Here is a 57,671-nt window from a genome sequence, read left to right as displayed (position 1 = left end):
CCACGTAACCAAGCAGTTCTAAGCAAATATTCAGTATTCAAACCTTTGAAACTTGTGACCATTGACCAAGAGTTTGGTGGTTGGGCGAAAGTGCAAAAAGCCCATTTTGAGAATGGTGGTGTATTTGATCAAATCATCAAGGCGAATGCAAAATAATCCGTATATAGACGCATTTTAAACATGGGAGTGAACAACATGCATACAGTTATTGTTCCGGGCGTAGGTGGTAGTGATTACGACCATTGGCAATCATGGTTGCAACGCCAACTGATGTGCTGCTCTCGTGTTCAGCAACAAGATTGGAATGATCCTGTCCTTAATCAATGGGTCAGCAACTTTATAGAAACTGTCTCAGTTGTAAGTGGACATATCCAAATTGTGGCGCACAGTTTTGGTTGCTTAACCGCTGTGGCTGCAATCGATCGACACCCTGAATTGGCAAGAAAAATCAAAAAACTGATTTTAGTTGCCCCTGCCAATCCTGCCCGATTTGGCGATCAAGGTTTTGCACGAAATAGTCAAAATGATTACGCTTCATATTTTCATCAAATTAAATTGAAAATTCCCACGGATATGATCATCAGTGAAAATGATCCATGGTTAAGTTTTGAAGATGCAAAAAAGTTAGCTCATTTTTGGCAAGTATGTCCGACGAATATCGGAGCTGCAGGTCATATTAATGTTGCATCAGGCTTTGGTCCTTTTCCTGAAATCTACAACCATATGTATACCGAACAAATGGATTCAGAAAAGTTAAACAGTCTTATAAGCAATACTGATGACAACAAGTTGTATTACAAATTTGCAATCTAAGCTTAGCATTTTATCCTTAGCAAGATTTTACATTATTTAGCTCACTGACTTCGGTGAGCATCTCTCATTGAGGAGTCGTCATGTCGCAGCGATCCCGAGTGCTGCCAGGATTTGGTCTATCTCTAGGCTTTACCCTCGCATATTTGTCATTAATTGTTCTGATTCCTTTATCTGCTGTATTTATCAAATCAATGGGTATCGGTTGGGATGGTTTATGGGAAATCTTAAGTTCAGAACGTATTCTTAAATCTTTACAACTCAGTTTCTCTGCAGCCATTATTGCTGCATTGGTCAATGTTGTTTTTGGTCTATTATTGGCGTGGTGTTTAGTACGCTACAGCTTTCCGGGTAAACGAATTGTTGATGCATTGGTCGATCTACCTTTTGCACTTCCTACGGCGGTTGCTGGTATTGCATTGACGTCTCTCTATGCGCCAACAGGTTGGATTGGTCAATATCTTGAACCCTTGGGTATCAAGGTTGCTTACTCTCCAATTGGTATTACTTTAGCATTGATTTTTATTGGTTTGCCTTTTGTCGTTCGTACTGTACAACCTGTACTTGCTGATTTAGAAACCGAACTCGAAGAAGCAGCTTCTGCTTTAGGTGCGACGCGTCTTCAAATTGCAACCAAAGTCATTCTGCCTATTCTGTTTCCTGCACTCATCACGGGTTTTGCTTTGGCATTCGCACGTGGTGTCGGTGAATACGGTTCGGTCATTTTCATCGCAGGTAATCAACCTTTCGAAACAGAAATTGCGCCTTTGATGATTATTTCTCGTTTAGAGGAATATGACTATGCAGGTGCAACCACAATTGCTGTTGTGATGTTGGTGCTTTCATTCTTTATTCTGTTTTTGATTAACTTGCTACAAGCATGGGCAAGCCGTCGTACAGGGAGAACTGCACAATGAGCTTAAATACCAATAGCAATGCTTTAGCTGAAAAATTACAGTCTCGTGATGCAACACGTGAACCGACATGGGTTCGTTATACACTGATCACGATTGCGTTAATCTTCTTCTTGAGTTGCTTAATTCTACCGTTAATCTTGGTTTTTGTAGAAGCCTTTAAACAAGGTGTTGGCGTTTACGCTCAAGCGTTAGTTCATCCTGACACCTTATCCGCAGTGAAGCTCACGCTTTTAACGGCGATCATTGCAGTACCTTTAAACGTGGTGTTTGGTGTGGCAGCAGCTTGGTCTGTGGCCAAGTTCAACTTCCGCGGTAAATCAATCCTGACCACCATTATTGATATGCCATTCTCTGTATCCCCTGTGATTGCAGGTTTGATGTTGGTATTGATGTTTGGTACTCAGGGTTGGTTTGGCGGTTGGCTGATGGATAACGACATTAAGATCCTTTATGCCGTTCCAGCCATTGTTTTAGCAACCATCTTTATTACTGTTCCTTTTGTGGCACGTGAGTTAATCCCACTAATGGAAGCACAAGGAACTGAAGAGGAAGAAGCTGCTATCGTATTGGGTGCTTCTGGTTGGCAAACCTTTTGGAAAGTGACCCTTCCCAATATTAAATGGGGTTTAATTTACGGTGTGATTCTTTGTAATGCACGTGCAATGGGTGAATTTGGTGCAGTCTCGGTGGTCTCTGGTCACATTCGTGGCGAAACCAATACCCTGCCACTGCATGTAGAGATTCTCTACAACGAATATACCTTCAGTGCTGCATTTGCTGTTTCATCACTCTTGGCATTGCTTGCAATCGTGACCCTAATTCTAAAAACGTGGGTTGAAATTCGCCAAGAAAACCAAAGCAAACGTAACGAAGATTCACAAGCTTCTTAAGGAATGACCGCATGAGTATTCAAGTCAAAAATATTGAAAAACACTTTGGTGCATTCCATGCACTCAATAATATCTCTCTCGATTTTCCAGATGGTCAATTGGTTGCATTATTAGGCCCTTCAGGCTGTGGTAAAACCACACTGCTACGTATCATCGCAGGTTTAGAGTCTGCAGATAGTGGTCAAGTCATTCTAGAGGGTGAAGACTCAACCAATGTCCACGTTCGTGAACGTCAAGTCGGTTTCGTATTTCAACACTATGCTTTGTTCCGTCACATGACTGTGTTCGACAATATCGCGTTTGGTCTACGTGTTCGACCACGTGCGACGCGACCTTCTGAATCTGAAATTAAAAAACGTGTCACGCGTTTATTAGACCTCGTTCAATTAGGCTTCTTGGCTGATCGCTACCCTGCACAGCTTTCAGGCGGTCAACGACAACGTATCGCTCTTGCACGTGCTTTGGCTGTTGAGCCTCGTGTATTGTTACTGGACGAACCATTTGGTGCGTTAGATGCCAAAGTTCGTAAAGAATTGCGTCGGTGGTTAAGAACCTTACACGATGAATTACACATCACGTCAATTTTCGTGACACATGACCAAGAAGAAGCGTTAGAAGTTGCTGATCAAATTATTGTGATGAACAAAGGTAATGTCGAACAAATTGGTTCACCCCGTGAAGTCTATGAAAAGCCTGCGACTCCATTTGTATTTGACTTCTTAGGTCAAGCAAATCGCTTTGAAGGTCAAAACCACAATGGCATCATTCAAATCGGTGAAGATCGTATTCAAGTGCCACAAGCCAAAGATTCTCCACAAGGTGACGTGATTGCTTTTGTTCGCCCAGATGAGCTGACCATTCACGCTCAACCGACTGAAAATGCCTTCCAAGCCACTTTCCTGCGAGAAGTTTGGATTGCAGGGAAAGTGGTTGCAGAATTGCAAAGTCGTCAAGGTAATCTGATTGAAATCTTGCTTACGCCCGATGAAGCCAAACGCCATCAGTTCCGTCCAAATCAAACGGTTTGGTTAAGCACCAATACCTTGCATCTATTTGCAAATCAAGTGGCTTAACACATAGTAAAATGGGGCATTCAACTGCCCCATCCTTTTCAGGATAGAAAAATATGAATTTCCAACAATTAAGAATTATTCGTGAAACCGTTAGACAAAATTTTAATTTAACAGAGGCCTCTGCTGCACTTTATACTTCTCAATCGGGTGTGAGCAAGCATATTAAAGATTTAGAAGATGAGCTTGGCGTACAACTGTTTATTCGTAAAGGTAAACGCTTGCTTGGCCTCACTGAACCAGGTCAATCATTACTTGGCATAGTTGAGCGTATGTTAGTTGATGCAGACAATATTAAACGCCTAGCAGATGATTTTAACCGCGTAGATGAAGGGACGCTGACGATTGCTACCACACATACTCAAGCACGTTATGTACTACCGCCAATCGTCAATTCATTCAAAAAGTTATTTCCAAAAGTTCATTTGATTTTACAACAAGCCAGCCCTGTTGAAATTTCGGAAATGTTACTTACAGGTGCTGCAGATATCGGTATTGCAACTGAGTCATTAACGACAGAAGACAATTTAGCCAGTGTACCTTTCTATAATTGGAAACATTGCATTATTACCCCACAAAACCACCCTTTAGCTCAACTCAACCCACGTGAAATCACATTAGAACGTTTGGCTGAACATCCGATCATTACTTATCACGGCGGTTTTACAGGTCGTTCTAAAATCGATAAAGCATTTGAAGAAGCGGAACTCGATGTAGATTTAGTGATGTCAGCACTGGATGCCGATGTCATCAAAACTTATGTAGAACTGGGGATGGGCTTAGGCATTGTCAATGATGTCGCTTATGACACTGAACGTGATCATCGATTAAAACAAATTCATACTGATTTATTTGGCGTAAATACTACTTGGATTGCCGTTCGTAAAGGACATTTACTTCGTGGTTATGGTTATGAGTTTATTTCACTCTGTGCACCAAGTGCCGATATTAAAGCCCTTAAGAAAATTGCGTATCCTGATGATTGATCGATAGATTGATCAACATCGAAATAGGAGCCTTAGCTCCTTTTTTAATCATTAATAAATCAAAGAATCAAAGATGAGACAAAAAAAACGAGCCGAAGCTCGTTTTTTTATTTGGATCTTACCAGTGGAAGCTTAAACCCACTTTACCAACTGGAAGCCATTCGTATTTATCGTCGTTACGGATTTTGTCTTCTTCACGTTGTACAGATACATCGATCGGAGCACCACCAGCACCATTCGTTAAATTACCATAACTTTCTAAATTAACAGAAGGGTTACCTGTATAGAAAGCACCAACTTCACCAAATACGCCAATATTTTTAGTCACTTTAGGTGCGAAACCCAAACCTACATATGGAGCGAAATCATTTTTGTAACTTTGAGTACCACGTACACCACCAAGACCTGTGTAGCTTACGTCATCAACTTTGAGTGAACCTTCAGCATTTTTGTTACGCTTATCTAAACCATATTCGTTGTCGATATATCCAACACCCGCTGCCATATATAGACCTTGAGCCCATACATTTTCGCTTGCACCCCAAGGACGGATTTCAGCATTTAAATAACCAACGCTGTTATCCATATCTAAATCGTATTTTGTACCATTAATTGACAAATCATCAGACCAAGAAATGTCACCGCCGTTATAACCTAGCGCCAAACCTACATATGGGTTCGCAGTCCAAAGTAAAGCACCACCATAACCAGTTGTACCTACTTCAGCACGTACGCCTGTAGGGATCAATTGATTTGCTTCAAATACGTTACCGCTTTGAACAACTTGAGTTTCAGCCATAGCCAGACCAGAAGTTGTCAACGCAACAGACACTGCAAGTAATTTAAACACTTTCATTTATTTCTCCTCAAGATAATGAGTTGTTCTTTAATCATTAATGTGTTTCGACTCGCAAGAATCATAGACGATAATTGCCTCACTATTAAGCCACAAATTGATTATTTTTTGTTATTTTTTGATACAATTATGTTCTACTTGTTGTTTTTAAAGAGTTTTACATGCTCACCAATTAATCAATTCATTACTTTTTCTTTTGCTTCAGAAAATACGAATCAATTTTTTGTACAGGCATGTGATTTTTTTCTAAATTTTGGGGCTTTTACTGTAGAATCTTTAAAAATTTTTAAGGATAGACAAGACGATGTCTCAGCTTTCAACAATCATTGAACAAGCATTTGAAGATCGCGCTAACTTTACAGCGGTTGATTGCCCTACTGAAATCCGTCAAGCAGTAGAGGAAGCTATTGCTGGATTAGACAATGGCACACTACGTGTAGCTGAAAAAATTAATGGTGAGTGGGTTGTTCATCAATGGTTAAAGAAAGCGGTATTATTATCTTTTAAAATCAATGATAATAAACCAATTGAGTCATGTGATCTTCGTTTCTACGACAAAGTAGAGACCAAATTCAACGGTTGGACTGAAGAGCAGTTCAAAGCAGTCGGTGTTCGTGTTGTTCCTCCCGCTGTTGCACGCAAAGGCTCTTTTCAAGCTAAAGGCGTGATCTTAATGCCTTCTTATGTGAACATCGGCGCTTATGTAGATGAAGGCACAATGGTGGATACATGGGCGACTGTAGGTTCATGTGCTCAAATTGGCAAAAATGTGCATTTATCAGGCGGTGTAGGGATCGGTGGTGTACTTGAACCCCTTCAAGCGAATCCGACGATTATTGAAGACAATTGCTTCATTGGTGCTCGTTCAGAAATCGTTGAAGGTGTTGTGGTCGAAGAAGGTTCTGTGATTTCAATGGGCGTATTCATTGGTCAATCGACTAAGATTTATGACCGTGCGACTGGCGAAATCCATTATGGTCGCGTACCAGCAGGTTCTGTGGTTGTGGCTGGTAGCCTTCCGTCTAAATGCGGTACATACAGCTTATATGCTGCAATTATCGTAAAAAAAGTGGATGCACAAACACGTTCTAAAACGAGTTTGAATGATTTATTACGCGAAGATTAAAATCTGCTTAATCTCTGAGGACTACAATAGTCTTGCGTCTCTACGGTCAGACATGATCGTAGAGATTTTATTTTTTGTATTGATGGTAATTTTATAATGAGTGCGCTCCGTTCTTCTACTATCCCTGTTACTGATCCGTCTGCGGGCTTACGTATCACGGAGATATTTTATTCATTACAAGGTGAAGCCAATACCTTAGGCTTACCGACAGTCTTTATTCGTCTGACAGGATGTCCTCTGCGCTGTAGCTATTGCGATACGACCTATTCATTCGAAGGTGGTGAACGTCAATCTTTAGAAGAAATCATTCAAACCACTTTGGATTTCAAAACGCCTTATGTCTGCGTGACAGGTGGTGAACCACTGGCGCAGCCAAATGCACTTCCACTAATGCAAAAATTAGCGGATTTAGGTTGTGAAGTTTCTTTAGAAACCAGCGGTGCGTTAGATGTGTCTAGAGTAGATCCTCGTGTTTCTAAAGTGCTTGATTTAAAAACACCGACGTCGGGTGAAGATAAGCGCAATTTAATGTCTAATCTTGACCACTTGACTCAACATGATCAAATCAAATTTGTGATATGTAATCGTGAAGATTACGAATGGTCTAAATTTCAAGTTGAGCAATACAAGCTCAATGAGAAAGTCAGTACGGTTTGGTTCTCACCTGCTTTTGCCATCGAAAAAGGCGCTGTCCGTTTACCTCAGTTAGCACGTGATCTTGCACAATGGATTTTAGAAGACCACATCCCTGTTCGTTTTCAGCTTCAACTGCATAAATTATTATGGAATGATGAAACTGGACGTTAAGTTTTTTATTTTTAGTTTATAAAACAAAAGCATCTTCACAATTGATTGAAGATGCTTTTATTAAAATTCTATATTTTACAGATCAACACCTATATGTTTAAGCATCTAGAATAAACATTCAAAATTAGTGTCCAGTGACTTTAATCGTCGTTCCATTTAAGTTCAGCCCTCTGATCTCTATATCTCCAAATGATTTAGTATTCGGATTATTGAGATCACCCGCGCTCACGCCCCAAATCATGGCATTAATGCCACCAGCATCTCCTAAGCGATTTATTTTAAGATTCAGCCCATCTTCTTTGACTGATCCAGCGACATCGAAATCTAGATTGGTAACGCCAAAACGACCGGGTTGTGAGTTTTGCAAGCTAATATATTCCATACCCAAAGAACCACCGCCGCCATGGTCATTTAACTTATAACCTTCGATACGCAAACCATCTTTGAAAATACCATTCATACTGAGTAAACCACCTTGTGGGGTCGAACCTAATTGAATATTGGTATTGAGATTCGAGATATACACTTTCATATTATCTAAAATTTTGGTTGCGTTGGTATATCCACGCACAGCACCAACTTTTTGGTTAGAAGCCCCGACCCAAATATCACCGGTATTAATCGTAAGATCTTGAGGAACACTCACCCCAACATTCACAAAAGCCCCATCAGCACCTTGTCCTGCATCTGTGTCAATTTTAAGAATGACATTGATATTGGCAGAACCAGAGGATAGAGAAAGTGGATTATTACCTTTGCCATCTGCAGTACCAAAAATAAGCGCACCCGCTTGTTTTGTACCTCCGATGAGCGCATTTCCAAGACCGTCATTATCGTGATAAATCACTTCAGCCTGTATTGGTCCAGTGGGCACAACGCTGATGGTCAAGCCATCTTGCCCTGTGAGTAATGACAATTCATCGTCTGTGAGTATTTCTACAGCCCATGCAGGCGCTGCAAAGCATGCAACCCCTAGTACAAGGCAAGTCATTTTTTTCATTTGCTATCCCTAATTTTTATTGTTTAGCTTGTTTGTATATTTATCAACCACTGGTCAATTATAGTTAATAAAAACTAGTTTTCAATCACATTTTTAAGATTTTAATACTAAATAGTGATCGGTTTTTTTGAATGTATTGAATACGATGAAGCTTTCAACCAAATGCTCAAATTAAGGCTATAATAACGTTTTATTTTTCATGTTTTGTGGAGTTCTCCTATGCGTCCTCGTGCCATTGTCTTGTTATCTGGTGGACTCGATTCAACAACCTGTCTCGCTTGGGCACAAGCACGTTATGAATGTATAGCAATCAGTTTTATGTATGGTCAACGCTCAACCACTGAACTTGATGCCGCACGTGAACTCACTCAAAAAGCAGGTGTTGAACATCGCGTCATCAACATTGATTTGGGTAATTTAGGTGGCTCTGCCTTAACAGATCACAGCATTGAAGTCCCTGATCATGAGCAAAGTGGTATTCCTGTAACTTATGTTCCAGCACGTAACACTATTTTCTTGTCATATGCCCTCGCAGCTGCAGAAGTTTTTGAAGCTGAAGCGATTGTGATTGGCATCAATGCTGTTGATTATTCTGGGTATCCAGACTGTCGTCCAGAATTTATTGAGGCTTTTGCCAATATGGCTCGACTTGCAACTAAGGTTGGTGTCGAAGGAAAACCTCTTAAATTTGAAACACCTCTGTTACATTTATCCAAAGCAAATATCATTCGCTTAGGCATTGAACATGGCGTAGACTACAGTCAAACGGTGTCTTGCTATCAAGCTGACAACCTCGGTCGAGCTTGTGGAACGTGTGACAGTTGCCGTTTGCGCAAACAAGGTTTTGCTGATGCAGCTGTTACTGATCCGACTCGTTACATTCCAGAGTAAATAGGATTTTTTTACTGATGAAATCAAATATTTTTCTTTCTAGTGTTTTTGCTGTCGCTACTTTATTTTCTGCTTCAACTTTCGCGGCTCCAGCTACTGATAACCAAACAAAATTACAATCGATTTATAAATCTAGCAATATCAAACAAGGCTTAATCAATGCCTGTGTTGAAGAGCAAAATAAAATGGGTGCTGCAAAAGTTTTATCTAAAACTGAAGTGACCCAACTTTGTAAATGTAATGTTGAATCTCAAGGTCGTATGACCAATGCAGATCAATGGGAATTGCAAAGTGCTCAAAATGCGAAAGATAAAGATAAATATGTTGGTTTAATGCAAAAATTTGGTAAATCCGAACAGCCAAAAGTGAAAGCATGTTTAGGTACTGCACTCGATACTAAACTTGCAGGCATGCAAAAGAAATAATTGATTTCTACATCCAATAAAGCCACCAATGCGTGGCTTTATTTTTACTTAAATTTTATCAAAGTAGAACTGTGGGACACTCAAAATTAAGAGTTCACTTCAAATCATTCAATTTTATAACGGCCCAATTCAGCTATACTTATTTTAAACATTGAGAGATTAATAATGAGCGATATCACCCTTCCGAATCAAATATTCCCAACTACACACTCTGAAGTGAACCTTAGTGAGCTCAATGCTGAATGGCTGATTTTATATTTTTACCCTAAAGACTCAACACCCGGCTGTACCACTCAAGCTGTAGGTTTTTCATGCCTTAAAGACCAGTTTGACGCATTGAATACAACGATCTATGGAATCTCTCGTGATTCAGTGAAAGCACATCAGAACTTTACTGAAAAACAAGCCCTCACCATTGATTTGATCAGTGATAAAGAAGAAGTCTTGTGTCAACACTTTGATGTGATCAAAGAAAAGAATATGTACGGTAAAAAAGTGATGGGCATTGAGCGTTCTACGTTTATTTTCAACAACGGCAAGTTAGTAAAAGAATATCGTAAAGTGAAAGCAGCGGGTCATGCTGAACAAGTTTTAGAAGATCTAAAAGCTTTACAAGCTTAAGATTTGACAGAACGATGTAAGCTGATCATTTACTTATCAATTGACTCAGCTTGCATCGATCTCGATATTGTTTGATTCACTCCATATAGATTCATGCCATATAAATGCGATTAAAAAAAATTAAATCAAATAAAATCAGACAGACAATAATAAACTGATCGCGATTGACCACATTATGATGCCAATCACGCTATCCAATATCTTCCAAGCCTTTGCATTTTGAAAAAATGGAATTAGAAACTTCGTTGCATAACCCAAGCTAAAAAAGAACAGCCACGATGAGCATACCGCACCGAATGCGAACCACCATTTATAAGCATCATATTGAGTGGAAATGGAGCCAACTAAAACCACAGTATCAAGATAAACATGCGGATTCAGCCATGTAAAAGCCAAACAAAGCGCGATGACTTTCAGTAAATGATCTGGATGAGCTTCTTTTAGCCAGAGCGATTTTTGATGTTTAAAAGCACTATAGAAATGCTGTACACCATAAACCATTAAAAATAATGCACCAAAGTATTTTGAAAATTCTATGACCTGAGGGTAGTTTTGAATCACTTGAGCAAAGCCAGCTACACCTAACAATATAAGCAAAGAATCTGAAAATGCACAGATGGTACAAATTAAAAAGACATAATGTTGTTTTAAACCTTGTTTCAAGATAAAAGCATTTTGTGCTCCAATCGCAATAATCAGACTCAAGCCAATCAAAAAACCACTGATCACTGCATAAAATTCAGCGCCTTTAAATTGCTCTAATCCTCCTTTAAAAAAAGCTAAAATCTCAAACATTGAATCTCCCCCATTGATGAATGGGTTCATTATTCTCGAAAATTCTTTTAAATCATTAAAACTGAGTTAATATCAATTTATCTAAAATAAATTTAGTTAGCTTAATGTTAAATCATAAACAAACCGAAGCTTTTTTTGCTGTTGCTCAAACAGGGAGTTTTGATTTGGCGGCTCAAGTATTGAATATCACTGCATCCGCTGTGACTTTAAGAGTGCAACAACTTGAAAAACAACTGGGACATTTATTATTGGTTCGAGACCGACCTTGTCGCGTTACTCAAGCAGGTGAAACCTTAGTTCATTATTTACAACATCAAAAATTATTAGAACAAAGCCTCTTTCAAGACTTAGGCGGAAAAAACCTTGAGCATGATTTCTTTCAACTCAACATTGCCACCAACGCAGACTCTTTGGCTTCTTGGTTACTCCCATGTATTCAGGACAGTCTAAAACAACATCGAATCACCCTGCATTTCCATGTGGATGATCAGTCTCAAACTCATCATTTACTTGAAGCGGGTCGTGTTAATGCTTGCTTAACCACACAATCAGATGCGATGAAAGGTTGTGTTGCTGAATATCTAGGAGATATGCGCTATCACCTGTTGGCAACGCCGCAGTTTATAAAAGAATGGTTTCCAAAGGGCTGTGATCGTGAAAGCTTAAGACACGCTCCTGCTGTGATTTTCAATGACAAGGATCGCTTACATACTGACTTTATCTTGGAAAGTTTTGGACTTTACTCAAATCAATATCCTCAACATGCCATTCCTTCTTATAGTGCCTTTTATGATGCTATTGATGCAGGCTTAGGTTTTGGTTGGATCCCTGAATTTCAGGCTGAAGAAGCGCTTAAACATGAAAAGTTAATTCATGTGATTCCAAATACGATACTAAAAGTGAGTTTGTATTGGCATCACTGGAAACATCAGTCACCTCAATTGAAGCAATTAACTGAAATCCTAAAACAATCAGCTCAACAAAATATGAATACTCTGTACTCACATGAAGTTTAGCTTTATAAATTAAGCTACTTTCTGATTGATCAATTCTTAATCTAGTTTTTAAGTGGGACTTTTGAATTTGACAGCTTTTCAACTTTAGCATTCAAAGCTACCTATTCTCATTAAAAGAATAGGCTGTAAATGAAATGATCATCGAAATCAGAATACTTCTTACACAATGGAAAACTTAGCTGTTAACTAAATTGCTTTAATTTAGATTGCTTGGTCTAAATTGCTTTTGTCATTTTGTTCAAACTTCAATCTGAGTTGCTGATAGATTTCTGTTTTTTTAAATTCTTCTAAGAACTGTTGTGTTCCCAATGGAAACTCACGCTCGATAATCGCACCACGATAATATGCTTCACGTAACGGCGTCGCAGAAATTGCACCTTTTAAACTCTCCAGTTCGAGCATTTGCCATTCTGGAAAGAATTTTAAATAATAAGATGAATCATCTTTGAAATGCCCAATTAAACCGACTCTATCATTCAGTTGAACGACTTCTGCCACCAATGATTTGACCAGTTTTTGCCACTTTTCATCATTATAAACATCAATCACATGGACAAAGTGGATTCGTGCTTGATCTTCTTTCGAAAAATTTGAAAGAATCATCTGTTCACGTTCTTCAGCCGAAAATGGATTTTTGATATTGCGTTCATTTTGGGCTGAACCTAAAGCTAGAATGACATTTTGGCTCTTTTCCAAAGCAATTTTAATGGTTTGCATATGTGCCAAATGGAAAGGCTGAAAACGACCAATGTAAACTAAATAATCAAATGTATATTTCATAATGAATTAACTTTTTATGAACTCATCAGTTGTGTCTACAAAAAAAATATGCGACATAATGAATGCATAAAATTAAATGAAGTCTTAAAGCAAGGATAGTACGATGACGCTAAGCTGTATTCAACAACCACATGAACATTTAAATGCAAACCTTGATAATGGGGTGCTGACTTTAGCCATCAATCGCCCTCAAGCGAAAAATGCGCTGTATGCTGAACTTTATCTTTGGATCGCAAATGCTTTGGATGAAGCAGATCAAGATAAAACCGTTCGTGTGGTGATTTTACGTGGTGCTGATGCTGATTTTAGTGCTGGCAATGACATGCAGGACTTTATGAAGTCTGTAGCAATGAAGGATCAGATTCGTCCACAAGACGGCCCTCCCTTTGTTTTACTCAAATCTGCCGCCAAATTTTCTAAGCCTTTAATCATCGCCGTTCGAGGTGTTGCGATTGGAATTGGGGTAACGATTTTGCTCCATGCGGATTTGGTCTATACAGACAATACTGCACTCTTCCAAATTCCATTTGTAAGCCTGGGTTTGTCTCCTGAAGGTGCATCAAGCAAACTATTAGTTGAACAAGCCGGTTATCATCAGGCAGCTGAATTACTGCTAACTGCACAAAAGTTCAATAGTGAAAAAGCACTTCAAATGGGTCTAGTAAACAGTATTGAAGAGGATGCTTATGCAAAAGCAACTCAGCAAGCGCAGACCCTTGCTGCATTACCACTTGCCTCATTGGTACAAAGTAAAGCGTTGATGAAGCACAATGTAAAAGAAATCATCGAATGGATTGACCATGAAGCTGAAATCTTTATGCAACGTGTTGGCTCACCTGAGATGATGGAAGCTGTGGGCGCTTTTATGCAAAAACGTAAACCAGATTTTACTCAATTTAACTCATGATTGGTTTAGGCTAATTAATGTCTGTGTATGGCTCATCGTTTTTCATATTCGATGAGCTTTTCTAACTAAATGTGGTTGAAATAAGTAAATATGATGAATTCCAGTTCTAATCACAAGAAAAGATATATCGAAACAGCACCGCAAAACATTGATGTCGAAAACTTTAAATCTGTGGTGAAAAGCCGTCGTTCAGTGCGCAAATTTACCGACAAAGCGATTCCAGCTGAAGTTTTAAATGATTGCTTAGATATGGCTTTGCTCGCGCCCAATTCCTCTAACCTTCAGCCGTGGACATTCTATGTTGTTAAATCTGATTCAATGAAAAAAGCCATCGTTAAAGCTTGCTTGAATCAGTGGGCTGCTCGCACGGCTGCAGAGTTGATTGTCTGTGTTGCACGTACTGATCGCTTAGATGAAATGGCAAAACGAAATATCAATGAATTTCCTTTTCCTGAAGTTCCACCTTTGGTGAAAAAATACTACACCTATATTCCCTACAATTATAAAACCGGGTTATTCAATGCCATCGGTCACTTTAAGAAGGTGACTTTCACGGTTGCACGACAGTTCGGCAAACAACTGCCTGTGACTGCATTTAAACCTGAAGACAGTATTTTATGGGCAACCAAAACCACGGCACTTGCCTGTGAGAATTTGGTTTTAGCTTTGCGAGCACATGGTTTTGATAGCTGTATGATGGAAGGTTTTGATGAACCTTTAGTTCGTAAAACTCTAAACCTAGGTCATCAACAATATCCAATTATGGTCATTGGTGCAGGTGAACGTGCAGAAGATGGTGTGTTCTTTCCGCAGTATCGTTTTGATCGTGAACTGTTTATTCAAGAGATTTAAGGTCAAAAATACTTAAATCTACGTCTAATTAATGTCGATCAATTGAATAAATTCAAAAGCAGGCTCTTCATAAGGATGGCTTGATTTTAAAGCTTGAGCGACGTATTTCGCTTTAGCTTCAGGGACAATGGTTTCTACACGCCATTCAGGAATTTGTTCTAATGTATCAGTTTCACCAATATATGGCTTTGCCCCTTTAACAGGTTTAAATTGCCCCATACCTAAGACTTGCCAAGCACAGTGTTCATAGTTGCCTATCCCACCTGCCCCCGCTTCAAAAATAGCAAGTTTAGTGGATTCAAGATGAGATTCAGGAACGTAATAAATCAGTTTCAACATTGTACTGGCTCTTTAATACCTTGTTCAACCAATCGCTTTAAAGTCTTTACGGTCATACTCAACGCCTCATTTTTTGCTTGACGAGGATAAGTCGCATATAAACCAAGTTGAGGTAATTCTATATCTATTTCAATAATTTTGATATTTTGATTAAGAAACTTGAGCAAATATGAAGGTGTAAAACTTAATCCCATTCCCATATTGATCAAATTAATATGTTGCAATACATTAGTCACCCAAAGTATTCGATCATCCATTTTCTCAAAAGGGACCAACTGATTCAATTTTTCATAAAATATTGGTGATGCATTCTGCTCACACATAATCATATTCTGATTTTTTAATTCACTTGTTTTAAGTACACGTTTTAGTGAATGCAAATGCTCCGCACCGACCAAATGAATCTGTTCTGTTAATATATGAATATTTTCAAAATCAGGATGATCCAACTCATAACGAGTAAAACAAATATCCAATTCTGCATTACGAAGTTTTTGAATTTGCTCAATACAGGTCAGGCTATGTAAATGAATTTTAAGATCTGGAATATTATTTTTCAATTCAGTAAAAATTCTCGGCATGATTTTTAATTCTGCTACATTTAAAAATCCAATGTGGATCTGATTATTTTTTTGCTGTGCAACCTGCCTCGCCACTGCAATTGCTTGTTTCGCATTTTCTAGCGTTAACTCAGCATATTTCTGAAATGCCTGCCCCTCATCAGTCAAAATTACTTTTCGAGTGGTTCTATCAAATAACGCGACACCGACTTCATGTTCTAAGTCCTTGATTTGCTGGCTTAATGAAGGCTGAGCGGTATAGAGCTTTTCTGCCGCTTTGGTAAAGCTTTGCTCCTGCGCCACGGTCATAAAATAGCGTAAATGTCGAAGTTCCATATTCTGTGCTTTATCCTGAGCAGAATCGATTTTACACCTTCGCGTTCAACACGCAAAAGAACTAAAATTATATAGATGGATAGTTTATATGAATACAACTTTGGCACACGATGATTTTTTCCTAAACTCGCATTGAAATTCGATAGCCTTCACATGAATGAGTAATAGGAAAGTCCCCATGCCCCAACCATTTGATACTGACGTTTTAATTATTGGCACAGGTCCAGCAGGTTCAACACTGGGATTAGCACTTGCAAATTATGGTATTAAAGTTCAACTCTTTACCCAATTTAGCTGGTTAGCCAATAGTCCTCGTGCACATATTACCAATCAACGTGCCATGGAAGTTTTACGTGATTTAGGCATTGAAGAGCAAGTGCTTGATATTGCCACCCCATGGGATCAAATGGGTGAAAGCCTGATTACCACCAGCCTTGTCGGTGAAGAAATTGCTCGATTAAGTGCTTGGGGAACAGGTGATGAACGTCATGGCGATTATATCAAAGGCAGTCCGTGTCCTTTGGTGAATTTAATCCAACCGAAAATGGAAGCACTTTTGGTTAAAAATGCAGGCGAGCGCGGTGCAATCTATAATTTTAATACCGAATATTTATCGCACGTGCAGGATGAACAGGGCGTAACTGCTCGATTCTTAAATCGTATCACCAATACCGAATTTACATTACGTGCTCAATATTTAGTGGGTATGGATGGTGCACGTTCTAAAGTCGTGGAACAGGTTGATTTGCCATTGGAAGGGATGATGGCTCGTGCAGGTACGGTCTATGTGACGTTTAAAGCCGATCTGTCTAAGTATGTACAGCATCGTCCTGCAATTTTGCAATGGATTGTCAATCCTGAAGCCAGTTTTGGTGATCTAGGCATGGGCTTGTTACGTGCGATCACGCCTTGGAATGAGTGGATTATGGGTTGGGGCTTTGACATTTCCAAAGGTGAGCCTCAAGTTAGTGAAGAACAAGTCCGTGCTCGTTTAAATACTTTTGTGGGTGCGGAAGTTGAAGATGTTGAAATTCAAAAATTATCGTATTGGTATGTGAATCAGACTTGGGCGACTGAATATGCTAAAGGCCGTGTGTTCTGTGGTGGTGATGCCGTACATCGTCACCCTCCTTCAAGTGGTTTAGGTTCAAACACTTGTATGCAAGATGCTTTCAACTTGGGTTGGAAATTGGCATATGCGGTTAAAGGTTGGGCAGCTCCCACTCTTTTAGAATCCTATACAACCGAACGTGCACCCGTGGGCAAACAAATCGTAGCACGTGCCAATCAATCTCGTTTCGACTATAAACATTTAAAAGACGTGTTTGGTTTTGATCAAGGTGTGACGACACAAAAAGAAATGCTGGAACGCATTTTTGCTGAAGATGAACAAGGTGCTGAAATTCGTCAAAAGCTTTATCAAGCACTTGAAATCAAGAATTTTGAGTTTAATGCGCAAGGCGTGGAACTGAATCAGCGTTATAATTCGAATGCTGTAATCGCTGAATCAGAACCTGAAATCTTTGAAAAAGATCAGCAACTTTACTTACAAGCAACCACACGTCCGGGTGCAAAAGTCCCTCATACATGGCTGATTAATCGTAAGGGTCAAAAAGTTTCAACTTTAGATATCACAGGTAAAGGGCGTTTTACCTTACTGACTGGACTATCAGGCAAAGGTTGGAAGCAAGCGGTTGAGGCTTTAGATCTGCCTTATTTGGATGTGATTCAAATTGGTTCACGTGATTATCGTGATGTGTATGGTACGTGGAATAAGAAATCTGAGATTCATGAATCGGGTGCGGTTCTGGTTCGTCCAGATGGTTATGTGGCTTGGCGTTATAAGGATTCAACGAACAGTGAATTTGATTATTCAAATACATTAAAAGCTGTACTTAGACAGGTTCAATTGTCTGTTTAAGTATCCAAAATAAGACCACCGAAAGGTGGTTTTATTAAAATTCATCAATTGTAAAAACTAGATTTCAGCCTAAAACGTATATTTTTTCAATATTTTCATAGGGTATTGTCTTCCCCATACCTACATTAGAACTACTATTATAAATATCATCCGCATCATCTGTGGTCCAAAGTATATCCCAATATTTTTCTAATATGACATTAAGATAATTAACTTCTCGATCAACATAAAATTTTACTATTGTATTAGTTAGTATAAATTTTAATTTTTCTTTAATAGACAAATACAAGCCAAAATCATCAAAGATCTCAGGAATAACGTATGATGAACTTATTTCAGATCGTGCTTCTTGGTATCTATAAAAACCACATATACCATCTAATTCTCTTCTTTCTTCGTTAAAAGCTTTATGTTTAGATTTTGCAACTATAGACCCTACGTTTAGATTCATACTCTTTATTTGAGGAACTAAATCTTCAACTTTTCGAATAAAACACTCTATTCCATCGACATTATTTAAAAGCCCTTCCTTAAACCACTCCTTTGTTCCATCAGTTGAACAACTGATGATAAAAACTCACTCTTATTTTTGCATTGTCTTTTTCGACTAGCGTTGGATTTAAGATAGTTCTAATTTCATTTTGCATCATCCCATTGAGTGATAATTCATCATAGCAATCAATGTTCTTAAGCTCTTTAATATACCCATATATATCTTTCAACTTAGCTTCTAAAATACTCAAATCAATTGAATAATAATTTGCTAATGAACGTAATGCATCTTCTCGATCATCATAACTAAATCTATAAATATTCTCCATTTCATTCCCAAATCAATATAAATAACATGAAATGATACCAACAAAAAATACCTTCCGTTGGTTTTTACTACGCAGTTAAAAAATATCCTGCAACTAAGAATAGAATTCGTAGACTGGCAACCACGGCAAATAATTCCCAACCTCTTCGCCTTAAGTCTTGCTTGTTCAATATCAAGATTGTTTTAGTCATATCGTCACCTCATACTTGAGTTAAAAACGAACCACGTTACCTTCTTATTTAACCCGAATCGCGGATAAGGATTTTTCTTTAAAATCATAAGCTAAATTTAATTTTATGATTAGTTTTTAGTGTTATCAGACCAAAGCATAGACTTTTTTATGCTCAAAATGATGGATAAGTCTCAAGAAGAATGATCTCATTTCCTTAAGCAGGATTCGGGTTATTTATTATCCTTAGCCGTATGTGCTAAATGACACACGTGCCCTAACCTCTATAAAAGCAAAATTTAAACCAAGTCTTAAAGAAGATATTTAAAAATAAAAAAACCACCTTCGGGTGGTTTTTTTAATCTCATCTAGTACTAACCGATAAATTTACGTGCATTTCTAAACATACGTAACCATGCACCGTCTTGATCCCAATCTTCAGGTTTCCAAGAATGCTGTAAAGCACGGAAGTTACGTTCTGGATGAGGCATCATAATCGTTGCACGACCGTCTGTAGATGTCACACCTGAAATCGCTTCAGGCGAACCATTCGGGTTCATTGGGTAATGTTGTGTTGGGTTACCATGGCTATCTACATAACGTAAGATGACTTGGTTACCTGCATTTAATGCAGCAAAGTTGTCCGCGCTTGCAACCGCACGACCTTCACCATGTGCAACTGCGATCGGTAAGATCGAACCGTCCATACCTTCAAGCAATACAGAGTTTGATTTTTCAACACGAACGTTTACCGCACGGGCTTCAAACATTTCGGACGTATTACGGTGGAAACGTGGCCAAGCTTCTGCACCCGGAATGAGTGGTGCAAGTTGAGACAGCATTTGGCAACCATTACAAATACCTAAAGAGAAGGTTTCGTCACGATTAAAGAATTTCTCAAATTGATCACGAAGTTTCGGATTGAACAATACAGATTTCGCCCAACCACCACCAGCGCCCAATACGTCACCGTAAGAGAAGCCACCACATGCCACCAAGCCTTCAAAATCATCAAGGCTAATACGACCAGCAAGTAAATCGCTCATGTGAACATCAACAGTGTTGAAGCCTACTTTATCGAATGCAGCAGCCATTTCTACATGACCATTTACGCCTTGTTCACGTAAAATCATCATGTTAGGACGACGGCCATTAATATACGGCGCTTCAATTTCTTCATTCAAATCGAATGTCGGCTGTGCGATTAAACCTTTATGATTTTTATCGGTGATTAAAGCAAACTCTTGATCCGCAGTTTCAATATTGTCACGTAAACGTTGGATTTGATGAGATACTTCAGTCCAAGCGACTTGCAAATCAGCACGATCAAGTGTTAAACCATTGACAGTTAAAGTATCTGTATTGTTTACAGTACCTACAACTGCAATTGCATCACGTAATGAAGATGCCGCAACTTCAGCTTCTAATGCTACCCAATCCGCTTTAGAAATTTGCAATACCGCACCAATTTCTTCTGCAAATACACTTTCTACAGATTGATCTTCAAGTGCTACACCTAAACGAGATGCAAACATCATTTCTGCAACAGTTGTAACTAAACCACCATCACCAATGTCATGGTAAGCTTTAATCAAGCCACGGTTGTTCCAATCTTGTACCAATGCAAAGAATGCTTTGAAATCGTCAAAATTATCTACATCAGGTGTCACTGAACCAATTGCTTTGTAAACCTGAGCTAAGATCGAACCGCCTAAACGGAATTGACCTTTAGACAAATCAATACGTACAAGTACAGATTCAAGATCTTTAAGTTCAGGTGTTAATGTTTGACGTACATCCGTTACAGGTGCAAATGCTGTAATCACGCCTGTCATAGGAGAAGTTACGGATTTATCAATACCTTCATCATTCCATGTGGTACGCATAGATAAAGAATCTTTACCTACAGGAATGGCGATACCTAAAGCAGGACACATTTCCATACCGATGGCTTTTACACCTTCAAATAATGCTTGATCTTCACCCACCTGACCTGCCGCAGCCATCCAGTTCGCAGACAATTTGATGTCGCTAATTTGGTCAATTTTTGCAGACATGATATTGGTAATCGATTCAGCCACAGACAAACGTGCAGAAGCAGCAGGATTTAACAATGCAACGGGTGGACGCTCACCCATTGCCATTGCTTCACCTGTGTAACCTACTAAACTTGTTGTAGTAACAGCAGCATCTGCTACAGGTACTTGCCATTTACCTACAAACTGATCACGTGCAACCATACCTGTAATCGAACGGTCACCAATGGTGATCAAGAATGATTTAGACGCAACGGTAGGATTTTTAAGAACACGGTAAATCGCATCTTTTAGGTCTGTTACTTTAGATGCATCAAAGTCATCACCATGACGTTCGATACAATCATAAGAACGGCTCATACGAGGCGTACCACCAAGCATCACTTGCATTGGCATATCAACAGCTTTGTTACCAAACAATGGATCTTCAACTGTTAAATGACGTGCTTCAGTTGCTTCACCTAGTACTGCAAACGGGCAACGTTCACGTGCACAGATCGACTCAAACAATGGTAAAGATTCTGGGCGAATCGCAAGTACATAACGTTCTTGTGCTTCGTTTGACCAGATTTCCATTGGAGACATGCCAGGCTCTAAAGATGGAATTTTACGAAGATCAAGGACTGCACCAAGCTCATGGTCATTCACCAACTCAGGCATTGCATTTGAAACACCACCCGCACCGACATCATGTACAGATACGATTGGGTTATGGTCTTCCATACGCCAACACGTATCGATCACTTCTTGGCAACGACGTTCCATTTCTGGGTTTTCACGTTGCACAGAAGCAAAGTCTAAGTTCTCACCTAGCTTACCGCTATCTACAGAAGATGCCGCACCACCGCCTAAACCGATCAGCATTGCAGGACCACCAAGCACAATGAGCAAATCACCTGGTAAAATTGGATCTTTTTCTACATGGTCAGGACGAATATTACCGTAACCACCCGCAATCATAATGGGCTTATGGAAACCTTTTACATCGCCATTTACATTTTGTTCGAATGTACGGAAGTAACCATTCAACGCAGGGCGACCAAACTCGTTGTTAAATGCAGCACCACCCAAAGGACCATCAATCATGATCTGAAGTGGAGAAGCCATGCGAGATGGTTTACCGTAGTTTTCTTCCCAAGGTTGTTCAAACCCAGGAATATTTAAGTTAGAAACTGTAAAACCAGTTAAACCCGCTTTTGGCTTACCACCACGGCCTGTTGCGCCTTCATCACGGATTTCACCGCCTGAACCTGTCGCAGCACCAGCAAATGGTGCAATTGCAGTTGGATGGTTATGTGTTTCTACCTTCATAAGAATATGAGCAGCTTGGCTCTTATACTTATAAATGTGCTGACCAGATTCTGCATCTAATTTTGGATAAAAGCGCTGAGTATCAAAACCCACGATGACAGAAGCATTGTCTTTATATGCCGACAATACATCTGTAGGAGATTCTTTATAAGTGTTCTTAATCATTTGGAACAATGACAATGGTTGTTTTTCACCATCAATTGTCCATTCAGATCCAAAGATTTTATGACGGCAATGCTCAGAGTTCGCTTGGGCAAACATCATCAACTCAATGTCATGCGGGTTACGACCCATTTTAACAAAGGCATCCGTTAGATAATCAATTTCTTCATCAGACAATGCAAAACCAAACTCAGCGTTTGCTTTAACCAAAGCCTCTTTACCTTGACCCAAGATATCAATTGAGTTTAAAGGTTTAGGCTCTGTTTCAGAGAATAATGCAGCAGCATCTTCAATGTTATTGAAAACACTTTCAGTCATACGGTCATGTAAAACGTGTTTCACTTCATTTGATATTTCAGAAATACCTTTTAAAGTAAACAAAACACCGCGTTCTAGGCGGTGTATCGGCGTATTACAGTTGGCAAAAATGTCAGTCGCTTTAGATGACCACGGCGAGATCGTGCCTAGACGTGGTGTGACTAAAATCTGAATTTCATCACTTGTAGCTTGGCGGAGGTCAAATGACTCACCATCATTGAGAAGCTGTAAAGCGGATTGCTGTTGTTGCTCACCCAGCGCTTGGTCAAAGAGGTAGACCCATTGGCTTTCGATAGATTGAACTGAACTAATAGACGCTAAACGTGAAAGTAGTTGAGTTTTCTTAAAAGAAGAATGTGCAGGTGCACCGGCAACGATAAACATGCTGATTTTGGCTCCACGGGCAGGCCTAAATAACCTTGCCACAATGTGACTTGAAGAGAGCGCATATTCTACTTCTTATTCCGCCAATCAGCTAGATAGAATTTAAAGAATGTCACATCTAATATCAGCCAATTGCTCAAGAAAACTTTGAATTTCAGATAAAAAATTTGAATATCAACTGAATAAATAGAAAGGATGGCTTGTATCTAAATAATTCTAAGCAAGATGATGAATCAGACTGAATCATCATCTTTGCTATGAATAGCGCAATAATTTTTATTCCTAAACGCTTTTAAGGTGACCAAAGACAAACTTCTACTGAAAAATAATGACATTAATCTATTTCATTGATCAAATACACAATCGCATCGGCAGCAATTGCCAAGGACTGAGGATCGACTTGATCAATGGTATCGCAGGCCTTGTGATAACACGGTGCAAATTCAAGCTCATCCCCTTTCATTTGTTCATTAAATAGAATCACCGAGGTAATAGGGACTTTTCCTAAAAAGGCTAAAGTATCACTGGCTGTTAAAGTTGACACATCTTCTTTAATCGTCAATTGTTTTGATTTGAAAAAAGCTTTTAAATGCTGTTCTAGCGCCAAATCTCCAGCATGATTCGGTAAAGACCTTAAACCATCTGTTAAAGGCTTATAGTCTGACTCACTCATACCACGTTCTTTAAGCACCGCTTCCATTTCATCTACAGAGGACTTATCAGCATCTGCAATCATAATATTCGGTTTTTTTGTGCCCACCATATCCACATTGATATAGGCTTTGATTCCATCCAACTGCTGTTGAGTGAGTTTCTTGACATAATCTTGTGATCCTGCGATTCCCACTTCTTTAGAATCCCAAAATGCGAGCACAATCGTATGTTTCGGCTTTTGCTTAGAATGTTTTAATGCATGCATTAATTCTATAAGCGTTGCAACGCCTGTCGCATTGTCATTGATTCCTGGTCCCATTTTCACTGAATCATAATGCGCACCAATCATGATCACTGATTCTTTCGATTGACCCGCGATCTCAACTAAAATATTTTGCCCTACGGTTTTTTCACGATTCTCAAAAGCCAATATTTGTGGATTGAATCCTGCACTTTTCGCTTGATCGAGAATATATTTCGCCGATGCCAAACCACCTTTTGTTCCAACAGCACGATTTCCGCCGTTGTTCTGTGCAATCTCTTGGAAAGCATTCAGATGGCTCATCATCCTTTCAGGGCTAAGCTTGATTTGATCAAGTACTTGTATTTGTTCTGACGTTTTATTTTCTATTTTTGGAGATGATTGCGATGACGCGCAACCACTCAAGATCAAACTGCCTGAAATGGCTATACTCAGTGCTAAGCTGTGATTAAATTTCATCTAAAGTCTCTAATTTTGTTATTTCATTCTCTATTATTAAAACATTGATTCAAAAGCTGTTTGGTTTTTTATAGTAAAAATAAATTCTGGATTTCAATTCATTCTGAATACCTAGAGTACTTCAATCCATTTCAAATACAATCTTGATATCAGTCAAAATTATTAACAAAACTTAGAAATAAAAAAGAAGAGCATATTTGCTCTTCTTTTTTTATCGCTCAATAGATGCTGAGAATTAACCAAAACGGCCTGTGATATACGCTTCTGTCAATTGATGATCGGGTTGTGTAAAGACTTTTTCGGTAGAGTTTACTTCAATCAAATCACCCAAATGGAAATAAGCCGTACGATCCGATACACGTGCTGCTTGCTGCATCGAGTGCGTTACAATTGCAATCGTATATTGAGTAGAGAGTTCCGAGATCAATTCTTCCACTTTCGCCGTTGCAATTGGATCAAGTGCAGAACAAGGTTCATCCATCAGAATCACTTCAGGGCTTACGGCAATCGTACGTGCAATACATAGACGTTGTTGCTGACCACCTGACAATCCTGTGCCCGGTTGGTTCAAACGATCTTTCACTTCATCCCAAAGCCCCGCTTTACGCAAGCTGTTTTCAACGATCTCTTCAAGATCATACTTATCACGTGCTAAACCATGCAGTTTAGGGCCATAAGCGACATTGTCAAAAATTGATTTCGGGAATGGGTTTGGCTTTTGGAAAACCATACCCACTTGAGCGCGAAGTAAAACCACGTCCAAGTTCGGATCATAGATATCTTGGTTATCTAGCATCACTTTACCCGTCACACGGCACGAATCAATCGTGTCATTCATACGGTTTAAAGTACGCAAGAAAGTCGACTTACCACAGCCTGAAGGGCCGATAAATGCAATGACTTCGTTCTGATAAATATTGAGATCAATTCCTTTAATCGCTTCAGCTTCGCCGTAGTAAACATGCACATCTGACGTACTTAATTTTACCGTCGATTGCTTTTGGTCTTTCTTAGAAGATGGCGTTTCAAATTGCGAAACAAACGGTGTCGCTGATTTAGTTTGCTCAGTACCCATAGATGATACTTGTGATTGTTCTTGATTCACGGACTTATCCTGTTCTAAGGAATTGGGTTTAGTAGCGCTAGCAATATTCATCATATGACCTCAATTACCAACGAACTTCAAATTTCTTACGTAACCAAATGGCTAAGCTGTTTAATCCAATCATCAATGCAAGTAACACAATGATCGCAGCTGCTGTGCGCCCTTCAAAGAAGTTACGAAGTTCATTACCCTGCCATAGGAAGATTTGGACTGGCAGAGCCGAAGACTGGTCAAATGGCGTTGCAGGAACACTCGCAACGAACGCACTCATACCAATTAATAAGAGTGGTGCAGTTTCACCCAAAGCTTGAGCTACACCAATAATTGCACCTGTTAAGATACCCGGTAAAGCCAACGGCAATACATGGTGAAATACTGTTTGTAAACGAGATGCACCCAAACCTAAAGCAGCTTGACGAATAGATGGCGGTACCGCTTTGAGTGATGCACGTGTGGTAATAATCACCGTTGGCAAAGTCATCAAGCTCAATACCAAACCACCGACCAAAGGTGCCGACAATGGTAAATGCATCCAACCAATGAAGATTGCCGCCCCCAGTAAACCGAAAACAATTGAAGGAACAGCCGCTAAGTTGTTAATGTTGACTTCAATCACATCGGTAATCCAGTTCTTAGGAGCAAACTCTTCTAGATAAACCGCGGAAGCTACACCGACAGGGATCGAAATTAAAATCACGATCATCATCATGAACAAGGAGCCCATGAATGCACCTGCTAAACCAGAAGTTGCTGGTGAACTACGTGAGTCAGGACTCGTAAAAATATTCGTGTTAAAAGTACTTTCAATGATGCCATTGGCTTTCAAATCATCGGCAATTTGACGAACTTCAGGGCTGAGCTGTTGTTGTTCATCTGACAAACTACGATCAATGTCACCTTTTAGCCACACATCAACATTTGCATCTGCCAAGACTTTCACTTCATTATTCGTACCCAATAAACTTGGGTTTTGCATATACATATCACGTAAACGATATGCTTCTGAACTGGTATAAAGACTTGATAGTTCATCACGCTTCGCTTCAAGCGCAGGATCTTTTGCGATCATTGCATTGACGATCAAGGCATCCCAATCCACCATCCCAATCTCAGTTTGCCAAGCGATATAGCGTTCTTCAAACTGTGCAGGTGATTCATTGGCTGTTTGAACAGGTTGTTTTGATACTTGAATCACAGCAGGATCGAAATGGATCGGCAGCGTTAAACTGTTTTGCCAAAAAGCTGGGAGACCTTTCGATAAAATACTACCGAATAATAGGGCAACAAAAAACAGACCGAGAATAACTGCAGAAAATCCGAAGTATTTAAAGGTTTTCTCTTTACGGTGTCTTTTCGCCAAAGAGCTTTGGATTTTTTGTTTACGTTTCTCACGTACTTCCGCAGCGTTCATTGCGTCAAGATTTGAATCCATTTGAGTTGAGTTTGTAGTCGTCATTAGTCGTATTGCTCACGATATTTACGCACGATATACAGTGCTACAATGTTCAAACCTAAGGTAATGACAAACAAAGTCAGACCTAATGCAAAGGCAACCAAAGCTTGAGGACTTGCGAAATCCGTATCACCAGTCAACTGATTCACAATCGTGATGGTCACTGTCGAAATCGCTTCTAAAGGATTCGCATGTAATAATGGGCTGTTACCCGCTGCCAATACCACGATCATGGTCTCACCAATGGCACGCGAAGCCGCTAATAAGAATGCACCGATAATCCCCGGCAAAGCTGCAGGAATAACCACTTGACGAATCGTCTCAGACTTGGTCGCACCTAAGCCTAATGAACCATCGCGTAGTGAACGAGGCACTTGCGTAATAATGTCGTCTGAAAGTGAGGATACAAATGGGATAATCATAATCCCCATCACAAAACCTGCTGTTAAAGCGCTGGTTGCGTTGATATCTATCCCCACCATTGCACCTAAACTTTTGGCAAATGGTCCAATGATCATCAAAGCAAAAACACCATAAACAATCGTTGGAATACCCGCTAAAATTTCGATTGCAGGTTTTGCCCAAGATCTGAAAGATGAAGATGCATATTCTGCTAAATAAATAGCGATCATTAAACCCACTGGAACTGCAACTAAAAGTGCAATACCACTGACCATTAATGTTCCCCAAAGCAATGGCAATAGACCATAACTTCCTTCAGCACTTCCTGACGTGCTAAACCCTGGGTTCCACTCTGTTCCAAAGAAGAAATCCATAGGATTCACAAAGCTAAAGAAACGCATAGCTTCACTAAACATCGACATCACGATGCCGATCGTTGTCAAAATCGCAACACCTGAGCACAATGCCAAGCTAATGTTTATTATTTTTTCAACTTGATTACGTGCACGATATTGCTCAGATATTTTTTTCTTTGCCCAAACTAAACCGAGCATTGCCGCTGAAAGTACCACTGCAAATTTTGCATATGATCCAATCACTTCAATTTTTGCTAATTGTTCTGCGGCTTTTAATTCATAAGCCAATGGCTGATCGCTTACACCGAAACCTGATGCAATCGCTTGTACTCGATCTACAAGTACACTGATGCTCGCAGGATCTAATGTTGCAGCAATATTTGCAGGAATATTATTCAGCACCACATGTTTAAAAATGCTGGGTTCAATAATGTTCCACACGATTAAAATCAGAAAAGCTGGAATCCCACACCACAGTGCAACCAATGCACCATAGTATCCTGGACGTGAATGTAGCATTGCAGAGTTACTGCCCTGACCTGCTAATTTACGGCTTTTAGTCAACCCGATTTGGTACGCTATCGCAATTAATGCAAGTAACACCCCGATGAGTAGCAGATTCATGAATTCTCCACCAATTTTCAATGACGCATTGAAAAAATATATTTAGCAAAAAACTGATGATGGGACACGCCCACCATCAGTTTATGTTTCAACGATTATTTAACTGCTTTGCCTGCTTTGAAGTTCGCAAGAACTTGAGCACGTTCTTTATCAGACATTGAAATCAGACCCGCTTTTTCTAATTTAGATCCTTTACCTGACACTTTTTTGCTGATGAAGTATTCGGTAAATTGCGGTAAACCTTTGATTGATTTCAAGTGCTCGCCTTTCACATAGAAGAACAATGGGCGAGAAACTGGGTAAGAACCGTTTAAGATTGTGTTTTCAGATGGCGCAACATTATTCACAGTTGCAACACGTAAACGGTCACGGTTTTGATCATAGAAACCTAGACCAAACACACCCACCGCACTTGGAGACGTTTTTAAGCGTGCCAGTGTTTCAGTGTAATCGCCTGCGATCTCAACCACACGACCATCCTTACGGAAAGTGGTACATGCTTTTTTCATGGCATCTTTATCTAAAGACTTAATTGCAGCATAAGATTCACAACCTGCATCCACCATCTTCTCCTGGAAGACTTCGCGCGTTCCATGATTCGAAGCTGGAATCACTAGAGTGATCGGTTCATTCGGAAGTGATTTGTCGATTTGATTCCAACGTGTATAAGGGTTTGCAACCATTTTACCGTTAGAAGGCAACTGTGCAGCTAATGCAGCAAATACATGTTGTGGACGTAATTTGTAAGCCGCTTTATTGGCATTTGAAGCAAAAACAATACCGTCATAACCAATTTTAATTTCTATTACTTGGTTAACACCTGCTTTTTTACACGCTGCCAATTCTGAATCTTTAATTTTACGAGATGCATTCGCGATATCGATTGTGTTGTCGCCTACACCATTACAAAATTGCTTTAAACCGCCTGATGAACCGCCAGAACCGACCACAGGTGTTTTAAATTGTGGAAAGTTATTACCAAACTCTTCAGCTGCGATACTTGCATAAGGTAAAACTGTAGAAGAACCAGCAATTTGAATCGTATCACGCGCTGCATTCGCGGTTGTTGCTGCAGCCACCCCAGTTAAAGCTAATGCAATTACGATGTTATTTAAGCGCATCTAGATATCTCTCAATATATGCAAATATGGAGTACGCTACTTTTTATTGAAGTATTGTACTTATTTCGATATATGCATTTTGATTTTATAATATGACAGAGAGGTTACAGCTTTATTACGATTCTATGATTTTTATAAATTATTGCCAATCCAGCGTTTAATATTTGATTATCAAAAAAATCCGCAACGTTAACATGCGGATTTTTAAATCTTTTATTCGCTAAAAACAATTATTTATTTGAGATGATCAACCACCACTGCACCATCTTTAACTACGAGTTTCACCTTTTCTAATGCTGAGATATCCTTTAAAGGATCACCATCAACAATAATCAAATCTGCAATTTTGCCTTTTTCAAGTGTACCTAGATCTTTAGCTCCAAGTGCTTTTGCACCTTCTTTGGTTGCCGACAATAAAATAGTTTTGTTATCAATGCCTTGCCCCTTCATGACTTTGGTCACCATTGGAATGACCTCTTTGGGTGGAATCCCTGGAACATCAGAAGTAAACAATGGTACTGCACCTGCTTTCAACATCACCTGAACATTATTTTTTAAAATATCATAATCATTTTTATCTTTTTCGCTAGCAAAACCAAGACCGATATAGCGCTCAAGAAAGCCCAAGGTGATGGCAATCGGTATCTTTTTCTCACCCAATATATTTAAGTATTTTCCATCCATATCTTTCGTGATTGATGGCGGATGAATAAACACATCAACACCTGCATCAATCATGGCAGGCACATTTTTAGCATCAGCATTGTGTACTAGCACTTTTAAATTATGCTGATGTGCTTCTTTAACAATCACTCTCAAAGTCTCTTGATTAAATTCTTTGACGTTGGTCACACCATCATAAACCACGACATCGGTATTGTATCCGACCAATTTTTTCATCGATGCTCTGGCTTGTTCAGGCGTATCAATGGGTAAACGTACATGTTCATCACACCATTTGAGTTCTTCACCTGTTAAACCACCACAAGCATAATAATCACCCGAGTGAAGGAGTACAGGACCTGCCATAAATACACGGGGTCCTGAAATTTCCCCTGACTCAACTTTCTTCTTTACTTGATCAATATAAGGCCAGAAATCAATAGGCGATAAGATTGAAGTAATCCCCTGTTCTAAATGACCACGCAATCGCTCAGACAATTCTCCATGGATGAAAGCTTCTGCTTGTGCATCATTTGTTGCAGGCATTTTTGGGGGTAAATCATAAAAATTCCAAAAAAGATGAAGGTGACTGTTGATAAGACCCGGCATGACGGTTCGCCCTTGAGCATCAATTACCTGATCCGCTTTCTCTTTTATTTTTCCTGTTTGAACCGCTTTCACTTTTCCATCATCAATGATGACATGTGCATTTTTAATCAGATCAGAGCCTGTGCCATCAAAAACATTCGCATTTTTGATAATAATATCAGCAGCGTGAACAGTATTTGAGAAAAATGCTGCTCCTAAAACGACTGAGAGTATGGTTTTTTTAAATTCACTTGAGCACCTAAGCTTATGTTTATATTTAGATCATTGAGTAATATCAATCCATATATACACTTTATTTTTAAGAGCCGCACTATCAACTTGGATAGTCCATACTGCTATCAAACTTACTAAGTTTTCTTAAGAAAAAACAATTTAACCACCTCATTTCAAACACAAAAAAAGGAGATCAAATGATCTCCTTTCCAAACACAGACAATTGTTTAATCAATTGCAGGCGTATAAGTACCATCAGCGATTGGACCTTTGATACGATCAGCTTCTGCAAGCACAAGTGCAAGCAAATTTTTCACGTTCTCTAAAGTTGCCACTGGGCTTAAAGTCGTCATTTTCAATGATTGAACTTGACCGACTTTAGTGACACCAATATTCGCTTCACCACGTGCAAATAATTCATCTGCTACGTTTTGGTTCAATGTATCGAGTAATTCTGTTGGATAACCTTCAGGAATCACACGGAACAATACTGAAGCAAATTGCGGATCTACCAACATTTCTAAACCGTCAGTTGCATCGATATAGGCTGCAACATCACGTGTTAAACCCACACCGTGATCGATCATAGAACCGTAAAGTTCCTCACCCAATGCTTCAACTGTCATCCACAATTTCAACGCATCAAAACGACGCGTTGTTTGAAGTGATTTAGAGACTAGGTTAGGCACACCGTGTTCTTCATCATAAGCAGAGTTTAAGTACTCCGCTTCGTAGTGCATGAAACGATAGTTTGCTTCATCTTTCAGCAAGAACGCGCCACATGAAATCGTTTGGAAATAATGCTTATGGAAATCGAGTGTGATTGAATCAGATAACTCAATACCATCAAGCATAGAACGATAGTCATTCGAAAGAATGAGTGCACCACCCCATGCCGCATCAATATGCATCCACGCACCATATTTGTTGGTGATTTCACGAACTTCTTTCAATGGATCAATGGCACCTGCATCGGTTGTACCTGCAGTAGCAACCACACATGCCACAATCTTACCTTCCGCTTGAAGGTGTACCATGGTTTTTTCAAGTGCATCAACATCCATCTGCGCATTGTCATTCACAGGAACAGTCACGACTGATTGGAAGCCCATACCCATCATTGCCATGTTCTTTTGCACAGAGAAATGTGCATTTTCAGAACAGATGACTTTCACATTACGCATTGCGTCGCTTGGCACGCCATCACGCTGTACAGACCACGGATTACCGTTTTCGTCTTTCCAGTTTTTTGCGATGCAAGCATCACGCGCAAGGAGTACACCCATCAAGTTAGACTGCGTACCACCAGAGGTGAACACACCTGCTTGACCTGCACCATAACCTACTTTTTGACGAAGCCAATCGATGAGCTGAACTTCCATCAAAGAACCTGCAGGGCTTTGATCCCATGAGTCCATTGATTGGTTCGTTGCGTTAATCAACACTTCAGCGATTTGGCTTGTTACCATGGTTGGGCAATGCAAATGCGCCAAAGAATGCGGATGATGTACTTTTAAGCTTTTATTTAAGAAAAGCTCAACCATACGATCCAGAGATTTCTGTACACCTAAACCTTCTTTAGAAGGGTTGAATGCGATTGCAGAGCGAAGCTCTTTGATACTACCGCCCGTGTACATTTTGTCATTTTGCAACCATGCAGATACAGCTTTTACAGCTGAATCCATTGCTGACTGATAATCAGCAATGGACTCTGCATCATTACAGAATAACGCTTTACGATGTTCTGCAAAATCAACCATTCTTATGCGCCTCGAGTTGCAACAAGTGCTTCAGCAAGTGCTTTCTTGAAGCGTGCAATCACTTCAACACATTCATCATGATTGATGATCAATGGGCAAAGTAAACGAATCACTGTACCGTTACGACCACCTTTTTCTAACAATAATTTGTTATCAAAACATGCTGCTTGGATTGCTGCTGCCAATTGACCATCACCTGGTAATGAACCCATGTGATCTGCCGCTTGACGTTCATCGACAATTTCAACACCAATCATCAAACCACGGCCACGTACGTTACCGATACAAGGGAATTCTACAGCTAATTTCTTCAATTCAGCTTGTAAGAAGTCACCACGATCAGACGCATTTTGAGCTAAGTTTTGCTCTTTAATCGTTTTGATCGTTGCAAGACCCGTTCCCATCGCCAATTGGTTACCACGGAAAGTACCCGTGTGACCCGCTGGTTGCCAAGCATCAAACTTACGTTTAATACCAAGAACGGCAAGCGGTAAACTACCACCGACTGCTTTAGACATGACGACTACATCAGGTTCGATACCTGCATGTTCAAAGGCAAACATTTTACCTGAACGTGCAAAGCCTGCTTGAACTTCATCAAGAATCAACACAATGTTGTGCTTTTCGGTCACTTCACGGATTTTTTTCAACCATTTTACAGGTGCTGTGACCACACCACCTTCACCTTGAATTGCTTCAAGAATAACAGCTGCAGGCTTCGTTACACCGCTTTCAACGTCTTCAATGAAGTTTTCGAAGAAATAAGTGAGTGCATCTACACCCGCTTCACCACCAAGACCCAATGGGCAACGGTATTCATGCGGATACGGCATAAATTGAACACCTGGCATTAAGCCATTCACAGCATTTTTAGCAGACAAATTACCTGTCATTGCCAAAGCACCATGCGTCATACCGTGGTAACCGCCAGAGAAGCTGATTACAGTGCTACGACCAGTGTACGTTTTTGCTAATTTAATTGCTGCTTCTGTACCATCTGCACCAGACGGACCACAGAACTGTAGACAATACTCAGCCTTACCACCCGGTAATTGCTCAAGTAAAGCTTCAGTGAAAGCATCTTTTAAAGGCGTCGTTAAATCCAAAGTATGCAACGGTAAACCGCTAGCAAGTGTATCTTGGATACTTTGAATGACCGCAGGATGATTATGGCCTAAAGCCAATGTTCCTGCCCCAGCTAAACAATCGAGGTACTCTGTACCTTCAACATCAGTAACCCAGCATCCTAAAGCTTTTGCTATTGCCAACGGTAATTTACGTGGATAGCTACGAACATTCGATTCCATTTGACTTTGGCGAGTTAAATAGTATTCGTTAGTAGAATTAGGGGCAGGATTTACAGAAGAAACGCTCATATCGAATTACCATCTCTGATATGGGTTGAAAGAAATAAGTCGGGTGACTTGCGGTCCTTTGACTCGGTGCTTTATAGATTCCAATTAGACGATAGTTTATTCATCATAACCAGAGGGCGGATGATAACGAATTTTGAAATAAAATAAACAGCTTTCTATCGTTTTCACGCCCTTATTCTAAAATAATAATGTGACAAAATGGAAACTTGTACACTATTCGTTCTTTACTGTGAATAATTAGCTTATTTTCAATTTATCAGCGCATTTTGTTATGTCAAAATTCACGCAAATATTTGCAGAAAAACAACTAAATACTACGGATACAGCATGAAGCAATATTAAAAAAAATACATTGGCTTGAACGCTACTTTTTGTAATTAATCCATCATTCTTACAGGCTTACTGTTAAACCTCTCATACATTTTATTTTTTGTATGTGAGATCTGATTGTTTTGGGCACTTAAACAATCATCAACAGTGATCAAAAGCGATATTTAAATATCAGGTAATAAAATCAGCCCTTGATTAATTTACGCAATTCTTGATTAAAATACATCATGAGTCCCATCATCACCACTGCAACACCGATAAATGCAATTCCATGAATCACTTCATTATTTAAGGTAGCACCAAGCACTAAAGCAATCACAGGTGTCATCACATTACTCAAAGATACTGTTGAAGCCGCTAAACGGCGGATTAGCCAGAAATAGCAGAGCATCGCAACAATCGAAGACATGATCATGGTAAACAAGAAACCCATCATCGCTTGGGTACTTGGCAATGCTGTTGGAATATGTTGCCAAATAAACGGAATGATCAACAATGAACCAAGCGCAGATAAAATTAAAGACCCTGTGGCTTGAGACATTGGACTTAAAGGTGCATTAATTTGTTTCACCCAAAAAATCGAGCTGATATAAGAAATCATACTAATCAGCATGAGTACAATCCCCCACGGATTCACTTTAGCATCTGCAGATTCAGCAAACACGAAACTCAGTCCAAGCACAGCGACAGCCATGCCAGTCCATTGTATTAAGGTGAGCTTGTGTGTTTTTAAAATCACATGACCGATCAAGCCAGCGATCAAAGGTGAAAACCCGAAAATGAGCGCCATCAATCCTGAGGTTAAATAGTTTGCTGCTAGATAAATAAACAGTTGCGCACCAATCAGGTTTAAACTTCCCGCCAAATAGCTTTTCATTGAGGTTTGATCAAATGGCAAAGGATCGCGCATGATTTTGAGTAAAAATAAAGCAATGATCGATGCACCAAAGTAACGAATGATCAGCACCCACATCGGATGAATCTCTGCCACGCTCCATACGATTGCCAAAGGTGTTGCTGCCCAAATCAACACCAATAGCGCATAAATGCTTGCGGTCACAGGTAAGGAGGATGAATTCATAGCGTTCTCTGTTACTTAGGGCAATTAGCCTGATTCAAAGCGATTGATCTTTAATAAATTTAAATATTAGTATTTGAAATTAAATATTGTAAATACAAAAACAGACCTGAGTTGCCTGAGGTCTGTTCCGTTATTCTTTCAATCCAATTATTTCACAAGTTTACGTAAATCTTGCGTTAAATCTAGATATTTATCTGCTTCAAAAGGCGCTTGCTTGCTAATCAACTTTTTAAGATGACGCATTTCTTTGGCCGCATTCACAGTGATCCCACCCACGATAATACCGTTAGTGATACCAAACAATACAAAAGATGACTCTGCACGAAGTTCAGGCTTGATCTCACCTCGAACTTGCCAATCGCTTGCTGCCATATCGCCAACAAACTGATAATTAATATCAAACTGATCTGTCCAGAACCAAGCTGGGTTTACAGCTGGATGTTCTACACCCATCACGTGACGTGCGAAGATGCCTGCTTGTAAGTTTGCATTTTCCCACGTTTCAACACGGCGATGGTTACCACAGTCACGAAGTTGAGTGGCTACATCACCCGCTGCATAAATATCCGCATTAGACGTTTGGCAGTTTTCGTTCACTTTGATCGCAAAATCAACATCTAAACCAGCGTCTACAGCCAATTGTGCATTCGGCACAATACCGATGCCATAAACCACCGCATCAGCACGGAGTTCTTCACCATCCGCTAAAGTGATGACAATTTCTTCGCCGTCCTGATTTTGTTCAAGGCGACAATCTGCAATAGAGGTAGAAAGACGAACATCAACTCCTGCTAACTTTTGCTGTTCAAGCAAGAATTCGCTCAGAATGCGTGGAGATGAACGACCCATTACCATTGGACCCATTTCAATGACAGTCACGATACAGTCTTTGAAACGTGCAGATGATGCAAGCTCAAGACCGATCACACCACCACCGATGAGGATGATACGTTGACCCGCTTGAAGTACAGGAACCAACGCTTGTGAATCTTCAAGGTTACGCAGCGTATAAACGTGTTTACCTAAAGCATCAAAGTTGGGTAAACGACGTGCTGCACCACCCGTTGCAATTAATAATTTGTCGTATGAAACAACATCGCCGTTGAGAAGTTCAACAGTTTTCGCTTCTGCATTGATTTTCGCAACGCCATTTCCACGAATGGTTTCTACACCTAGATCAGCTAATTTCTCTTCCGATAAAATTTCGATTTTGGTGTCGGAAGGTTTTAGAATCACATCTTTTGATAGTGGTGGACGCTCATAAGGAAGATGCGTTTCATCACCAATCAATGTAATTTTACCTTCGTATTTGTTGCCACGAAGTTCTAAAATTGCACTCGCACCTGCTTGGCCCGCACCAACGATCACGATGTTGTTTACATTGCTCATGTTATTAACCTTTTAACTCTGCAGAGACGATGCCAAAGCCCGCAATCCACTCACTGATATCTTCATAGCAGTGCGTTGTCATCTCGTATTCACCCATTTCGCTCAATGCAGCAAAGGCCGCCATCCATGAACGAACTTCTTGACCACCACGACCACCATCACGACGAATTTCTGCTTCAGTCATGGCTTCCATTGCTGCAAAATCAGCATATTTGAATGTCTCAAGCAATGCGATATCCCACTCAGGACTAAGTGGCACAGCAACCGAAGTATCACCCGCAGCCAATTTTTGACCAACAGCAATGATCTTCGCCTGACGAGCATTACGTGCTTCTTCAGTAGGATTACGACCTGCAATCAGGAATTCTTCCACTTCAGGTGGCACTGAACCCATTTGTGGTGTCGGTGGATCATGAGAAAGACCACCTGTTCCCAAGACAAGTACACGCTCATTTTCAAGGTTTAAAGACTTGATGAACTGCCCTACAGCACGACCTAAAGCAATGGTACGCTTCGTGGTTGGCATGGGTGCTGCAGCACCATTGATAAAGATGGGAATCGTTGGATAACGATCGAGTTGACCACCACATAAGAAATGTAAGGGTTGAGTCACACCATGATCTGCTTGCATACGATAAGAGTATGCAACATCAACACCTTCATCTAACACACGACGTACTAAAGAAAGTGCAGTTTCTTCAGGTACATCGATGTTGTTATTTTCTTTACCATAGTCCCAATCTCCTGCTGCAGTTGCACGGATACCCACGCAGAAACTTGGCATTAGATCGTAGAAGAAACCATTAAAATGGTCAGGACCAAAAGTGATGATGAGGGTTGGGTCGTAAGCTTTGACTTCAGCAGATAAATGTTCAAAAGCGCTACGCACTTTTTGCTCTTGAGATTGATCTTGAGGTGAAGCAAATTCCATTAACGGACTGTGCGATGCACAAATGAGTTTAACGGCCATGAGAGACTCCTTAAAAGGAAGGCAGCCTAGAACAGGCTGCCGATCAGTCTATTTGAGTTAGACTAAATTTTTTATTGGTCAAAGTATCCTGCGCGAGGCTGACGTAAACCACGAATACCTAAACCACATTCAGCATTAATTAAAACACCTGTCAGTGGACGGTTATTGGCACGAGATGCCAATAACACGTATGAACCTGTCATATCTTCAGGTTCAGGTAAAAAGTCGAGTGGCATTCCACGCGCAATTTTCTCAGGATCACGTGCATCTAAAAGACCCAGTTTATCTTGACCCAATGACGCAGCACCTTTGATGTTCACATTCATTGCAGATGGCGCAACAGCATTGACACGCACTTTGGGTGCAAGTTCATAGGCCAACTCTTTCATAATGCCCACGCCTGCATGTTTAGATGCAGTATAAATTGGACCACCACCAGAAGAATAAAGCGCAGAGTTAGACAATGTGAAGATGATTGAACCTTCAGATTTGACCAACTCATCTAACGCAGCCTTAGCACCAAGGATAAACGCCTTGGTGTTAATGCCCATGATCTCATCGAATGCTTTTTCGAGTTGTTCGCCAGACATGCTCACGATATCTGCATAGTGATCCCAGATCCCTGCATTACCGATAAAACAATCTAACTTACCAAAACGTTCAACAGTCGCTTGAACAGCACGGACGTTGTCTGCATAGCAAGCTACATCACCAGCGATAGCCAATACACGACCACCAAAATGTTCATTTAAAGCATCAACTTTATCTTGTGAACGTTGAAGAACCGCAACCTGTGCACCTTCTTCTAAAAAACGCTCAACCAAAGCCCAACCTAAACCCGAACCACCGCCAGTGATGAGTGCAACTTCGCCTTGTAGCCAGCCCATGCTTACTCTCCTGCCATTTCTACGAATAACTGACCATCTTCAACAATCACTGGGAAAGTTTGGATTGGATCAGTTGCAGGTAAGCAAAGTGCTTCACCCGTTTTCAAGCAGAAACGTGCTGAGTGTAATGGACATTCAACTGTACCATCATCTTCCAAGTAGCCTTCTGACATGGATGCATTGCCATGTGAACAACGATCATTCATAGCGAAAAATTCACCACCATTGTTGAACACTGCAAGCGCTTCGATACCATTCACGCCACAATCTACTTTCAATGCTTCGCCTTCATCTAAGTCATCAACTTGACATACAAAAATTTTATTCATTAGAAGAACACGCTCAGGTTATGTGAACTGTAAGTCACTTGGTCTAAAATAATTTGACGTTGGAAGATTTCAAAGCCTTGCTCTGTATTTACTTTACGTACTTTGTCATGGCGCTTACCACAGTAGATTGTGACATCTTTCTCTTTCTGTGTGCGATACAACAAATACGTCAAATGCACATCGTATTCGCCTTCAACTTCAGTTGCTTCAACGATGATGTTTGACACCATGTGTGTGGTACGTGATGGAGGCTCTTCAGCCCATGCCATACCTGTTTCTAAACGTGCAACACGGCGTTCTAACAAATCTTTGTTGTCGTTAAACACCCAAGTTGTCGGTAATTCAAGATTACGACGACGGTCACGCGTTTGTACGTTTGGTGTGGTGCGTAGCGTATAAGAAATATCTTCTGCAAGTACATCTAACCAAGGACGGAACTGCCAATCGTCAAGCATTTTTGCTTCACGGTACATAAATTGGCTAATTTGATGATGAAGTTCTAAACTAATTTGGCTCATTTCATCATCTCCTTTTCGTATTCGTCAGCCGCTTTTTCTACATCTTCCCATTTTTCATGGATGAGTAAGTCAGCCCAGCGACGGTATAAACCACGCGCTGCTGTTTCAGAGAAGATATAGTTTGTGATACCAGGAATTCCATCTTCACGAACTTTTTCTTGACCCATACCCATTTCCATAATGAGTGGGTTTTTACGTGCTTTATAACCACGTAGAACTTTTTGAATCTCTACCCAGTTCTCAGAGTCATCTTGCTCTAGGAAACCAGCAGGACCAAATGCGCGCGTTGCAGAACGTTCAAACGCTTCTTTCACTTCTTGAGACGCTTCAGCATCGGCAATACAGAATGCCCATACTTCAGTTTTGTTTGGACCACGTGGGTGCCATACGCGAAGTGTTGCTGTACCGTTCAACCAAGACAATGTTGGGAACATGGTGTTGTGACCTGCAAGACGTAACGCACGGATTTCACCAAGACGCTCTTTCGCTTCTTCGTAAGTTTCGCGGAAGTAGTTTGCAACTTCGCCATCAACCCATACGTTCGCATCTGGTTTTTCTGTGAAGAAGAAGCCTGAACCGTGACCACGCGCGCCGTATTGGATTGCGTCTTTCGCAGTTTCCCATACTGGACGTGCAGTTTGTGCAGCACCTAATTTCTTCGTAGAGTCGTCATCTGGTTTTGCGCCCAATACTTGGATCGCAGATGCATGAGAGAACAATGCGTGGTATTGGTCAGATGCAAACTGTTCAGCTGCAAATTTCCAGTTACATTCGATTTCCCACTTATGAACACCACCGATGATCTCAGTACCACCTGGACGACGATCTAATACGCCATCTAAGTACCAAGCGATATCACCCATGTATTCTTCTAAATCAGGTGTAGTCTCATCCCAGCAACCAAAGATTAAACCTTTATACGATTTAACGCGGTTAACTTCGATTAAGCTCCACTCTTCTTTACATGCACCTTGTGGGAATGCACGATCTTCAAGTGGAATATCTTTAAGTGAGCCGTCTGTACCGTAAGACCAACCGTGGTATGGGCAAGTAAACGCACGTGTATTACCACAGTCTGCAAAACTTACACGCATAGAACGGTGACGACATTGGTTGAGTAAACCTTTGATCGAACCATCTTTTTGACGAACAACGATAATTGGATCTTCGCCCATGTAGGTATTGAAGAAGTCACCAGCCTTAGGAATTTGGCTTTCATGGCATAAAAACAACCAAGTACGACCAAAAACACGCTCAAGTTCTAATTCATAGATATCAGGATCTGTATAAATAGATGGCGTGATACGTCCATTTTGTGCATCGACTAAAGCGTCGATTTCGCGCACATCAATTTTTCCACTCATGAAATGCTCTCCTGTGACTGGATAAGACACAAATTCAATAGACTCAACTTGTCGACGATGATGGATTTTGATGGCGTTTTGGGGAAATATTTTTTTTGTTTGAATCAATATCTTTTAGCAATTAATCAATAGGTTTTAAAATAGGTGATAAATCCACTTTTAATCACCCACCCTTAATTATAAAGGCATAGAGCCCACTCTTCTCTGATGAATTGATTCTGAACTATACTGCACGCGGATCATATTAAGACTTTGTATGAATCAATCTTTGGAAGGTTATATGGAACTACGTCATCTTCGTTACTTCATTGCAGTTGCTGAAGAACTTAACTTCACCAAAGCTGCACTTCGTCTCTACACAGCACAGCCCTCGCTCAGCCAGCAAATTAAAGATTTGGAAACTGAGATTGGTGTTCCATTGCTTTATCGTACAAAACGAAAGGTAGAACTTACTGAAGAAGGTCATATCTTTTTAGAGCAAGCACGTTTAACCCTTGCTCAAGCAGATAAAGCTGTCGCTATGGCGCGTCAAGTTGCCAAAGCGAAACAGCAACTCCTCCGCATTGGCTTTGTTCCTGTGGTAGAAATGAAAATCTTCCCTTATGTCCTGCCAAATTTACGCGTTCAAAATGAAGATTTAAAAATTGAACTGATGAGTTTGAACAACTCAGAACAGTCAAAATTGCTCAAAAAAGGTGAGATAGATATCGCTTTTACGCGTCAAAGTCTGTTTAGTGATGAAATTGAGAGCCAATTTGTGCTACGTGAACCCCTGATCTTCTTACTCCCCAAAGATCACCCTTTGGCAAAATATGAACGCATTCCAGTCAAAGAGCTGGATGGTATCGACTTTATTATTCCTTCTGAATTGCAATCTCAAACCTTAAATAGAACCATTTTAGATTTCGCCAAAAAGCATGATATCCGCTTAAATATCGTCCAAACTGCAGATAACATCCTATTTAACATTAACTCAATTGGCATGAATTTAGGCTGTACATTACTGCCCGGCTATATTGCTCCACTCACCATGAGCAATACGGTTATTCGCCCGCTTGATGTCGAATTACCCTCTATCGATCTCTATGCAAGCTATAGAAAAAACTCAGATTCAATAGGTGTACACAAATTTATGGACTTGCTCAGTGGTGTATTTTATTTAGATATTAACCGCGTTTAAGCTCATTTTTAGATTAATTTTCATACATCGCTATGAATAATAGATACGATGGCGATGTATTTCTCAAATTTATAGATGATATTTTTAAATTTATCCTTAGACTTTAGTCTAATTATTTTTGAGTAAAAACTATCACGAATTAGCACTTTATTCAGAGTAATTTAATTGGAAAAAATCTCAAATTTGCTCAACAAATCCCCGTCATACAACTTAAGTCTAATGCAATTTTAGGCTATTTTTTCTTGTAAAATCACTTATAAACATATCCATATTTTATTCAGTGATTATGTACAACCCTACAAACAATACTGATTATCAATAACTCATTCACTTGATTCTTAAAGGTTAAAAAAAAGGATGGGTAAACCATCCTTTTTTACATTATCAACGTATTATTTTACGCCATGTACAGCAAGGTAGTTTTTAATCACTGTGTTAAATTCGTCAGCTTTTTCAACTTGAGACCAGTGACCACATTGACTAAAAATGTGAGCGTCTGCATTAGGTACAACATTTAAGATATCCCAAGTACGCGACACTGGAATCACCACATCTTGAGTACCGTGAATCAACAATACAGGTACGGTAATGTCTTTCATTTTTTCAAAGTCGAGTGGGAATTCAAAACGGTCACGGTCACGTGCACCAACAACATCCATCAAACGGTTTGATGCGTAGTCATTTGCAGCTGATTCATAACGAACTTTGACAAGTTCATCTGTAATTAAGTCTTTGTTGACCACAAACATAGAAAGTGTCTTTTTAACCCCTTCAACAGTCAACACTGGGTTTGCATGCGCTTTAAGCGCAGCAGTTTGTACTGCACCGCCTGTACCCATGGACACGATACCCAAAATACGTTCTGGGTAATCAATCGCCATTTGGAAAGCTAACCAACCACCTAAAGAGTTACCCACCAACCAAGTCTTCTCGATACCCAAAGCATCTAAGGTACGTACCGCGTGATCAACCCAAGCACGGATACCATATGCAGTATTCGGAGCGACAACTGTTTGGCCATAACCAATCGTATCAATCGCGATACAACGTGCTTGCTCACCAATTTGCGGAAGGTTTAACCACCAGTTCGCAGCTGCAGATACACCCGTACCTGAACCATGTAAAAATAAGATTGGCGTACCTTCACCAATTTCATGGTAATGCGTCAACTCGCCTTCTGCTGTTTCAATCCATTTGTCTTCTAAGCCAAAGAACGGATCGGTTGTGTATTCAGGGATTTGAACAGTGCTCATAATAGTCCTCTTAAGTCTTTTGCTTACGCATCCATCTCATTTACAGAATTCAACGACAAGTTGACTCATCAAAAATGATCTTTTACACGCTTATATTAACTGTTCAGCCCAATCAAACTGATACATTATTACGATAGCAAGCAACTTTAAAACAATAATTTAAACTATTGTTTAATATGGTTTTTTTAATTTAAAAGAATAGCAATTAGGGTGAAACTTAGGTTCACCCTAATTTAACCACTAGAATTTATAGCTATAGGTCGTTGCAATACGATGTTCTTGCAGGTCATTGCCAAAGTTATAGTTCGTATCAATGAACATATAGTTGAAGCCTAAGCCTTTCAACTTACCTTCAGGCACAACATAATTAATAATCACGTTGTTTTCATTTTCTTTGCCTTCAGGTTGACCCACACCCATATCAATATTATCGCCACGGAAATGACGCACAGTTGCGGTTAAACCTGAAATTCCAGCATCTTTAAAATTATAGGTATAGCCCAAACTCCAAGAACGCTCATCTTTACGAATGAAACTCGCTACTGACCAGTTGTCTAAGTAAGGTTGTGGCACCCAACCACCCAATGTTGGGAACATCGTGGCTTCACTACCATGATCACCAAACATTTCTTGGTAACCGAGTTGAACAGTATGCATACCATGGTTCATTTTTGCACCAGCTGATACCGCTTGGCTATCAATGTTCCCATAAAGTTTGTCACCTGATTCACTGTTATCAAAGTAACGAACATGCGTATCTAACTTTGTTTTTTCAGTTAAATTCGTTTTGAAGTTTGCAGCAACATAATGTTGTTGATAGATATTGGTAACATCTGCATACCAATAGCTACCACCGATTTTTGGTGTGAACTGGTGATCAACACCCAAAATATACATACCGTCATCAGTAGACTTGTTCGCGGCTTCTGCTTTAGCAAAGTCATTCTGCGGGAACAAAGTTAAGTTTTGATATTGATTATCATAACGCGCATTAATGCCATCAATATAGGCCAAAGTCAGTTTTGTATTTTTAATATCTTTAGATTCTAACCATGCACCACTATACGTCGTTAATAACTGGCGTGATGGGTCAAAAAATATGACTGGAGACATCGGCAATAAATCACCCACTTTCAGTTCTGTCTCAGACACTTTAACTTTTAAAGTTGCTCCCAATTTAGCATTATCACGCTCGGATTGACCTTCAGCAGCATCAAATGGCATGTGTATATCATTGCCATTGGCTTTCAAACTAACTGCGTATTGAGCAAGGATATCAGCACCAACCTGAATGCCTGCACCAATATCATGATAGCCAGACTTAGCATCTAAAGTGACAGCTTGCGTCCAGTTACCATATCCTGAAGTAACACCTCGCCCTGCTTCATGATCGTATTCACGATCCAAATAGAAATTTTTAAATTTAAGTTGCACATTACTGTCATCAATAAAATCTGCATGTGTTGCAGCTGTCCCTAGTGTTGCAGTTGTAGCAATCATTGCTATCCATAAGTTTTGACGACGCATGGCTGTATCCCTAATATGGAAAATTAACTTAGGTCTGCATATTGCTTAAAATAAGAAACGAAAAAAATCAGACCACAGTCTTAAAAATTCCACTTAGAAATCATTCAATGAATAAAGCTGATTTTAATTAATTGTTTTTTTGGCTTATTTTATTTGGTTTGAAAATCTAAAAACTTAAAAATATTTACTAATTTTCAAATACTTATCTAATTTAAAAATCAATATTAAATATAGATCAGCTTGTTTAAGTGTTTTTATGTTTGAATCACTTTGAGAGCCATAATCATTTACAGAATCAGTAATCGTTTCTAAGATTTAAGACAGCGTTTTTATGTATATCTAAAACTATGAATCTCATACCGAATCTGAAAATTCACATCAAATCCAAAATAAAAAAGCACCCGATTGGGTGCTTTTTTGCATCAAAACTTAATCTACAATTAAGCTTGTGATTCGCGTGCTTTAGACATAGTCAAAGCTAAATCTTCGATCATGTCTTCTTGACCGCCAACAGTACCACGACGACCCAATTCCATTAAGATTTCACGAGCAGATACGCCATATTTCGCTTCTGCGCGTTTCGCAAACAACAAGAATGATGAATAAACACCTGCATAACCTAATGTCGCTGCATCACGGTCAGCACGAATTGGGTTTAGCATCATTGGAATCACCAAGTCTTCCGCAACGTCTTGTACTTTGAACAAGTCAACGCCAGTGTCCATACCCATACGATTAGCAACAGCGATGAACAATTCAAGCGGTGTATTACCTGCACCAGCACCCAAACCAGCAGATGCTAAGTCAACACGGATCGCACCCGCTTCAACAGCAGCGACAGTGTTTGCAACACCCATACCTAAGTTGTGGTGACCGTGGAAACCAAGCTCAATGCTTGAATCTAAGTGTTGACGTAAGTGACCCACACGGTCTTTCACGTCTTGTGGCAACATGTAACCCGCAGAGTCAGTTACATAGATACAGTTTGCACCGTAAGCAACCATCTTCTGAGCTTCTTCAAGCAATTTTTCAGGAGATGCCATGTGAGCCAACATTAAGAAGCCCACTGTATCCATATCTAACTTACGAGCAGCCGTGATGTGCTGTTCAGAGCAATCCGCTTCTGTACAATGTGTTGCCACACGAATGGTAGACACACCAATTTCATGCGCCATTTTTAAATGGTCAACCGTACCGATCCCAGGGAGAAGTAATGCAGAAACTTTGGCATTCTTCATACGTGGCACAACAGCAGTTAAGTACTCTTCATCAGTTGCGGCAGCAAAACCGTAGTTGACTGATGAACCGCCAAGGCCGTCACCATGTGTAACTTCGATTAAAGGTACGCCTGCATCATCAAGTGCTGTTGAAATTGCAATCATTTGCTCAACAGTGGTTTGATGGCGCTGTGGGTGCATACCATCACGCAAAGTCATATCATGAACAATAATCTTAGACATGTGATTGCTCCTTAAGCGTCTTTATTAAATACGTGTTCTGCAAACATTTCTGCAGTACGTGCAGCAGCAGCAGTCATAATGTCAAGGTTACCTGCGTATTTCGGTAGGAAATCGCCCAAACCTTCAACTTCTAAGTAAATTGACACACGGTTGCCATCAAATACAGGACCATTGACAAGTTTGTAACCTGGAACGTATTTTTGAACTTCTTTAATCATCGCATGTACAGATTCAGTGATCGCAGCTTGATCTGGCTCACCTTCAACTAAACAATGCACTGTGTCACGCATCATCAGTGGTGGCTCAGCAGGGTTGATGATGATGATTGCTTTGCCTTGTTTCGCGCCGCCGACTTTCTCAATTGCACCTGCAGTGGTACGTGTGAATTCGTCGATGTTTTTACGCGTACCTGGACCGACTGATTTAGTCGATACCGTAGCAATGATCTCGCCATATTCAACAGGTTGAACACGAGATACCGCGGCAACCATAGGAATTGTTGCTTGACCGCCACAGGTGACCATGTTGACGTTTGGCACTTCGCCAGCGGCAAGTAAAGCTTCTAAGTTTACTGGCGGTACGCAGAATGGACCAATTGCAGCAGGTGTTAAATCAATCATGAGCACGCCAAGTTCATTTAACTTGCGGCTGTTTTCAGCATGTACATATGCAGAGGTTGCATCAAATGCAATTTTAATGTCATCTGCAATCACGTGAGGAAGAAGACCATCAACACCTTCCGCAGTGGTTTTCAAACCCATTTTTGCCGCGCGAGCAAGACCTTCAGACGTTGGGTCAATCCCCACCATCCAGACTGGCTCTAACCATTCGCTACGTTGTAACTTGTAAAGCAAATCAGTACCGATGTTACCCGGACCGATCATTGCACATTTAATCTTTTTCATGAATGTACTCTCTCGTCTTCCCTTATTCAGCAGCGAACGCAGCTGTCACAGAACCGAAACCTTCGATTTCAACTTTAAATTCAGCACCTGGTTGAGCAACAACCATTGGACCTAAAGCACCCGTTAAAATAATGTCACCTGCCAACAATGGACGACCACGACGAACCATCTCATCTGCCAACCAAACAGCAGCATTTAAAGGGTTTGCCAAACATGCTTTACCTACACCTTGAGACACGACTTCTTCATCACGTGTCATGATCATTTTGCAATTGACAAGATCAAGGTTGTCGAGTTTTACAGGTTTAGAACCCAAAACAAAAGCAGCAGAAGAAGCATTGTCAGCAACGGTATCGATCAAACTGATTTTCCAGTTTTCGATACGGCTATCTACAACTTCAATTGCAGGAAGTGCGTATTCAGTCGCACTAATGATGTCTGCAAATGTATGTTTTTCTTTGGTTAAATCTTGATTGATGACCAATGCAATTTCAGCTTCAACTTTAGGTTGGATTAAAAGACCCGCTGGAATTGCTTCACCATCGCCATATGCCATATCAGCAAAGAGCATACCGAAGTCAGGTTGATCTACGCCAAGCTGTGCTTGAACAACTTTAGAGGTCAAACCAATTTTACGACCCACTAAACGACGACCTTCTGTTAATGCACGTGCTGTATTCACTTCTTGAACAGCGTATGCAATATCGACGTTCGCAGCTTCACCGCCCAACGCAGGACGGATTGGAGAGATCGCAGTTTGTGTTAATTCAGCAGTACGTAACGCTTGTGCAACTGATTCAACCACAGCAGAATTAGACATCAAGACTTCCTTCAACTTCATGTGACGATGGAATTGAAGCTGTACTGATCAGCTTTATAGAAAAGCCAATCCAATAAGCTTCAAAATCTTTTAGAGATAGAGTCATCTCTGATGTGAGCTAGGATGAGAAAAACTGAAAGGATATGCCAATACTTATTTTATTTATAACAATAGTCTTAAGCTATTATTGATCAAAATTAAAATCTTATAACCTTATAATAATTAATATTTTTTTATTTTGATCATTCATTATAACAACTTTAAAGCTATAAATTTAATCCATCTTTAGACTATTCGACGCCCTCTAAAAGCAGAGTATTTGCTTCAATCAGCACAATACCACTCAAAAAACAATCAAAATTTAAATGACTGTCTTCAGATTTTATATCACCATTAAAACGTATTAACTTCAATGAATTAACCCGACCTAAGTCTTAAAGTATTCCATGTGTATGAAATAAAGACGAAATTACAGCGCGATATAATACTTGCCAAAAAAAACATTATTTCTACACACATTCGTATTAGTATCAAATGATCAATTCGGGGCAGATAGAAGAGCAACTAAATGAATATAAAACAATTCGCAACAGCATTATTGGTATTGGGTGCAAGCACTTTAAGCATGGCAGATGATGCACTGAAATATAATATTCTAAATTTCCAAGCTGAAGCCACTCGCCAAGTGTCGAACGACGAAATGCATGCTGTTTTATTTATTGAAAAAAGTCACAAACAGCCTGCTGAATTGTCTGCTCAAATCACGCAGTTGATGAACCAAGCATTAAACGTTGCAAAAAAATATCCGCAAGTCAAAGTCGAAACCGGCTCTCAAACCACTTATCCAGTCTATGACAATGATTCTACAAAATTAAAAGAATGGCGCGGTCGTGCTGAAATTAATATCGAAAGCACTGACTTTAAAGCAGCAAGCCAATTGGTCAGTGAATTACAGCAAAACTTTCAAACTCAATCAATCAATTTCACGGTTTCAGATGCACAGCGTAAGAAAGTGGAAAATGAGCTGATGACTGAAGCTTCTAAAAATTTCCAACAACGTGCACAGATTCTTAGTCAAGCTTGGAATAAGTCGAGCTACAACCTTGTTTCACTTAACTTTAATACCAATAATAGTTACCCTCAACCTGTCATGATGCGTGCATCTATGGCAAAATTTTCAGGTGCTGAAGCTGCTGACTCGCAAAATATGGCTGCGGGCGAGTCCAAAATCACAGTGAATGCGAACGGCTCAATCCAGCTTAAATAAGCACTCCATCATTATTCAGATATCTTTTTCCTCTAACAAATAAAAAAGCCATTCACATGAATGGCTTTTTTATTTGGTCAGCTTAAGTCAGGATTGAACTGAAAAATCAGATTTTCACTTTTTGAATGGAAAGGCATATTTCACAATACGCCCAAGCACTTGACCATACTGTTTCACCAAGCTTGCATTGTTATAGTTCAAACCATATTTTTCACAAACAGCTTTCACTTTTGGACCCATTTGACGGTAGCGACGTGCAGGAATATCTGGATATAAGTGATGCTCAATTTGATGACTCAAATGACCCGTTAGAATATGAAATGCTTCTGAGCCCGTTAAGTTCGATGAACCACGAATCTGACGCATGTACCAATGACCACGAGATTCATTTTCTAATACAGACTTTGGAAAAACTTCAACATCTTTAGTGAAGTGACCGCAGAAAATAATACTAAAGGTCCAAATATTTCGAATACCATTGGCAGCCAAATTACCTAAGAACACAGGCAGTGCTGCAGGACCCGCAATTAAAGGAAAGAATACATAGTCTTTAAACAGTTGCTTCCCGATTTTCTTTTTCATCGGTGTTAAACGCTCTTGGAATTCTTCTTTGGTCATACGTCCCTTTAGACGTTTACCAATTTCAAGGTTCTGAATCGCCACACCCCATTGGAATAATAAGCAAAATGGAATGCTATAAAGCGGTTGCAACAAATATCCTTTTTTCCAACGTTGTTCTGGGAACAAACGGATAATGCCATAACCGATGTCATCATCCATACCTTTAATATTGGTATAGGTATGATGTTTGTAGTTGTGCGTTTGACGCCAATCTGCTGCCGTCCCTACGATATCCCACTCATAGGTTGTACCTTTGAACTTAGGATCGTTCATCCAGTCATATTGACCGTGCATGACGTTGTGACCTAATTCCATGTTTTCCATGATTTTGGCAAAGCCCAGTAATCCCGTACCTAGAACCCAAGCTGGCGGGAACCATCCTGCAAATAAGCATGCACGACCTAAAATTGAACTATAACGAATCGCGGCATAAACACGTTTAATGTATTTGGCATCTTTCTCACCAATATCATCCAACACTTCTTGTTTAATGGCATCGAGCTCACGCGCAAGTTCATTCAACTGAGACTCAGTAAGCTCACCGTTTTTAGGATTTTTAAAATACTGTAATTGAACTGGCATGTTCATAAATGTACTCGCTTATAGATCAATAATCAGGTCAGTTTGTGCTGAATTTACGCAAATTTTAAGCAGATTCCCCGGCTCGTTATTTTCAGCGCCATTCACAAGGTTTTTGGTTGAACCCTGCGCTTTATTACATGCACATTTATTACAAATGCCCATACGACAACCGTGTGTCGGTTTAATATTTTGTTGTTCCAAGCTCACTAAAATCGATTGCCCTTTTGGAATCGAAATCGTCTTTTGAGACTGCGTCAACGTGACATTGATAAACCCGACCTCATCTGAAATGATCGGAGTTAAACTAAATGCTTCACTTTTAAAGGTTGCAGCCTGAGCAAAAACTTCTTCAGCTGAATGAACAAAACCTGAAGGTCCACAGGCATACACAGTCGCAGTTGCTAAATGTTCAATTTGTGCTGCATGTTGTTTGTTAATGCGTTCATCGGCATGTTCAGCTTGGGTGTAGAATAGTTTTAATTCAAAATTTTTATGTTGCTGAGCCCATTGCTCTAGCTCGGCTTTAAACGCAACATCTGCTTGAGTTTTCACCCAATACATCAATATTACTGAGCGATTTGAATCTGTTTTCAATAGATCTTTGAGCAAACTGTACATCGGGGTAATCCCACTTCCCGCTGCCAATAAGATAAGCGGTTGAGCGTCAGCTTGAATCGTCATATCACCATACGGCAGACCAAATTCAATCATGTCTCCAACTTTTGAATCATTCACCAACCAATTGCTTACCACACCATCCGCGACTTTTTTGGCTGTTAATAACACATGCTGATCATCGACTTGGGTCAAGCTATATGTACGCTCATATAAGCGACCATTGCTTTGAATGATCACGGGATGATGCTGGCCTGCTTGCGCTTTCTTAAAGTTTTTATTGGTTTGAATGGTTAAACTAACTGTATCTGCACCATTTACTTGTTTGCTAACAATCTTTCCTAAAGATTGATTGACCGACCAAAGTGGATTGAGCTTTTGCAACCAGAAATTTGCAGCATGACGATCAAAAACTGATTCAACTATAGAATCAATAACGGTTTTTCGATTTGTTACAGCTTGCATTTTCCACTCACTTTGTTGCGGTTTAATAATTATTATACAGATGTATATATATTTGTATAGTGAAGCTTTGTATAAGTTGTCATTCCCCTATGCAGAGCAGGTTGCTATAATGGTGATATAAATCTATATGCTTGATATTTATGAGTCATTCTTCCATTTTTACAGATATTGAAATCACTCAAGAATTACGACCAGTGCCTGAACAACGCACTCAAGTTCGATCAGTTGGAAGAAAAGCGACGATTACCAAAGATGAATTATTTCAAGCAGCACTTAAATTAATCGGGCCACAAAAAAGTATCGCATCCTTAAGTTTACGTGAAGTTGCACGTGAAGCTGGAATTGCACCCAACAGTTTTTATCGCCATTTTAAGGATATAGATGAGCTTGCGATCGAGCTGATTGACCGCTCTGCTACCGTACTACGTCAGATTTTGCTTCAAGCACGACTTAAAGCTTCAAAGAAATCCAGTATTGTTCGAAGCTCGGTTGAGGTTTTCATTGAACAATTGGATGCCGATGAGGGTTATCTGAGCCTTTTGTTACGTGAAGGTTATACAGGCTCTGCTTCTTATAAAGAAGCTGTTGAAAAACAACTCAATTATTTCCAACTCGAGCTTCGAGATGATTTAGTTCGATTGGAAAAGTTAAATAACAATAAAATGATTTATCCTGAAGTTGCTGCCAAAGCCATCACTCAACTGGTGTTTAATATGGGTGCAAAAGTCATCAATATGCCGACTGAAGAACGTAAAGAAATTGCTGAACAGACCATGATCATGATCCGAATGATTCTTGAAGGTGCACGTCATTTAGAAAAATAATCATGCTTTAAAATCGTGATGCCATAAAAAAGCCCACATCAATACGGGCTTTTATATATAGATCGATAGATTTAAACATTGGCCTTTGAAATTTAAAGTGATTAAGACTCCCAAACCACTTCTTTATTTTGAGCTACCCAAGACTCAATCAATGGTTCATATTTGGATTCGATCTTATTCCGCTTAATTTTCATCGTCGGGGTGAGCATGTCATTGTCCATGGTCCATAAATCCATAATCACCACAATGAATCCGATCTTTTCATGCGCTTCTAACTTTTCATTGACCTGATTTTTAAGAGCAATAAGTGCTGATTCAATTTCATCACGCTTATTGTCTTGTTTAAGCTTATTACGAATCTCTTCAGCCAACATCACAAATGCAATCGGTTGCTTATGACTGGCACCTCCGACACAAACAGATTCAATCATTTGATGATTACCAATCTTCTGCTCAATCGGTACAGGCATGACATATTTACCTTTTTGGGTTTTGAATATGTCTTTAACTCGTCCTGTGATTTTCAATCGACCACTTGAGTCAATCTCTCCCATATCTCCTGTTCGCAAAAAGCGATCTTCTGTTAAATCTTCAGCGGTCTTCTCAGGATTTTTATAGTACCCCAGCATCGTGCCAGGACTTTTGACGAGGATCTCTCCATTTTCATCAATCTTGCATTCAACGCCTGGTTGCACATGCCCCACATATCCACTTAAATATTCACCCCAACGGGTAATATGTGAATAGCCACTGTTTTCAGTCATACCATAAACCTCAAGTAGCTCAAGCCCTAAACTTCGATACCATTTAATGATATTGATTGGCAAAGGTGCAGACCCAGTCAGCGCATATCGCACATGGTTAAGACCCAGTTTGGACAGCAGTTTTTTCTTAAAAGCATTACCTAAAACTGGTATTTTAAACACGATATTTTGGACTTTAGGTGGTATTTTTTCATTAATTCCTAAGTAAAACTTAGTCCATAATCGTGGCACTGAGAAGAAAATGGTGGGTTTGGCTCGGTTTAAATCTTCAATAAACGTTTCAAGTGAATTTGCGAAATATACGGTAAACCCACAGATCATCACGGATGATTGAATAAATACGCGTTCTGCAACATGAGCTAAAGGTAAATAAGACAATGCACGGTCATCTGATGTCACCCCAAAAGTTCCCTTTAACTCAGATGCGGGTGACAACAAGGTCTCATAACTTTGCATGACACCTTTTGGTAATCCTGTACTGCCAGACGTATAAATAATGGTAGCTAACTCTTGAGCCTGTGGTAAATAAGGCGATGTGGTTGGCTGTGTTTGCGCAATCACATCATCCCATGTAATGGCATCATAATCAGGAGCAAGTGGTAATCGAATACATGGCATGTCTTTGGGAAGAATACCTTTCACTTCATTCCAACTGTCACCAATACCATCCAATTTGCCAATGAAAAGGACTTTGCTTTCACTGTGCTCAAGCACGTACTTAGTACCATCAGCATTCAAAGTTGTATAAAGCGGAACAGAGACATGACCTGACATCCAAATTGCTAAATCCGCCATGATCCAATGCGCACTATTTTTACCCAAAATCGCAATTTGACTATGCTGAGGTAAATTCATGGTTTGCAAATAAGCCGCCATGCGCTTTACTTCATCCGCAACCTGTTGCCATGTGAATTTGATCACTTCGCCTGTGGGTAAAGGTTGAATTAAGAACGCTCTATTTGGAGATTTCTGCGCCCAATGTAAAAGATAATGTACGTGTGTAGGCAAGTCATCCGAGCGCCCGATGTTATTTAAATCTTCCATGCAATGATCATCCCTATCATCTCGATAAAATGGTGGATTTATTTGTATATTTGTCATCCATAATAAATTTCTACCACAAACTTCAGATAAATCAAGTATAAAAAAACGCCATTCCATTGGCTTAATCAACCAAACATCACAAGGAATTTTTTAAAGTGCGTGCTTAAAGGCGTTCAGCTCACTTACTTAAAATTTAACGATCAAAAGCATCAAATAAATTCTCAAGTGCAAAAAGATAGCTGGCATAATACGTCATTGGAGTTGATTCACTTCGCCAATGTGAATGCATATTATTTAACCTATAACTAAAATATAATTCATGGATTGAGTTAATTATAAATGGCTAAATTATCTACAATAATTAAAGCAAAAGCACAATTGAAAGCCGTTCAAGCACTCACATATATATTGTCTGTATCACATCCGTTGGTATTTGCAGGACCAAATTCAGCCTTAAATTTATGCAATAACATCCAACAACTGGGTATGAAAAAAGTGCTGATTGTGACAGATGAAGTCTTGCTCAAACTTGGTGTCATTCAACCTTTGCAAAGTCAATTAGAACAAGCAGGTGTTCAGGTCAACATTTTCTCCGAAGTAAAACCTGATCCGACTTTTGAAGTGGTTGATAAAGGGATTCAGCTTTTTAAAAGCTCTAAATCTGATAGTGTACTTGCTGTGGGTGGTGGTTCGACCATAGACACGTCGAAAGTGTTGGCTTTAGCCGCTGCGAACAACAGATCACCCAAACAACTGGTTGGTCTATTGAAGGCTCGAAAACCCGCCTTCCCCTTATTTGTGATACCAACCACTGCTGGGACGGGTTCTGAAGTGACTGTTGCTGCCGTTTTATCGGACAATCGAACGCATGTGAAAAGTTTAGTGATCGACCCCAAAGTCGTGCCACTTGCAACAGCACTTGATCCCATTATTATGCAAGGTATGCCTCCTGCCATTACCGCAGATACAGGTATTGATGCACTGACACATGCACTTGAATCATGGGTCAGTGAGTTTGCGAATCAAGAAACTGATTTTTACTCACGAGCAGCAACCAAACTGATTTTAGAAAATTTAATCCTGGCTTGGAAAGATGGAAAAAATTTAGCTGCTCGGGAAGCAATGGCTTTAGGTTCACATTATGCTGGACTTGCTATGAATAAAGCTGCTATCGGCTACGTACATGCGCTGGCTCATCAACTAGGCGCAAAATATGGCGTACCTCATGGGCGTGCAAATGCGATCATTTTGCCTCATGTGCTTGAGTTTAACCGCCAAGCCTCGGAAAAACGCCTCGCTAAATTAGCACGTGAAATTGGTTTAACCACTTCTCCGAGTGATCTCGAAGCAACAGATATCTTCATCCAGCGCATCAAAACACTTTTAATTGATTTAAACATCAATACACAAGTGCAAGGCATTCAACCGCAAGATTTCCCTGAAATGATTGAAGCTGCATTTACAGAAGCACATGGCATGTATGCTGTACCTAAGTACATGGACTATGCAGAGGCTGAAGCAATTTTGATGCGCCTTCAAAGTGTTTAGAATAGTGTGAGCTTGAGGAAAAGCTTACGAAATAGTGCACCATGATTCAAAATAAAATTTAATTATGCTCATCGATTTAAAATAAGGATATTTTAAAATGCTGAAATCGATTGAATCTCCTTATCCGCATCTACATGCGCAACTTGAGAACGGTGTATTCACACTGGCGATTGATCGCCCCGAAGCTAAAAATGCTTTCAATATGGATCTGTACGTTAATTTACGTGAAGCTGTTTGTGAAGCTGACCAATCGAGTGAAGTGAGAGTATTCATTTTGCGTGGTTTAGATCAGGATTTTGGCGCTGGAAATGATATGAAATCATTTTTACAGTTAGCTCAATTTCCAGAAGCAGGTCAAGCAGGTTCTACAGCACCTTTTATGTTACTTAAAGCTCTGGCTCAGTTTTCTAAACCCTGTATTGCTGCTGTGCGTGGTGCGTGTATTGGCGTTGCGAATACACTGCTGTTACATTTTGATTTTGTTTATGCCGATGACACTGCAACATTTCAAATGCCTTTTGTGAGCTTAGGTTTATCCCTCGAGGGTGCAGCCAGTTTATTATTGGCTCAACGTGCAGGTTACCATCTAGCAGCAGATATATTATTGAGTGCAAAAAAGTATGATGCACGTAAAGCTTTAAAGGCTCGCATTCTCAATGAAATTGTTCACAACCCTTATGAATATGCAAAGGCTCAGGCTGAGCATTTGTCATCCAGAGATGGATCGGGAAATTTGAACAACTCCTATAAGTGATATTCTGCTCCTCAAATGATGTTATAAACATCAATATATGGAGTATTTTATGGCACGTAGACCAAGAAGAAATCATTCAAACGACTTTAAAGCTAAGGTAGCGCTTGCTGCGATTAAAGCAGAAAAAACACTTGCTGAATTGAGTGCTGAATTTGATGTTCATCAAAACCAAATTATCGACTGGAAAAATCAATTGATCTCAGCTTCCTCGCAAGCCTTCGATCAATCAAAAGCTCCAGCAGAACCGCCCATTGATCTTAAAAAGTTACATGCAAAAATCGGTGAGCAGGCATTAGAAATTGATTTTTTAGAAGGTGTGTTGAAGAAACTGGGCCGCTTCAACCACAAAAGTTAATCGATCACTCACTTCAGATTTCAGTATCTAAACAAGCTAAGTTACTGAAGGTCTCTCGTGGTTGTTATTATTATCGCCCAAAACCTGTTAGCTCATCAGATTTGAAGCTGATGCGATGTATTGATGAATTACATATGCAATATCCTTTTGCAGGCAGTCGTATGATGCGTGATTTGTTGAATCGTCAAGGGCATCATATAGGACGACGTCATACAAGTACTTTAATGAAGAAAATGGGTATTCAGGCGTTATATTGTAAACCAAATTTAAGCCAGGCTACTCAAGCTCACCGTAAATATCCATATCTGCTCAAAGGATTGGCTATTCAGCGCAGTAATCAAGTGTGGTCAACGGATATAACGTATATCCCTATGGCAAAAGGCTTCGTCTACTTATGTGCTGTGATTGATTGGCATAGCCGCAAGGTACTTGCGCATAGGGTATCGATTAGTATGGAGGTGGATTTTTGTATTGCGGCTTTAAATGAAGCGATTGAAAAATATGGCCCACCTGAAATATTTAATACAGACCAAGGCAGTCAATTTACCAGTGATGCATTTATTGACGTGTTGAAATCAAATGACATTCAAATCAGCATGGATGGTAAAGGTCGTTGGGTTGATAATGTCATGATTGAACGATTATGGCGTAGTGTTA

The 57,671-nt window shown here is 39.9% G+C and carries 53 protein-coding genes and 1 pseudogene (1 of these 54 running past the window's edge); 21 read left to right on the top strand and 33 right to left on the bottom strand.

Translation table 11 applies throughout. The features are described 5' to 3' along the window. The 6 genes from AC5YD2_RS09240 to AC5YD2_RS09215 all read left to right on the top strand — a co-directional run. Positions 1–156, top strand: partial view of a sulfate ABC transporter substrate-binding protein gene (locus AC5YD2_RS09240; protein ID WP_496126054.1) — the end only. 849 nt of this gene lie to the left of the window's left edge; only the last 156 of its 1,005 coding nucleotides appear in the window; the start codon falls outside the window, past its left edge; it ends in the stop codon at positions 154–156. 39 nt (positions 157–195) lie between these two features. Next, the gene (locus AC5YD2_RS09235; protein WP_496126053.1) at positions 196–813 is read left to right on the top strand and encodes an alpha/beta hydrolase; all 618 of its coding nucleotides are present in this window, start codon (positions 196–198) and stop codon (positions 811–813) included. Positions 814–893: 80 nt separating this feature from the next. Beyond that, positions 894–1,727 (top strand): sulfate ABC transporter permease subunit CysT, encoded by an 834-nt coding sequence (gene cysT, locus AC5YD2_RS09230; RefSeq protein ID WP_496126052.1) that lies wholly within the window; start codon positions 894–896, stop codon positions 1,725–1,727. Beyond that, positions 1,724–2,617, top strand: coding sequence for a sulfate ABC transporter permease subunit CysW (cysW, locus tag AC5YD2_RS09225; RefSeq protein ID WP_496126051.1), 894 nt, complete (start codon positions 1,724–1,726; stop codon positions 2,615–2,617). Before cysT ends, cysW begins: the two co-directional genes overlap by 4 nt. Positions 2,618–2,628: 11 nt before the next feature. Then, positions 2,629–3,690, top strand: coding sequence for a sulfate/molybdate ABC transporter ATP-binding protein (locus AC5YD2_RS09220; protein ID WP_496126050.1), 1,062 nt, complete (start codon positions 2,629–2,631; stop codon positions 3,688–3,690). Positions 3,691–3,743: 53 nt separating this feature from the next. Beyond that, positions 3,744–4,673: a CysB family HTH-type transcriptional regulator gene (locus tag AC5YD2_RS09215; RefSeq protein ID WP_496126049.1), complete on the top strand. Its 930-nt coding sequence runs from the start codon at positions 3,744–3,746 to the stop codon at positions 4,671–4,673. A 118-nt stretch (positions 4,674–4,791) separates the two neighbouring features. Here the strand turns inward: AC5YD2_RS09215 and carO are convergent, their stop codons facing one another. Further along, a complete protein-coding gene (carO, locus tag AC5YD2_RS09210; protein ID WP_496126047.1) occupies positions 4,792–5,529 on the bottom strand; it encodes an ornithine uptake porin CarO in 738 nt (245 codons plus the stop codon). Positions 5,530–5,833: 304 nt separating this feature from the next. Between carO and dapD the strand changes: the two genes are divergently transcribed. Together dapD and queE are read left to right on the top strand one after the other, a co-directional pair. Continuing rightward, on the top strand, positions 5,834–6,655 hold the full coding sequence (gene dapD, locus AC5YD2_RS09205; protein WP_496126046.1) for a 2,3,4,5-tetrahydropyridine-2,6-dicarboxylate N-succinyltransferase: 822 nt from the start codon (positions 5,834–5,836) through the stop codon (positions 6,653–6,655). Positions 6,656–6,751: 96 nt separating this feature from the next. Beyond that, positions 6,752–7,462, top strand: a complete 711-nt coding sequence (queE, locus tag AC5YD2_RS09200) for a 7-carboxy-7-deazaguanine synthase QueE (RefSeq protein ID WP_496126045.1) — start codon at positions 6,752–6,754, stop codon at positions 7,460–7,462. 124 nt (positions 7,463–7,586) lie between these two features. Here the strand turns inward: queE and filA are convergent, their stop codons facing one another. Further along, a complete protein-coding gene (filA, locus tag AC5YD2_RS09195; protein WP_496126044.1) occupies positions 7,587–8,462 on the bottom strand; it encodes a putative pilus system protein FilA in 876 nt (291 codons plus the stop codon). A 219-nt stretch (positions 8,463–8,681) separates the two neighbouring features. Between filA and queC the strand changes: the two genes are divergently transcribed. The 3 genes from queC to AC5YD2_RS09180 all read left to right on the top strand — a co-directional run bounded on the left by queC (position 8,682) and on the right by AC5YD2_RS09180 (position 10,399). Next, entirely contained in the window at positions 8,682–9,353 is a 672-nt protein-coding gene (gene queC, locus AC5YD2_RS09190) for a 7-cyano-7-deazaguanine synthase QueC (RefSeq protein ID WP_496126043.1), read from the top strand. Between the two features lie 17 nt (positions 9,354–9,370). Continuing rightward, positions 9,371–9,778, top strand: a complete 408-nt coding sequence (locus AC5YD2_RS09185) for a hypothetical protein (RefSeq protein WP_496126042.1) — start codon at positions 9,371–9,373, stop codon at positions 9,776–9,778. 165 nt (positions 9,779–9,943) lie between these two features. Next, the gene (locus AC5YD2_RS09180) at positions 9,944–10,399 is read left to right on the top strand and encodes a peroxiredoxin (protein WP_496126041.1); all 456 of its coding nucleotides are present in this window, start codon (positions 9,944–9,946) and stop codon (positions 10,397–10,399) included. A 135-nt stretch (positions 10,400–10,534) separates the two neighbouring features. Here the strand turns inward: AC5YD2_RS09180 and AC5YD2_RS09175 are convergent, their stop codons facing one another. Further along, on the bottom strand, positions 10,535–11,194 hold the full coding sequence (locus tag AC5YD2_RS09175; protein ID WP_496126040.1) for a LysE/ArgO family amino acid transporter: 660 nt from the start codon (positions 11,192–11,194) through the stop codon (positions 10,535–10,537). Positions 11,195–11,298: 104 nt separating this feature from the next. Between AC5YD2_RS09175 and AC5YD2_RS09170 the strand changes: the two genes are divergently transcribed. After that, on the top strand, positions 11,299–12,210 hold the full coding sequence (locus AC5YD2_RS09170; protein ID WP_496126039.1) for a LysR family transcriptional regulator ArgP: 912 nt from the start codon (positions 11,299–11,301) through the stop codon (positions 12,208–12,210). A 201-nt stretch (positions 12,211–12,411) separates the two neighbouring features. Here the strand turns inward: AC5YD2_RS09170 and AC5YD2_RS09165 are convergent, their stop codons facing one another. Then, complete coding sequence (locus AC5YD2_RS09165) at positions 12,412–12,990, bottom strand: nicotinate-nicotinamide nucleotide adenylyltransferase (protein WP_496126038.1); 579 nt, start codon at positions 12,988–12,990, stop codon at positions 12,412–12,414. Positions 12,991–13,093: 103 nt separating this feature from the next. On the opposite strand from AC5YD2_RS09165, the gene AC5YD2_RS09160 reads away from it, so the two are divergent. Both AC5YD2_RS09160 and AC5YD2_RS09155 read left to right on the top strand, forming a co-directional pair. Further along, complete coding sequence (locus AC5YD2_RS09160; RefSeq protein WP_496126037.1) at positions 13,094–13,897, top strand: enoyl-CoA hydratase-related protein; 804 nt, start codon at positions 13,094–13,096, stop codon at positions 13,895–13,897. Between the two features lie 93 nt (positions 13,898–13,990). Next, a complete protein-coding gene (locus AC5YD2_RS09155) occupies positions 13,991–14,749 on the top strand; it encodes a nitroreductase family protein (RefSeq protein WP_496126036.1) in 759 nt (252 codons plus the stop codon). Positions 14,750–14,773: 24 nt separating this feature from the next. On the opposite strand, the gene AC5YD2_RS09150 is transcribed toward AC5YD2_RS09155, so the two are convergent. Both AC5YD2_RS09150 and AC5YD2_RS09145 read right to left on the bottom strand, forming a co-directional pair. Continuing rightward, a complete protein-coding gene (locus tag AC5YD2_RS09150) occupies positions 14,774–15,088 on the bottom strand; it encodes an NGG1p interacting factor NIF3 (RefSeq protein ID WP_496126035.1) in 315 nt (104 codons plus the stop codon). Continuing rightward, a complete protein-coding gene (locus tag AC5YD2_RS09145; RefSeq protein WP_496126034.1) occupies positions 15,082–15,984 on the bottom strand; it encodes a LysR family transcriptional regulator in 903 nt (300 codons plus the stop codon). Before AC5YD2_RS09145 ends, AC5YD2_RS09150 begins: the two co-directional genes overlap by 7 nt. A 178-nt stretch (positions 15,985–16,162) precedes the next feature. On the opposite strand from AC5YD2_RS09145, the gene AC5YD2_RS09140 reads away from it, so the two are divergent. Beyond that, positions 16,163–17,905 carry an FAD-dependent monooxygenase gene (locus tag AC5YD2_RS09140; protein WP_496126033.1) on the top strand — a complete coding sequence of 581 codons (1,743 nt, stop codon included), beginning with the start codon at positions 16,163–16,165 and terminating at the stop codon, positions 17,903–17,905. Positions 17,906–17,969: 64 nt separating this feature from the next. On the opposite strand, the gene AC5YD2_RS09135 is transcribed toward AC5YD2_RS09140, so the two are convergent. The 19 genes from AC5YD2_RS09135 to hcaE form a co-directional block, all read right to left on the bottom strand. Beyond that, complete coding sequence (locus AC5YD2_RS09135; RefSeq protein ID WP_496126032.1) at positions 17,970–18,356, bottom strand: hypothetical protein; 387 nt, start codon at positions 18,354–18,356, stop codon at positions 17,970–17,972. A 100-nt stretch (positions 18,357–18,456) separates the two neighbouring features. Beyond that, complete coding sequence (locus AC5YD2_RS09130) at positions 18,457–18,726, bottom strand: hypothetical protein (protein WP_496126031.1); 270 nt, start codon at positions 18,724–18,726, stop codon at positions 18,457–18,459. A 67-nt stretch (positions 18,727–18,793) separates the two neighbouring features. Continuing rightward, a complete protein-coding gene (locus AC5YD2_RS09125; RefSeq protein WP_496126030.1) occupies positions 18,794–18,916 on the bottom strand; it encodes a KGW motif small protein in 123 nt (40 codons plus the stop codon). A gap of 352 nt (positions 18,917–19,268) precedes the next feature. Then, complete coding sequence (gene purL, locus AC5YD2_RS09120) at positions 19,269–23,105, bottom strand: phosphoribosylformylglycinamidine synthase (RefSeq protein ID WP_496126029.1); 3,837 nt, start codon at positions 23,103–23,105, stop codon at positions 19,269–19,271. 334 nt (positions 23,106–23,439) lie between these two features. After that, positions 23,440–24,480 carry a M20/M25/M40 family metallo-hydrolase gene (locus tag AC5YD2_RS09115; RefSeq protein WP_496126028.1) on the bottom strand — a complete coding sequence of 347 codons (1,041 nt, stop codon included), beginning with the start codon at positions 24,478–24,480 and terminating at the stop codon, positions 23,440–23,442. Positions 24,481–24,715: 235 nt separating this feature from the next. Beyond that, positions 24,716–25,636 (bottom strand): phosphate ABC transporter ATP-binding protein PstB, encoded by a 921-nt coding sequence (pstB, locus tag AC5YD2_RS09110; RefSeq protein ID WP_496126077.1) that lies wholly within the window; start codon positions 25,634–25,636, stop codon positions 24,716–24,718. 13 nt (positions 25,637–25,649) lie between these two features. Continuing rightward, positions 25,650–27,041, bottom strand: a complete 1,392-nt coding sequence (pstA, locus tag AC5YD2_RS09105) for a phosphate ABC transporter permease PstA (protein ID WP_496126027.1) — start codon at positions 27,039–27,041, stop codon at positions 25,650–25,652. After that, entirely contained in the window at positions 27,041–28,420 is a 1,380-nt protein-coding gene (gene pstC, locus AC5YD2_RS09100; protein WP_496126026.1) for a phosphate ABC transporter permease subunit PstC, read from the bottom strand. The genes pstA and pstC overlap by 1 nt, the downstream gene beginning before the upstream one ends. Positions 28,421–28,515: 95 nt before the next feature. Next, positions 28,516–29,541 carry a substrate-binding domain-containing protein gene (locus AC5YD2_RS09095; protein ID WP_496126025.1) on the bottom strand — a complete coding sequence of 342 codons (1,026 nt, stop codon included), beginning with the start codon at positions 29,539–29,541 and terminating at the stop codon, positions 28,516–28,518. A 234-nt stretch (positions 29,542–29,775) separates the two neighbouring features. After that, entirely contained in the window at positions 29,776–30,885 is a 1,110-nt protein-coding gene (locus AC5YD2_RS09090) for an amidohydrolase family protein (protein ID WP_496126024.1), read from the bottom strand. A 368-nt stretch (positions 30,886–31,253) separates the two neighbouring features. Then, positions 31,254–32,786 carry a pyridoxal phosphate-dependent decarboxylase family protein gene (locus AC5YD2_RS09085; RefSeq protein ID WP_496126023.1) on the bottom strand — a complete coding sequence of 511 codons (1,533 nt, stop codon included), beginning with the start codon at positions 32,784–32,786 and terminating at the stop codon, positions 31,254–31,256. A 2-nt stretch (positions 32,787–32,788) separates the two neighbouring features. Continuing rightward, the gene (locus AC5YD2_RS09080; protein WP_496126022.1) at positions 32,789–34,162 is read right to left on the bottom strand and encodes a diaminobutyrate--2-oxoglutarate transaminase; all 1,374 of its coding nucleotides are present in this window, start codon (positions 34,160–34,162) and stop codon (positions 32,789–32,791) included. 514 nt (positions 34,163–34,676) lie between these two features. Beyond that, the gene (locus AC5YD2_RS09075) at positions 34,677–35,573 is read right to left on the bottom strand and encodes a DMT family transporter (RefSeq protein WP_496126021.1); all 897 of its coding nucleotides are present in this window, start codon (positions 35,571–35,573) and stop codon (positions 34,677–34,679) included. Positions 35,574–35,720: 147 nt separating this feature from the next. Continuing rightward, complete coding sequence (gene hcaD / locus AC5YD2_RS09070) at positions 35,721–36,962, bottom strand: 3-phenylpropionate/cinnamic acid dioxygenase ferredoxin--NAD(+) reductase subunit (protein ID WP_496126020.1); 1,242 nt, start codon at positions 36,960–36,962, stop codon at positions 35,721–35,723. 4 nt (positions 36,963–36,966) lie between these two features. Next, complete coding sequence (locus AC5YD2_RS09065) at positions 36,967–37,932, bottom strand: 3-carboxyethylcatechol 2,3-dioxygenase (RefSeq protein ID WP_496126019.1); 966 nt, start codon at positions 37,930–37,932, stop codon at positions 36,967–36,969. Positions 37,933–38,003: 71 nt separating this feature from the next. Continuing rightward, the gene (gene hcaB, locus AC5YD2_RS09060) at positions 38,004–38,819 is read right to left on the bottom strand and encodes a 3-phenylpropionate-dihydrodiol/cinnamic acid-dihydrodiol dehydrogenase (protein ID WP_496126018.1); all 816 of its coding nucleotides are present in this window, start codon (positions 38,817–38,819) and stop codon (positions 38,004–38,006) included. Positions 38,820–38,821: 2 nt separating this feature from the next. Further along, positions 38,822–39,148: a 3-phenylpropionate/cinnamic acid dioxygenase ferredoxin subunit gene (gene hcaC / locus AC5YD2_RS09055; protein ID WP_496126017.1), complete on the bottom strand. Its 327-nt coding sequence runs from the start codon at positions 39,146–39,148 to the stop codon at positions 38,822–38,824. Further along, entirely contained in the window at positions 39,148–39,666 is a 519-nt protein-coding gene (gene hcaF, locus AC5YD2_RS09050) for a 3-phenylpropionate/cinnamic acid dioxygenase subunit beta (protein WP_496126016.1), read from the bottom strand. Before hcaF ends, hcaC begins: the two co-directional genes overlap by 1 nt. Next, the gene (gene hcaE, locus AC5YD2_RS09045) at positions 39,663–41,030 is read right to left on the bottom strand and encodes a 3-phenylpropionate/cinnamic acid dioxygenase subunit alpha (RefSeq protein ID WP_496126015.1); all 1,368 of its coding nucleotides are present in this window, start codon (positions 41,028–41,030) and stop codon (positions 39,663–39,665) included. Before hcaE ends, hcaF begins: the two co-directional genes overlap by 4 nt. Before the next feature lie 280 nt (positions 41,031–41,310). Here hcaE and hcaR point away from each other — a divergent pair, with 280 nt between their 5' ends. Then, positions 41,311–42,210 (top strand): DNA-binding transcriptional regulator HcaR, encoded by a 900-nt coding sequence (gene hcaR, locus AC5YD2_RS09040; protein WP_496126076.1) that lies wholly within the window; start codon positions 41,311–41,313, stop codon positions 42,208–42,210. A 392-nt stretch (positions 42,211–42,602) separates the two neighbouring features. Here the strand turns inward: hcaR and AC5YD2_RS09035 are convergent, their stop codons facing one another. From AC5YD2_RS09035 to AC5YD2_RS09015, 5 genes are all read right to left on the bottom strand, one after another. Beyond that, entirely contained in the window at positions 42,603–43,463 is an 861-nt protein-coding gene (locus AC5YD2_RS09035) for an alpha/beta fold hydrolase (protein ID WP_496126014.1), read from the bottom strand. 240 nt (positions 43,464–43,703) lie between these two features. Continuing rightward, positions 43,704–44,990 carry an OprD family outer membrane porin gene (locus AC5YD2_RS09030; RefSeq protein WP_496126013.1) on the bottom strand — a complete coding sequence of 429 codons (1,287 nt, stop codon included), beginning with the start codon at positions 44,988–44,990 and terminating at the stop codon, positions 43,704–43,706. Between the two features lie 440 nt (positions 44,991–45,430). Next, positions 45,431–46,450 carry a 4-hydroxy-2-oxovalerate aldolase gene (gene dmpG, locus AC5YD2_RS09025; protein WP_496126012.1) on the bottom strand — a complete coding sequence of 340 codons (1,020 nt, stop codon included), beginning with the start codon at positions 46,448–46,450 and terminating at the stop codon, positions 45,431–45,433. 11 nt (positions 46,451–46,461) lie between these two features. Further along, positions 46,462–47,355, bottom strand: a complete 894-nt coding sequence (locus AC5YD2_RS09020) for an acetaldehyde dehydrogenase (acetylating) (RefSeq protein ID WP_496126011.1) — start codon at positions 47,353–47,355, stop codon at positions 46,462–46,464. 22 nt (positions 47,356–47,377) lie between these two features. Continuing rightward, on the bottom strand, positions 47,378–48,175 hold the full coding sequence (locus AC5YD2_RS09015; RefSeq protein ID WP_496126010.1) for a fumarylacetoacetate hydrolase family protein: 798 nt from the start codon (positions 48,173–48,175) through the stop codon (positions 47,378–47,380). Positions 48,176–48,743: 568 nt separating this feature from the next. Here AC5YD2_RS09015 and AC5YD2_RS09010 point away from each other — a divergent pair. Beyond that, positions 48,744–49,442 carry an SIMPL domain-containing protein gene (locus AC5YD2_RS09010; protein WP_496126009.1) on the top strand — a complete coding sequence of 233 codons (699 nt, stop codon included), beginning with the start codon at positions 48,744–48,746 and terminating at the stop codon, positions 49,440–49,442. Positions 49,443–49,556: 114 nt separating this feature from the next. Here AC5YD2_RS09010 and AC5YD2_RS09005 read toward each other — a convergent pair whose 3' ends face one another. After that, positions 49,557–50,651 carry a fatty acid desaturase family protein gene (locus AC5YD2_RS09005; protein ID WP_496126008.1) on the bottom strand — a complete coding sequence of 365 codons (1,095 nt, stop codon included), beginning with the start codon at positions 50,649–50,651 and terminating at the stop codon, positions 49,557–49,559. A 12-nt stretch (positions 50,652–50,663) separates the two neighbouring features. Continuing rightward, positions 50,664–51,725: a ferredoxin reductase gene (locus AC5YD2_RS09000; protein ID WP_496126007.1), complete on the bottom strand. Its 1,062-nt coding sequence runs from the start codon at positions 51,723–51,725 to the stop codon at positions 50,664–50,666. A gap of 140 nt (positions 51,726–51,865) precedes the next feature. Between AC5YD2_RS09000 and fabR the strand changes: the two genes are divergently transcribed. Next, the gene (gene fabR / locus AC5YD2_RS08995; RefSeq protein WP_496126006.1) at positions 51,866–52,549 is read left to right on the top strand and encodes an HTH-type transcriptional repressor FabR; all 684 of its coding nucleotides are present in this window, start codon (positions 51,866–51,868) and stop codon (positions 52,547–52,549) included. Positions 52,550–52,650: 101 nt separating this feature from the next. Here fabR and AC5YD2_RS08990 read toward each other — a convergent pair whose 3' ends face one another. Further along, the gene (locus AC5YD2_RS08990; RefSeq protein WP_496126005.1) at positions 52,651–54,357 is read right to left on the bottom strand and encodes an AMP-binding protein; all 1,707 of its coding nucleotides are present in this window, start codon (positions 54,355–54,357) and stop codon (positions 52,651–52,653) included. Between the two features lie 339 nt (positions 54,358–54,696). Here AC5YD2_RS08990 and AC5YD2_RS08985 point away from each other — a divergent pair, with 339 nt between their 5' ends. From AC5YD2_RS08985 to AC5YD2_RS08975, 3 genes and pseudogenes are all read left to right on the top strand, one after another. Further along, on the top strand, positions 54,697–55,905 hold the full coding sequence (locus AC5YD2_RS08985) for an iron-containing alcohol dehydrogenase (protein ID WP_496126004.1): 1,209 nt from the start codon (positions 54,697–54,699) through the stop codon (positions 55,903–55,905). Between the two features lie 97 nt (positions 55,906–56,002). Further along, positions 56,003–56,659: an enoyl-CoA hydratase-related protein gene (locus AC5YD2_RS08980; RefSeq protein ID WP_496126003.1), complete on the top strand. Its 657-nt coding sequence runs from the start codon at positions 56,003–56,005 to the stop codon at positions 56,657–56,659. Positions 56,660–56,696: 37 nt separating this feature from the next. Next, a pseudogene (locus AC5YD2_RS08975) lies at positions 56,697–57,671 on the top strand (IS3 family transposase); the annotation flags it as partial.

The organism is Acinetobacter sp. CY73 (assembly GCF_059515865.1).
The sequence above is the reverse complement of the archived record's forward strand: the minus strand, read 5'-3'. Positions and strand labels throughout refer to the sequence as shown.

Excerpts from the sequence above, each read along its gene's own strand:
- filA (WP_496126044.1), bottom strand. The coding sequence starts at position 8,462 with ATGAAAAAAATGACTTGCCTTGTACTAGGGGTTGCATGCTTTGCAGCG.
- purL (WP_496126029.1), bottom strand. The coding sequence starts at position 23,105 with ATGTTTATCGTTGCCGGTGCACCTGCACATTCTTCTTTTAAGAAAACT.
- cysW (WP_496126051.1), top strand. The coding sequence starts at position 1,724 with ATGAGCTTAAATACCAATAGCAATGCTTTAGCTGAAAAATTACAGTCT.
- AC5YD2_RS09115 (WP_496126028.1), bottom strand. The coding sequence starts at position 24,480 with ATGAAATTTAATCACAGCTTAGCACTGAGTATAGCCATTTCAGGCAGT.
- AC5YD2_RS09160 (WP_496126037.1), top strand. The coding sequence starts at position 13,094 with ATGACGCTAAGCTGTATTCAACAACCACATGAACATTTAAATGCAAAC.
- AC5YD2_RS09010 (WP_496126009.1), top strand. The coding sequence starts at position 48,744 with ATGAATATAAAACAATTCGCAACAGCATTATTGGTATTGGGTGCAAGC.
- AC5YD2_RS09015 (WP_496126010.1), bottom strand. The coding sequence starts at position 48,175 with ATGTCTAATTCTGCTGTGGTTGAATCAGTTGCACAAGCGTTACGTACT.
- fabR (WP_496126006.1), top strand. The coding sequence starts at position 51,866 with ATGAGTCATTCTTCCATTTTTACAGATATTGAAATCACTCAAGAATTA.
- pstA (WP_496126027.1), bottom strand. The coding sequence starts at position 27,041 with ATGACGACTACAAACTCAACTCAAATGGATTCAAATCTTGACGCAATG.
- AC5YD2_RS09075 (WP_496126021.1), bottom strand. The coding sequence starts at position 35,573 with ATGAATTCATCCTCCTTACCTGTGACCGCAAGCATTTATGCGCTATTG.
- AC5YD2_RS09185 (WP_496126042.1), top strand. The coding sequence starts at position 9,371 with ATGAAATCAAATATTTTTCTTTCTAGTGTTTTTGCTGTCGCTACTTTA.
- AC5YD2_RS09215 (WP_496126049.1), top strand. The coding sequence starts at position 3,744 with ATGAATTTCCAACAATTAAGAATTATTCGTGAAACCGTTAGACAAAAT.
- AC5YD2_RS09035 (WP_496126014.1), bottom strand. The coding sequence starts at position 43,463 with ATGAGCACTGTTCAAATCCCTGAATACACAACCGATCCGTTCTTTGGC.
- AC5YD2_RS09030 (WP_496126013.1), bottom strand. The coding sequence starts at position 44,990 with ATGCGTCGTCAAAACTTATGGATAGCAATGATTGCTACAACTGCAACA.
- AC5YD2_RS09180 (WP_496126041.1), top strand. The coding sequence starts at position 9,944 with ATGAGCGATATCACCCTTCCGAATCAAATATTCCCAACTACACACTCT.
- AC5YD2_RS09155 (WP_496126036.1), top strand. The coding sequence starts at position 13,991 with ATGAATTCCAGTTCTAATCACAAGAAAAGATATATCGAAACAGCACCG.
- hcaF (WP_496126016.1), bottom strand. The coding sequence starts at position 39,666 with ATGAGCCAAATTAGTTTAGAACTTCATCATCAAATTAGCCAATTTATG.
- cysT (WP_496126052.1), top strand. The coding sequence starts at position 894 with ATGTCGCAGCGATCCCGAGTGCTGCCAGGATTTGGTCTATCTCTAGGC.
- queE (WP_496126045.1), top strand. The coding sequence starts at position 6,752 with ATGAGTGCGCTCCGTTCTTCTACTATCCCTGTTACTGATCCGTCTGCG.
- carO (WP_496126047.1), bottom strand. The coding sequence starts at position 5,529 with ATGAAAGTGTTTAAATTACTTGCAGTGTCTGTTGCGTTGACAACTTCT.
- AC5YD2_RS09130 (WP_496126031.1), bottom strand. The coding sequence starts at position 18,726 with ATGGAGAATATTTATAGATTTAGTTATGATGATCGAGAAGATGCATTA.
- AC5YD2_RS08980 (WP_496126003.1), top strand. The coding sequence starts at position 56,003 with ATGCTGAAATCGATTGAATCTCCTTATCCGCATCTACATGCGCAACTT.
- hcaC (WP_496126017.1), bottom strand. The coding sequence starts at position 39,148 with ATGAATAAAATTTTTGTATGTCAAGTTGATGACTTAGATGAAGGCGAA.
- AC5YD2_RS09000 (WP_496126007.1), bottom strand. The coding sequence starts at position 51,725 with ATGCAAGCTGTAACAAATCGAAAAACCGTTATTGATTCTATAGTTGAA.
- AC5YD2_RS08990 (WP_496126005.1), bottom strand. The coding sequence starts at position 54,357 with ATGGAAGATTTAAATAACATCGGGCGCTCGGATGACTTGCCTACACAC.
- AC5YD2_RS09165 (WP_496126038.1), bottom strand. The coding sequence starts at position 12,990 with ATGAAATATACATTTGATTATTTAGTTTACATTGGTCGTTTTCAGCCT.
- AC5YD2_RS09135 (WP_496126032.1), bottom strand. The coding sequence starts at position 18,356 with ATGAATCTAAACGTAGGGTCTATAGTTGCAAAATCTAAACATAAAGCT.
- pstB (WP_496126077.1), bottom strand. The coding sequence starts at position 25,636 with ATGAATATTGCTAGCGCTACTAAACCCAATTCCTTAGAACAGGATAAG.
- pstC (WP_496126026.1), bottom strand. The coding sequence starts at position 28,420 with ATGAATCTGCTACTCATCGGGGTGTTACTTGCATTAATTGCGATAGCG.
- AC5YD2_RS09125 (WP_496126030.1), bottom strand. The coding sequence starts at position 18,916 with ATGACTAAAACAATCTTGATATTGAACAAGCAAGACTTAAGGCGAAGA.
- queC (WP_496126043.1), top strand. The coding sequence starts at position 8,682 with ATGCGTCCTCGTGCCATTGTCTTGTTATCTGGTGGACTCGATTCAACA.
- AC5YD2_RS09085 (WP_496126023.1), bottom strand. The coding sequence starts at position 32,786 with ATGGTTGATTTTGCAGAACATCGTAAAGCGTTATTCTGTAATGATGCA.
- AC5YD2_RS08985 (WP_496126004.1), top strand. The coding sequence starts at position 54,697 with ATGGCTAAATTATCTACAATAATTAAAGCAAAAGCACAATTGAAAGCC.
- AC5YD2_RS09140 (WP_496126033.1), top strand. The coding sequence starts at position 16,163 with ATGCCCCAACCATTTGATACTGACGTTTTAATTATTGGCACAGGTCCA.
- dmpG (WP_496126012.1), bottom strand. The coding sequence starts at position 46,450 with ATGTCTAAGATTATTGTTCATGATATGACTTTGCGTGATGGTATGCAC.
- dapD (WP_496126046.1), top strand. The coding sequence starts at position 5,834 with ATGTCTCAGCTTTCAACAATCATTGAACAAGCATTTGAAGATCGCGCT.
- hcaB (WP_496126018.1), bottom strand. The coding sequence starts at position 38,819 with ATGGGCTGGCTACAAGGCGAAGTTGCACTCATCACTGGCGGTGGTTCG.
- AC5YD2_RS09005 (WP_496126008.1), bottom strand. The coding sequence starts at position 50,651 with ATGAACATGCCAGTTCAATTACAGTATTTTAAAAATCCTAAAAACGGT.
- AC5YD2_RS09175 (WP_496126040.1), bottom strand. The coding sequence starts at position 11,194 with ATGTTTGAGATTTTAGCTTTTTTTAAAGGAGGATTAGAGCAATTTAAA.
- AC5YD2_RS09145 (WP_496126034.1), bottom strand. The coding sequence starts at position 15,984 with ATGGAACTTCGACATTTACGCTATTTTATGACCGTGGCGCAGGAGCAA.
- AC5YD2_RS09065 (WP_496126019.1), bottom strand. The coding sequence starts at position 37,932 with ATGGCCGTTAAACTCATTTGTGCATCGCACAGTCCGTTAATGGAATTT.
- AC5YD2_RS09080 (WP_496126022.1), bottom strand. The coding sequence starts at position 34,162 with ATGAGCGTTTCTTCTGTAAATCCTGCCCCTAATTCTACTAACGAATAC.
- AC5YD2_RS09235 (WP_496126053.1), top strand. The coding sequence starts at position 196 with ATGCATACAGTTATTGTTCCGGGCGTAGGTGGTAGTGATTACGACCAT.
- hcaD (WP_496126020.1), bottom strand. The coding sequence starts at position 36,962 with ATGAGCAATGTAAACAACATCGTGATCGTTGGTGCGGGCCAAGCAGGT.
- hcaR (WP_496126076.1), top strand. The coding sequence starts at position 41,311 with ATGGAACTACGTCATCTTCGTTACTTCATTGCAGTTGCTGAAGAACTT.
- AC5YD2_RS09095 (WP_496126025.1), bottom strand. The coding sequence starts at position 29,541 with ATGCGCTTAAATAACATCGTAATTGCATTAGCTTTAACTGGGGTGGCT.
- AC5YD2_RS09020 (WP_496126011.1), bottom strand. The coding sequence starts at position 47,355 with ATGAAAAAGATTAAATGTGCAATGATCGGTCCGGGTAACATCGGTACT.
- AC5YD2_RS09170 (WP_496126039.1), top strand. The coding sequence starts at position 11,299 with ATGTTAAATCATAAACAAACCGAAGCTTTTTTTGCTGTTGCTCAAACA.
- hcaE (WP_496126015.1), bottom strand. The coding sequence starts at position 41,030 with ATGAGTGGAAAAATTGATGTGCGCGAAATCGACGCTTTAGTCGATGCA.
- AC5YD2_RS09220 (WP_496126050.1), top strand. The coding sequence starts at position 2,629 with ATGAGTATTCAAGTCAAAAATATTGAAAAACACTTTGGTGCATTCCAT.
- AC5YD2_RS09150 (WP_496126035.1), bottom strand. The coding sequence starts at position 15,088 with ATGTTGAAACTGATTTATTACGTTCCTGAATCTCATCTTGAATCCACT.